Source organism: Flavobacterium sp. 38, from assembly GCF_057799715.1.
Genome location: NZ_JBYNWZ010000011.1, coordinates 1 through 57,671, shown reverse-complemented (window position 1 = coordinate 57,671; position 57,671 = coordinate 1). Strand labels below are relative to the sequence as shown.

47 protein-coding genes (1 of these 47 running past the window's edge) are annotated in these 57,671 nt (G+C 34.3%); 38 read left to right on the top strand and 9 right to left on the bottom strand.

From position 1 onward, the window contains the following. Positions 1-621 carry the 5' portion of an aldose 1-epimerase family protein gene (locus AC3E9W_RS20075; protein ID WP_488769762.1) on the bottom strand. It extends 231 nt beyond the left edge of the window, so 621 of the gene's 852 nt are visible here — the first part of the coding sequence; the start codon lies at positions 619-621; its stop codon lies beyond the left edge, outside the window. A 184-nt stretch (positions 622-805) separates the two neighbouring features. Here AC3E9W_RS20075 and AC3E9W_RS20070 point away from each other — a divergent pair, with 184 nt between their 5' ends. The 11 genes from AC3E9W_RS20070 to argH all read left to right on the top strand — a co-directional run bounded on the left by AC3E9W_RS20070 (position 806) and on the right by argH (position 14,480). After that, complete coding sequence (locus AC3E9W_RS20070) at positions 806-3,070, top strand: M1 family metallopeptidase (RefSeq protein WP_488769761.1); 2,265 nt, start codon at positions 806-808, stop codon at positions 3,068-3,070. A gap of 471 nt (positions 3,071-3,541) precedes the next feature. Further along, positions 3,542-4,177 (top strand): GNAT family N-acetyltransferase, encoded by a 636-nt coding sequence (locus AC3E9W_RS20065; protein WP_125722911.1) that lies wholly within the window; start codon positions 3,542-3,544, stop codon positions 4,175-4,177. 62 nt (positions 4,178-4,239) lie between these two features. After that, the gene (locus AC3E9W_RS20060; protein WP_488769760.1) at positions 4,240-5,433 is read left to right on the top strand and encodes an argininosuccinate synthase; all 1,194 of its coding nucleotides are present in this window, start codon (positions 4,240-4,242) and stop codon (positions 5,431-5,433) included. Beyond that, a complete protein-coding gene (argC, locus tag AC3E9W_RS20055; protein ID WP_488769759.1) occupies positions 5,426-6,403 on the top strand; it encodes an N-acetyl-gamma-glutamyl-phosphate reductase in 978 nt (325 codons plus the stop codon). The genes AC3E9W_RS20060 and argC overlap by 8 nt, the downstream gene beginning before the upstream one ends. A gap of 93 nt (positions 6,404-6,496) precedes the next feature. After that, a complete protein-coding gene (locus AC3E9W_RS20050; protein WP_488769758.1) occupies positions 6,497-7,636 on the top strand; it encodes an aspartate aminotransferase family protein in 1,140 nt (379 codons plus the stop codon). Positions 7,637-7,720: 84 nt separating this feature from the next. Beyond that, complete coding sequence (locus tag AC3E9W_RS20045) at positions 7,721-8,914, top strand: glutamate-5-semialdehyde dehydrogenase (protein ID WP_488769757.1); 1,194 nt, start codon at positions 7,721-7,723, stop codon at positions 8,912-8,914. Between the two features lie 165 nt (positions 8,915-9,079). Then, complete coding sequence (gene proB / locus AC3E9W_RS20040; protein WP_488769756.1) at positions 9,080-9,841, top strand: glutamate 5-kinase; 762 nt, start codon at positions 9,080-9,082, stop codon at positions 9,839-9,841. A 74-nt stretch (positions 9,842-9,915) separates the two neighbouring features. Further along, on the top strand, positions 9,916-10,869 hold the full coding sequence (locus tag AC3E9W_RS20035) for an N-acetylornithine carbamoyltransferase (protein WP_488769755.1): 954 nt from the start codon (positions 9,916-9,918) through the stop codon (positions 10,867-10,869). Between the two features lie 102 nt (positions 10,870-10,971). Then, on the top strand, positions 10,972-11,745 hold the full coding sequence (gene argB / locus AC3E9W_RS20030) for an acetylglutamate kinase (RefSeq protein ID WP_488769754.1): 774 nt from the start codon (positions 10,972-10,974) through the stop codon (positions 11,743-11,745). A gap of 246 nt (positions 11,746-11,991) precedes the next feature. After that, complete coding sequence (locus AC3E9W_RS20025; RefSeq protein WP_488769753.1) at positions 11,992-13,062, top strand: M20 family metallo-hydrolase; 1,071 nt, start codon at positions 11,992-11,994, stop codon at positions 13,060-13,062. Between the two features lie 131 nt (positions 13,063-13,193). After that, complete coding sequence (gene argH, locus AC3E9W_RS20020; RefSeq protein WP_488769752.1) at positions 13,194-14,480, top strand: argininosuccinate lyase; 1,287 nt, start codon at positions 13,194-13,196, stop codon at positions 14,478-14,480. Positions 14,481-14,544: 64 nt separating this feature from the next. Here the strand turns inward: argH and AC3E9W_RS20015 are convergent, their stop codons facing one another. Next, complete coding sequence (locus AC3E9W_RS20015) at positions 14,545-15,861, bottom strand: T9SS type A sorting domain-containing protein (protein ID WP_488769751.1); 1,317 nt, start codon at positions 15,859-15,861, stop codon at positions 14,545-14,547. Positions 15,862-16,125: 264 nt separating this feature from the next. Here AC3E9W_RS20015 and AC3E9W_RS20010 point away from each other — a divergent pair, with 264 nt between their 5' ends. The 3 genes from AC3E9W_RS20010 (at position 16,126) to AC3E9W_RS20000 (ending at position 18,670) form a co-directional block, all read left to right on the top strand. Further along, positions 16,126-17,124: a DUF2157 domain-containing protein gene (locus AC3E9W_RS20010; RefSeq protein ID WP_488769750.1), complete on the top strand. Its 999-nt coding sequence runs from the start codon at positions 16,126-16,128 to the stop codon at positions 17,122-17,124. Continuing rightward, positions 17,121-18,287, top strand: coding sequence for a hypothetical protein (locus AC3E9W_RS20005; protein ID WP_488769749.1), 1,167 nt, complete (start codon positions 17,121-17,123; stop codon positions 18,285-18,287). Before AC3E9W_RS20010 ends, AC3E9W_RS20005 begins: the two co-directional genes overlap by 4 nt. A 74-nt stretch (positions 18,288-18,361) precedes the next feature. After that, positions 18,362-18,670, top strand: coding sequence for a hypothetical protein (locus AC3E9W_RS20000; protein WP_488769748.1), 309 nt, complete (start codon positions 18,362-18,364; stop codon positions 18,668-18,670). Between the two features lie 2 nt (positions 18,671-18,672). Here AC3E9W_RS20000 and AC3E9W_RS19995 read toward each other — a convergent pair whose 3' ends face one another. Together AC3E9W_RS19995 and ytxJ are read right to left on the bottom strand one after the other, a co-directional pair. After that, complete coding sequence (locus AC3E9W_RS19995; protein ID WP_488769747.1) at positions 18,673-18,960, bottom strand: type II toxin-antitoxin system RelE/ParE family toxin; 288 nt, start codon at positions 18,958-18,960, stop codon at positions 18,673-18,675. Positions 18,961-19,074: 114 nt separating this feature from the next. Next, positions 19,075-19,467, bottom strand: coding sequence for a bacillithiol system redox-active protein YtxJ (gene ytxJ / locus AC3E9W_RS19990; protein WP_488769746.1), 393 nt, complete (start codon positions 19,465-19,467; stop codon positions 19,075-19,077). A gap of 205 nt (positions 19,468-19,672) precedes the next feature. On the opposite strand from ytxJ, the gene clpB reads away from it, so the two are divergent. The 7 genes from clpB (at position 19,673) to AC3E9W_RS19955 (ending at position 27,767) form a co-directional block, all read left to right on the top strand. Continuing rightward, complete coding sequence (gene clpB, locus AC3E9W_RS19985; RefSeq protein ID WP_456892404.1) at positions 19,673-22,270, top strand: ATP-dependent chaperone ClpB; 2,598 nt, start codon at positions 19,673-19,675, stop codon at positions 22,268-22,270. A gap of 148 nt (positions 22,271-22,418) precedes the next feature. Continuing rightward, complete coding sequence (locus tag AC3E9W_RS19980; RefSeq protein WP_488769745.1) at positions 22,419-22,910, top strand: T9SS type A sorting domain-containing protein; 492 nt, start codon at positions 22,419-22,421, stop codon at positions 22,908-22,910. A gap of 23 nt (positions 22,911-22,933) precedes the next feature. Further along, complete coding sequence (locus tag AC3E9W_RS19975) at positions 22,934-23,974, top strand: DUF8740 domain-containing protein (RefSeq protein WP_488769744.1); 1,041 nt, start codon at positions 22,934-22,936, stop codon at positions 23,972-23,974. Positions 23,975-24,383: 409 nt separating this feature from the next. Continuing rightward, the gene (locus AC3E9W_RS19970) at positions 24,384-25,268 is read left to right on the top strand and encodes a DUF808 domain-containing protein (RefSeq protein ID WP_488769743.1); all 885 of its coding nucleotides are present in this window, start codon (positions 24,384-24,386) and stop codon (positions 25,266-25,268) included. A gap of 352 nt (positions 25,269-25,620) precedes the next feature. Next, positions 25,621-26,031 (top strand): hypothetical protein, encoded by a 411-nt coding sequence (locus tag AC3E9W_RS19965; RefSeq protein WP_488769742.1) that lies wholly within the window; start codon positions 25,621-25,623, stop codon positions 26,029-26,031. Positions 26,032-26,322: 291 nt separating this feature from the next. Next, positions 26,323-26,796, top strand: a complete 474-nt coding sequence (locus tag AC3E9W_RS19960) for a DUF6169 family protein (RefSeq protein WP_488769741.1) — start codon at positions 26,323-26,325, stop codon at positions 26,794-26,796. Positions 26,797-26,876: 80 nt separating this feature from the next. Continuing rightward, on the top strand, positions 26,877-27,767 hold the full coding sequence (locus AC3E9W_RS19955) for a carbon-nitrogen hydrolase (RefSeq protein ID WP_306157815.1): 891 nt from the start codon (positions 26,877-26,879) through the stop codon (positions 27,765-27,767). 243 nt (positions 27,768-28,010) lie between these two features. On the opposite strand, the gene AC3E9W_RS19950 is transcribed toward AC3E9W_RS19955, so the two are convergent. Both AC3E9W_RS19950 and AC3E9W_RS19945 read right to left on the bottom strand, forming a co-directional pair. Further along, positions 28,011-29,270, bottom strand: a complete 1,260-nt coding sequence (locus AC3E9W_RS19950) for an OmpA family protein (RefSeq protein ID WP_306157817.1) — start codon at positions 29,268-29,270, stop codon at positions 28,011-28,013. Positions 29,271-29,473: 203 nt separating this feature from the next. Continuing rightward, the gene (locus tag AC3E9W_RS19945) at positions 29,474-30,991 is read right to left on the bottom strand and encodes a choice-of-anchor I family protein (protein ID WP_488769739.1); all 1,518 of its coding nucleotides are present in this window, start codon (positions 30,989-30,991) and stop codon (positions 29,474-29,476) included. Positions 30,992-31,175: 184 nt separating this feature from the next. On the opposite strand from AC3E9W_RS19945, the gene AC3E9W_RS19940 reads away from it, so the two are divergent. Next, positions 31,176-32,216, top strand: coding sequence for an agmatine deiminase family protein (locus AC3E9W_RS19940; protein ID WP_488769738.1), 1,041 nt, complete (start codon positions 31,176-31,178; stop codon positions 32,214-32,216). 430 nt (positions 32,217-32,646) lie between these two features. Further along, a complete protein-coding gene (locus tag AC3E9W_RS19935; RefSeq protein ID WP_488769737.1) occupies positions 32,647-33,831 on the top strand; it encodes an endonuclease/exonuclease/phosphatase family protein in 1,185 nt (394 codons plus the stop codon). Positions 33,832-33,940: 109 nt separating this feature from the next. On the opposite strand, the gene fahA is transcribed toward AC3E9W_RS19935, so the two are convergent. Next, positions 33,941-35,224: a fumarylacetoacetase gene (gene fahA, locus AC3E9W_RS19930; protein WP_306157825.1), complete on the bottom strand. Its 1,284-nt coding sequence runs from the start codon at positions 35,222-35,224 to the stop codon at positions 33,941-33,943. Positions 35,225-35,333: 109 nt separating this feature from the next. On the opposite strand from fahA, the gene glyA reads away from it, so the two are divergent. The 4 genes from glyA to AC3E9W_RS19910 all read left to right on the top strand — a co-directional run bounded on the left by glyA (position 35,334) and on the right by AC3E9W_RS19910 (position 39,118). After that, complete coding sequence (gene glyA / locus AC3E9W_RS19925; protein WP_306157827.1) at positions 35,334-36,608, top strand: serine hydroxymethyltransferase; 1,275 nt, start codon at positions 35,334-35,336, stop codon at positions 36,606-36,608. A gap of 118 nt (positions 36,609-36,726) precedes the next feature. After that, positions 36,727-37,320, top strand: a complete 594-nt coding sequence (locus AC3E9W_RS19920; RefSeq protein ID WP_132079980.1) for a MiaE family protein — start codon at positions 36,727-36,729, stop codon at positions 37,318-37,320. A 258-nt stretch (positions 37,321-37,578) separates the two neighbouring features. After that, positions 37,579-38,619 carry a GMP reductase gene (locus tag AC3E9W_RS19915; protein ID WP_488769736.1) on the top strand — a complete coding sequence of 347 codons (1,041 nt, stop codon included), beginning with the start codon at positions 37,579-37,581 and terminating at the stop codon, positions 38,617-38,619. Between the two features lies 1 nt (position 38,620). Continuing rightward, positions 38,621-39,118: a GNAT family N-acetyltransferase gene (locus tag AC3E9W_RS19910; RefSeq protein WP_488769735.1), complete on the top strand. Its 498-nt coding sequence runs from the start codon at positions 38,621-38,623 to the stop codon at positions 39,116-39,118. A 301-nt stretch (positions 39,119-39,419) separates the two neighbouring features. Here AC3E9W_RS19910 and AC3E9W_RS19905 read toward each other — a convergent pair whose 3' ends face one another. Next, the gene (locus tag AC3E9W_RS19905) at positions 39,420-39,998 is read right to left on the bottom strand and encodes a pentapeptide repeat-containing protein (RefSeq protein ID WP_488769734.1); all 579 of its coding nucleotides are present in this window, start codon (positions 39,996-39,998) and stop codon (positions 39,420-39,422) included. Between the two features lie 156 nt (positions 39,999-40,154). Here AC3E9W_RS19905 and aspA point away from each other — a divergent pair, with 156 nt between their 5' ends. From aspA to AC3E9W_RS19875, 6 genes are all read left to right on the top strand, one after another. Next, complete coding sequence (gene aspA / locus AC3E9W_RS19900) at positions 40,155-41,564, top strand: aspartate ammonia-lyase (RefSeq protein WP_488769733.1); 1,410 nt, start codon at positions 40,155-40,157, stop codon at positions 41,562-41,564. Between the two features lie 143 nt (positions 41,565-41,707). Beyond that, positions 41,708-42,994: a BamA/TamA family outer membrane protein gene (locus AC3E9W_RS19895; RefSeq protein ID WP_488769732.1), complete on the top strand. Its 1,287-nt coding sequence runs from the start codon at positions 41,708-41,710 to the stop codon at positions 42,992-42,994. A 200-nt stretch (positions 42,995-43,194) separates the two neighbouring features. Beyond that, positions 43,195-43,869: a response regulator transcription factor gene (locus AC3E9W_RS19890; protein WP_488769731.1), complete on the top strand. Its 675-nt coding sequence runs from the start codon at positions 43,195-43,197 to the stop codon at positions 43,867-43,869. Between the two features lies 1 nt (position 43,870). Then, a complete protein-coding gene (locus AC3E9W_RS19885) occupies positions 43,871-45,253 on the top strand; it encodes a HAMP domain-containing sensor histidine kinase (protein WP_488769730.1) in 1,383 nt (460 codons plus the stop codon). 83 nt (positions 45,254-45,336) lie between these two features. Then, complete coding sequence (locus AC3E9W_RS19880; protein WP_488769729.1) at positions 45,337-46,059, top strand: hypothetical protein; 723 nt, start codon at positions 45,337-45,339, stop codon at positions 46,057-46,059. A gap of 117 nt (positions 46,060-46,176) precedes the next feature. Next, positions 46,177-47,124, top strand: a complete 948-nt coding sequence (locus AC3E9W_RS19875) for a bestrophin family protein (RefSeq protein ID WP_456892439.1) — start codon at positions 46,177-46,179, stop codon at positions 47,122-47,124. A gap of 166 nt (positions 47,125-47,290) precedes the next feature. On the opposite strand, the gene AC3E9W_RS19870 is transcribed toward AC3E9W_RS19875, so the two are convergent. Continuing rightward, a complete protein-coding gene (locus AC3E9W_RS19870; protein ID WP_488769728.1) occupies positions 47,291-48,712 on the bottom strand; it encodes an aminotransferase-like domain-containing protein in 1,422 nt (473 codons plus the stop codon). A gap of 106 nt (positions 48,713-48,818) precedes the next feature. Between AC3E9W_RS19870 and AC3E9W_RS19865 the strand changes: the two genes are divergently transcribed. From AC3E9W_RS19865 to AC3E9W_RS19845, 5 genes are all read left to right on the top strand, one after another. Beyond that, on the top strand, positions 48,819-49,733 hold the full coding sequence (locus tag AC3E9W_RS19865; RefSeq protein ID WP_488769727.1) for an EamA family transporter: 915 nt from the start codon (positions 48,819-48,821) through the stop codon (positions 49,731-49,733). 307 nt (positions 49,734-50,040) lie between these two features. After that, positions 50,041-52,305, top strand: a complete 2,265-nt coding sequence (locus tag AC3E9W_RS19860) for an acyl-CoA dehydrogenase family protein (RefSeq protein WP_488769726.1) — start codon at positions 50,041-50,043, stop codon at positions 52,303-52,305. Positions 52,306-52,516: 211 nt separating this feature from the next. Then, a complete protein-coding gene (gene susR / locus AC3E9W_RS19855; protein ID WP_488769725.1) occupies positions 52,517-54,157 on the top strand; it encodes a SusR family glycan utilization regulator in 1,641 nt (546 codons plus the stop codon). A 204-nt stretch (positions 54,158-54,361) separates the two neighbouring features. Then, positions 54,362-56,578 (top strand): glycoside hydrolase family 3 C-terminal domain-containing protein, encoded by a 2,217-nt coding sequence (locus AC3E9W_RS19850; protein ID WP_488769724.1) that lies wholly within the window; start codon positions 54,362-54,364, stop codon positions 56,576-56,578. Positions 56,579-56,799: 221 nt separating this feature from the next. Further along, positions 56,800-57,447, top strand: coding sequence for a DUF1349 domain-containing protein (locus tag AC3E9W_RS19845; protein WP_488769723.1), 648 nt, complete (start codon positions 56,800-56,802; stop codon positions 57,445-57,447). The last annotated feature ends 224 nt before the right edge of the window (positions 57,448-57,671 follow it).

Sequence of the window (57,671 nt, the reverse complement as noted above, 5' to 3'; positions counted from 1 at the left end):
AGATTCTAATGTTTTAAAAATTAAAGCGTCATTTTTAAACAGCTCATAATTTAAAGGAACAACGCCGTTTTTTGTTTCTAAAATTTTAGTTTGAGATGAAATCAAATCATTTTCAAGAAGATAATATTTTAAGTTTTCTTCTTTTTCGAATCGAAAAGCATAATTTTCAAAATGATCAGGAAGTGCAATTGCAGGATGGGCTCCAATTGAAAAAGGCATTTTTTCTTTTCCGCTGTTGATTACTTTGTATTCAAGCTCCAAAGAGCTTTCATTAAGCGTATAAATAAGTTGCAATTCAAATTCAAAAGGATATTTTTCTAATGTTTCCTCAGAAGATTTAAGAGAGAAAATAGCTTTGTTTTCGGTTTTTTCAATCAAATCAAATTCCATATCACGAGCAAAACCGTGACGAGGCAAGTGATATTCTTTTTCTTTGATTTTGTAAGTGTTATTTTTTAAAGTTCCTACAATAGGAAAAAGGACAGGAGAATGTTTACCCCAAAAATCGGGATTACCTTCCCAGATATATTCGTTGCTTTGATTGTCTTTTATCGAAAATAATTCGGCTCCTGCATGTTTAATTGAAGCCGTTAATATTGAATTTGAAATAGTTGTAGTCACGATGCTAGAATGTATAATGAATGTTTTTTATAGAGATGTAAATATATTTTATAAAATTTAGTTTTTTAAGAAAAAGGCTAAATTATTTTATTAATAAAATTTTGCTAAAATTAAATTTATGTTTTAAAACTTCTCTGTAAATAGCTTTTTTTTTCATTAATTTGCTACATAAACAGCTAAAAATATGAAAAAGCAATCTGCGAAAGCCATTTTAACCGCGGCTTTATTTTTTGGGATTTCTTCAGTATGGGCGCAGGAAACTCCGTCAGCAACAAATCCAGTAAACAATTATAATTATCATGATGCCTTTGGACCTCATTTTTACACCAAAAATGCTACAAGTACTCGTACTGCAAGCGGAGAACCAGGAGTAGAATACTGGCAAAATAGAGCCGATTATCAGATTACGGCAAAATTAAATGGAAATACCAACGAAATTGTTGGGACAGACGAAATTACCTATACGAATAATAGTCCTCAAAAATTATCATTTCTTTGGCTGAATTTGGACCAAAACTTATTTAAAGAAGACTCAAGAGGAAATGCTCTTGTGCCTTTAACGGGAAGCCGTAACGGAGCTCAAGGACAAGTCTTTGACGGAGGAAATAAAATTAAATCGGTAAAAGTAATTTCTGGCGGTAAAACTAAAACAGAAACAGTTGCTAAATATATAGTTACAGATACGAGAATGCAGATTTTCCTTCCTCAGGAATTGGCTGCAAAAGGAGGTTCTGTAAAGATTAAAATCGAATTCTCTTTCATTGCACCTTTTGAAGGGTCAGACAGAATGGGAGTTTTAGAAACTAAAAACGGAAAAATCTTCACTATTGCACAATGGTATCCGCGTATGTGTGTATACGATGATGTGAGAGGCTGGAATACAGCTCCATATTTAGGTGCTTCAGAGTTTTATTTAGAATATGGAGATTTTGATGTAAAACTTACAGTTCCTGGAAATCATTATGTTGTGGCTTCTGGAGAATTGTTAAACGGTCAGGAAGTGTTTTCTGCTGAGCAATTAAAAAGATACAAAGACGCTTCTAACAGCGACAAAACAGTTATGATTCGTACTGCAGATGAAGTAAATTCTACTGCAAATGCAAATGCTGGGACTGAAAAAACTTGGCATTATAAAATCAAAAATGCGCGTGATTTCTCTTGGGCATCATCTCCAGCTTTCATTTTAGATGGAGCAAAAATTAATCTTCCGAGCGGTAAAAAATCTTTAGCATTATCTGCTTATCCTGTTGAAAGTGATGGGCGAGATGGTTACGGACGTTCTACAGAATATGTAAAAGCATCGATTGAACATTATTCTAAACAATGGTTTGAATATCCTTATCCAGCGGCTACAAACGTTGCAGGAAATGAAGGTGGAATGGAATATCCTGGAATTGTTTTCTGCGGATGGAAATCTAAAGGGGCTGATTTATGGGGAGTTACAGATCACGAATTTGGACACATTTGGTTTCCAATGATCGTGGGCTCAAACGAAAGGTTGTTTGCTTGGATGGATGAAGGATTTAATACTTTTATTAATTCATTAAGTACGGCTGCTTTTAATAATGGCGAATACAAAGAACAGCCAACAGATTTGCATGAAATGGCAGAACCATTTACAAGACCTGATTTGGAAACGATTATGAGTTCTCCTGATAATATGAAGGAAGCTAATATTGGCATGTTATGCTACTTTAAGCCAAGTGCAGGTTTAGTCATTTTAAGGGAGCAAATTTTAGGCAAAGAGCGTTTTGATACTGCTTTTAGAACTTATATCCAGCGTTGGGCTTATAAACATCCGCAACCAGATGATTTCTTTAGAAGTATGGAAAATGTAGCTGGAGAAGATCTAAGCTGGTTCTGGAGAAGCTGGTATGTAAACAATTGGCGTTTTGACCAAGGAGTTAACTCGGTTAAATATGTAAAAAATGATCCGGCTAAAGGAGCTGTAATTACAGTTGAAAACTTTGATAAAATGCCAATGCCGATTGTTTTGGATGTAAAATCAAAAAGCGGAAAAGTATCAAGAGTTAATATTCCAGTAGAAATCTGGCAGAGAAACAATTCTTGGTCTTTCAAACATAATTCTACAGAAGAAATTGAAAGCATCACGTTAGATCCGGACCATGCTTTTCCAGATAACAATATGTCTAATAATGTTTGGAAAGCGGGAAGCGGAAAAATTGAAAAAGACATTATTCTAGACGGATACTTAGGTAATTATGTTACTACTAAGTCTCCTTTGACAATTGAATTGACAGAGAAAAACAGTGTTTTATACGCTGAGCTTCCAAATTATCCTAAATTTACTTTAAACCCTGTTGCAAATGAAAAAGATACATTTGAATCAAAAAGAGCAGGATTGAAATTTAAATTTAACGAAGCTAAAACAGGTTTCGATATGACGCTTATAGATAATGGACAAGTAATTCCATTTACGAAAAAGTAAAATTTTAAAAATATAAAATATTCAGAACCCGATAATTAGAAATAATTATCGGGTTTTGTTTTATGAGTATATTCACAAAACGTCAAAAAAATGTTAGAATTTATTTTTTTTGTTTTGTAAATAAAAAAATAATGTACTTTTGCACCGATGAATAAAATAAGTTTACATATAACTTCTTTGTCACGGACAAACTCACCGATTACTTCTCCCGAAGTACGGACACTATCTCTATAGTATCCACTGAGTTTTATAGCCGTATATTTATTCATATCCTTTTTTCATTTTGAAATCACATAATTTGTCCATTGGACAAACATATCCTAAAACTATATATAATTTTGTAAATTTTCTTGATCAAGTTTTTGATTTAGAGAGTGTTACTTCTTTTTTGTCTATTTTTATCGGATTCAATTCTGGATTTCAATCTAAACAATACATTTTAATTTTTAACGCTAAACTTCAATTATTGAAATGAAGATCTCTATTGTTGTTACCCAGGAAGAACACTTCAAATTCGCACAAGAAATCTGCGATACGATAGAATCATCTGCTTTGTTAAGAGGCACGGGGATTGCTAAAAGAACTCCTGAGTACATTCAGAAAAAAATGGCAAACGGTGATGCGATGATTGCACTGGCTGATGGAAAGTTTGCAGGTTTTTGCTACATAGAAAGCTGGCAGCACGGAAAATTTGTGGCGCATTCGGGATTAATCGTTCATCCAGATTACAGAAGCCATGGTTTGGCTAAAAAGATAAAATCTAAAGTATTTGATTATTCTTTAAAGAGATTTCCAGATGCTAAAATCTTTGGAATTACTACTGGTTTGGCGGTTATGAAAATTAACTCAGAATTAGGTTATAAACCAGTCCCTTTCTCAGAATTAACAACCGATCCAAGTTTTTGGGCTGGCTGTAAAACCTGTACCAATTTCCCAATTTTACAAAGCAAAGAAAACAAAATGTGTCTTTGTACAGGAATGTTGTACGACCCGAAAGAAAAACAAAAAACACCGCCGAGACATCCTTTTAACGAGGCTGTTTTGAGCAGACTTAAAAAAATTAAACAAGCTTTATTTTTAAATAAAATTATAGCATTTTTTGTTTAACCAATTAATTAGAAAAAATCTCAAACTGCTACATACGAAAGTATTAGCCTAAATTATAAAAAATGAAAAAAGTAGTATTAGCTTATAGCGGAGGATTAGATACCTCGTATTGTTTGAAATATTTAAAAAATGAAAAAGGATACGAAGTTCACACTGTGCTTGTAGATACAGGAGGATTTTCTGCTGAAGAATTAACAGCTATTGAATCAAGAGCTTACGAGTTAGGAAGTGCACAACACGCTAACCTGACAATCGTCGACAAATATTATGATAAAGCAATAAAATATTTGATTTTCGGAAACGTATTAAAAAATAATACGTATCCATTATCAGTAAGTGCAGAACGTGTTTTTCAAGCAATTGAAGCAATTAAATACGCTAAAAAAGTTGGTGCAAGTGCAATCGCTCACGGAAGTACAGGTGCAGGAAACGACCAAATTCGTTTCGATTTGATTTTCCAAACTATTGCTCCAGAAATCGAAATCATCACGCCAATTAGAGATTTAAAACTTTCAAGACAAGAAGAAGTAGATTATTTAGCTCAAAACGGAGTGCACTATTCTTGGGAAAAAGCACAATATTCTATTAATAAAGGTCTTTGGGGAACAAGTGTTGGAGGAAAAGAAACTTTAACTTCAGGACAGCCATTGCCAAGCGAAGCTTATCCTTCACAATTGCAAAAAGATGGTGAAGAAAAAGTAACGCTTCATTTTGAACAAGGTGAATTAGTTGGTCTTAACGGAAAAACAGATAAACCTTCAAATAATATTGTAGCTTTAGAAAAACTAGCAAATGCTTACGCAATTGGTAGAGATATTCACGTTGGAGATACAATTATCGGAATTAAAGGAAGAGTTGGTTTTGAAGCTGCTGCTCCGTTAATTATCATCAAAGCGCACCATTTATTAGAGAAACATACTTTAGGAAAATGGCAGCAATACTGGAAAGAACAGTTAGGAAACTGGTACGGAATGTTATTTCACGAAGGTCAATTCCTTGATCCAGTGATGAGAAACATCGAAACTTTCCTTCAAGACACACAAAAAACAGTAAACGGAACTGTTACGGTTTCATTAAAACCATACCATTTCTCACTTGACGGAATCGAATCTGAAAATGATTTAATGAATACAGGTTTCGGTCAATACGGCGAAATGAATAATGCTTGGACATCCGAAGATGCGAAAGGATTTATTAAGATTTTAGGAAATGCTCAAAATATTTTCTCATCTGTAAATAAATTAGATCATGATTAATGTCGGAATTATTGGTGGTTCTGGTTACACAGCCGGAGAACTCATCAGAATTTTAATGTATCACCCCAAAGTAAACATTGATTTTGTTTACAGTACAACAAACGCTGGAAAACCGCTTTCTGTGGCGCACCACGATTTAATGGGCGATATCGAAATGAACTTTACTGATGAAATCAATCCAAATGTGAATGTGGTATTCTTGTGTTTAGGACACGGAAAATCGATTTCATTTTTGAAAGAAAATCAGTTTGCTGGTCATACCAAAATCATTGATTTAGGAAATGATTTCAGATTGAATAAAGATGCTCATTTTGAAGGAAAAGATTTTGTTTACGGTCTACCGGAAATCAATAAAGCCGAAATCAAAAAAGCAGATTATATTGCCAATCCAGGTTGTTTTGCAACTGCTATTCAGTTGGCATTATTACCTTTAGCTAAAGACGGATTGTTGAATAATGACGTTCATATTAATGCAACAACCGGTTCGACTGGAGCAGGAGTAGGCCTTGCTGAAACTTCTCACTTTAGCTGGAGAAACAACAATTTTTCTCATTACAAAGCTTTTGAACATCAGCATTTAGGTGAAATCACAGAAAGTCTGGTGCAATTGCAGGATGATTTTGATAGTGAATTGCTTTTTATTCCGAATAGAGGAGATTTTCCAAGAGGGATTTTTGCAACGCTTTATACGAAATCAGACGATAGTTTAGAAACTTTAGTGGCAAAATACGAAGAGTTCTATAAAAATGAGCCTTTTGTAACGGTTACAACGACGAACATCAACATGAAGCAAGTCGTTCAAACTAACAAATGTATAATTAGTTTATTGAAAAAAGGAAACCGGGTTTTAATAACATCAATTATAGATAACTTAACCAAAGGTGCTTCGGGACAAGCAATTCAAAACATGAATTTAATGTTCGGATTAGAAGAAACCACAGGTTTACATTTGAAACCAATCGGATTTTAAACAGTGTAAAATGTTAGCAGTGAAATGTAAAATGTATATTTCGTTTACAGATCAACATCTAACTTTTTACAAATAACATTTAACTTTAAAAAAATGAACTTATTCAACGTTTACCCATTATACGACATTACTCCAGTAAAAGCAGTTGACTGCACCATTATTGACGAAAAAGGAGTAGAATATTTAGATTTATACAGCGGACATGGAGTAATTTCCATCGGACATACACAGCCAGATTATGTGGCTAAATTGAAAAAACAAATCGACAACTTAGGATTTTATTCAAATGCGATTCAGAATCCTTTACAGGTTGAATTGGCTCAAAAACTAGGAAAACTTTCAGGTTTAGAAGATTACGAATTATTTTTGTGCAGTTCTGGAGCTGAAGCAAATGAAAATGCTTTAAAATTAGCCTCTTTTCATAACGGAAAATCAAGAGTTGTAGCTTTTCATAATTCTTTCCACGGAAGAACTTCTGCAGCCGTTGCGGTTACAGATAACAAAAAGATTGTTGCGCCAATCAATGCACAGCAGGAAGTTACTTTTTTGCCTCTAAACCAAATCGAATTAGTTGAGGCAGAATTAGCAAAAGGTGATGTTACAGCAGTAATTATCGAAGGAATTCAAGGAGTTGGAGGTTTAGACCAAGGAACAACAGAATTTTTTCAGGCTTTGGAAAAAGTTTGTAAAAAACATGATGTAGTTTTAATTTTAGACGAAGTGCAATCAGGATACGGAAGAAGCGGAAAATTCTTCGCTTTCCAGCACCACGGAATCAACGCTGATATTATTTCAGTTGCAAAAGGAATGGGTAACGGATTTCCGGTTGGAGCGATTTTAATTTCGCCAAAATTTGAAGCAAGTTTCGGATTATTAGGAACTACTTTCGGCGGAAGCCATTTGTCTTGTGCAGCAGGAATCGCAGTTTTAGACGTAATTGAAAAATTGGATTTGCAGAAAAATGTAAATGAAGTTTACGAATATTTCTTAGAAAAAATCAAAGAAGTTGATGGAATCAAACAAGTAAAAGGAAAAGGATTAATGCTTGGAGTGGAGTTTGATTTTGATGTTGCTGCTTTAAGAAAGAAATTAATTATCGAAAAACACATTTTTACAGGAAGTGCCAACAACAAAAATCTATTGAGAATTTTGCCACCGTTAACTGTTAAAAAAGCGGATATTGATACGTTTGTAAAAGCGTTGAAAGAAAGTTTAGAAGAACTTAAAAACTAAGTTTGCTATAACTGTTAATTCGTTTAATCGTTTAACTGGTTAATCGATTAAACGAATTGACGATTAACCAATTAAACCAAAAAAATGAAACCATTATCAATTGAAACGCGCAATGCAGTTTTGCGGACCATGGCAAAACTGGTCGAACAGGAGCGGAATCAGATTATTTTGACCAATCAGGAAGATTTGGCCGACTACGACGGTTCTGATCTTGCGATGGAAGAGCGCCTAAAAGTAGATGATAAAAAAGTAGATGAAATGATTCTGTCATTAAATCAATTAGCATCTCAGGAAGATCCCGTTGGAGTAGAGCGCTTTCATTTTACACACGATAATGGAATCAAAGTCATCAATAAAACCGCTGCTTTTGGAACGATTTTAATTATTTATGAATCTCGTCCCGATGTAACAATTGAAGCTGGTGGAATCGCTTTTAAATCCGGAAATAAAATTTTATTAAAAGGAGGAAAAGAGTCTTTAAAATCCAATTTGAAAATCGTAAGTCTTTGGCATCAAGCCTTAGAAGAAAATAAAGTTTCTAAAGATTGGGTTGAATATCTGAATTATAACAGAACCGAAACTCAGGCTTTTTTAGAAAAACCAACACAAAAAGTAGATTTAATTGTTCCGAGAGGAGGAGAAAAATTAATCGAATTTGTAAAAGCGCACGCGACTTGCCCAGTAATCGTAAGCGGACGCGGAAATAATTTTGTTTACGTTCATAAAGATGCTGATACGGATTTGGCTTTAAAAGTAATTTTAAACGCAAAAACGGCTAAAATCTCGGCTTGTAATGCAGTTGATAAAGTTTTAATTGATCCAAAACTTCCGAATTTTGAAGGTTTTACATCGATGCTAATCGAAACATTAAAAGAAAAAAATGTTGAAATTATCGTTGATAAATCGCTTGAAAATTTCGAAGATACCGAAACACTTCAAAACGAAGATATTTGGTATGAAGAGTTTTTGGATTATAAAATTGTAATCGGAACTATTGATTCTGACGAACATGCAATCGACATGATTAATAAATACTGCGGAGGACATTCGGCAGCAATTATTACAAGAGATAATGAAGTTGCCAAACAGTTTATGGAATCTATAGATGCCGCTGCTGTTTACCAAAATGCTTCAACCCGATTTACAGACGGCGGACAATTTGGGCTTGGCGGTGAACTAGCAATCAGCACTGATAAATTACATCAACGAGGTCCGATTGGTTTACAGCATTTGGTAACCAATAAATGGTACGTTTACGGAGAAGGACAGATTAGGTAATTTTAGAGTTCAGATTTTAGATTTTAGATTGTGAATTGCTGATTTTTTAGAATTTAGAATTTTAGATTTGGAATTTAATTGAAGTTTTAGCTTTGCGAACTTAGCGTTTATATAGACAAACAAAATCAAAAAAACCTTGCGCCCTTTGCGGTTAAAAAACAAAACATGGGTAAAAAACGGATTTTATTAAAAATTGGAAGTAACACCTTAACAAAGGAAACCAATCATATTTCGCGGGGAAAGATTGAAGACCTTGGAATTCAGATTGCGGCTTTGAACGACGAATATGAGTTTATCATAGTAAGTTCAGGAGCGATTGCGGCGGCAAAGCAGTTTGTAAAACTGGATAATCAAGATAAAGATGTTTTTGTAAAACAAGCTTTAGCTTCAATTGGACAGCCTCATTTAATGCGGATTTACAATGAGAATTTTAAAGATTTAGGATTAAATACCTCGCAGTGTTTGCTATCTTATTCTGATTTTGAAAAAGAGCAGACCAAAAAGAACATTGTAAATACCATTAATGTATTAGTTAAAAACAATTACATTCCGATTATCAATGAAAATGATACTGTGGCGACAGATGAGATTCGGTTTGGAGATAATGACAAATTAGCTGCTTTAACAGCGGTTCTTTTAAATGTTGATATTCTGATAATTGCGACTAATACAAACGGAATTTATACGAAAGAATCAATTCACGATGAAAATCCGGAAACCATAAAATTGGTGGAAGATTTAAAATCTCTGGAAAAAGAAATCGGGGATTCAAAATCCTCACACGGAACAGGAGGAATGCAGTCGAAAATTGAAGCTGCAGGAATTGCAAAAGCTGCTAATATAGAAACCTGGATCGTCAACGGATTAAATGATAATTTTATTTTAAACGCATTAAAAGATAAAATTCCATTTACAAAAATAATTTAATGAGTCAATTAGATAATTAGAAAATGTCACAATTATCTAATTACCTAATTATCAAATTTTCTAATTAAAAAAACATGAACTACATCTCAATAAAAGAAATCAACTCATTATCAAAATGGGTAAAACAAGCGATCAAAATCAAAAAGAATCCGCTTAAAAATCAAAGCTTAGGTAAGAATAAAACTCTTGGAATGTTATTCTTTAACCCCAGTTTAAGAACGCGTTTGAGCACTCAAAAAGCGGCGATGAACTTAGGTATGAACGTTATGGTAATGAATTTTACCAACGAGGGCTGGACTTTAGAGTTTGAAGACGGAGCCGTTATGAATTCTGGCGCTTCAGAACACATTAAAGAAGCGGCAGAAGTAGTTTCTCAATACTGTGATATCATCGCAATTCGTGCGTTTGCAGGTTTGGTTGATAAAGAAAAAGATTATCAAGAAACTGTAATTTCAGGATTCTTGAAATATGCAACAGTGCCAATCGTAAACATGGAAAGTGCAATACGTCACCCTCTTCAGTCTTTAGCAGATGCTATCACAATGGAAGAATTCAAACCTAGACATAAAAACAAACAAAAAGTAGTTTTGTCTTGGGCACCGCATCCAAAAGCGCTTCCGCAAGCAGTTGCGAATTCATTCGTAGAAATGATGCAAATGCAGAAAGATATGGATTTTGTAATTACACATCCGGAAGGTTACGAGTTAAGTCCAGAAATTACACAAGATTGTAAAATCGAATACGATCAAAATAAAGCTTTTGAAAACGCTGATTTCGTTTACGTAAAAAACTGGAGCAATTTCAATGATTACGGAAAAGTAACAAACAGCGATCCAAACTGGACGGTTACAGCTGAGAAAATGGCTTTAACCAATAACGGAAAATTCATGCATTGTCTTCCAGTTCGTCGTAACGTAATTGTAAGCGATGAAGTTTTGGATGGAGAAAATTCAATCGTAATTGAGCAGGCGAATAATAGAACGTATTCGGCACAATTAGTTTTACAGAAGATTTTGAAGAAATTATAAATTTAAGATGCAAAGTTACAAAGTGACAGAGATGCAAAGGTTTATTAACTTTGAAAAGAACTCTGAACCTTTGTCTCTTTGTCCCTTTGAACCTTAAAGATAATGAACGTTTCAGTAATAAAAATCGGTGGAAACATCATCGACAATCCCGCAGAATTAGAGCAGTTTTTAACTGATTTTTCTAAAATTGAAGGGCATAAAGTATTAGTTCACGGCGGTGGAAAATCGGCTACAAAAATGGCGCAGAGCATTGGTTTAGTACCACAAATGATTGACGGACGACGTATTACCGATGCTCCGATGTTAGATGTTGTTGTGATGATTTACGCAGGACAAATCAACAAACATATTGTGGCGCAATTGCAAGCAAAAGACAATAATGCAATCGGATTTTCTGGAGCTGACGGGAATTTAATTCAATCCACAAAAAGAAATCATCCAACAATTGATTACGGATTTGTGGGCGATGTAAAACAGGTTAATACTAAATTACTAGCAACTTTATTGGATACTGGAATTATTCCTGTTTTCTGCGCGATTACACACGACAAAAACGGACAATTATTAAATACTAATGCTGATACAATTGCAAGTGAATTGTCGATTGCATTATCTGAAGTTTTTGATGTAACGCTGACGTATTGTTTTGAAAAACAAGGCGTTTTGCAGGATTCAGAAGATGATTCGTCTGTAATTACAGAAATCAACGAAACATTATACAACAAACTAAAAGAAGAAAAAGTAATCCATTCTGGAATGATTCCAAAACTGGATAACTGCTTCAATAGTTTGTCAAGAGGCGTGCAGAAAATCAAAATTGGGCATCACAGAATGCTTCAAAATGCAGATGTTCCGCATACCACAATTACGTTATAAAAGAATTGCCACAAATTGACGTTAATTCTCTCTGTTGAAAGAGAAAATAATTTTAGGTTTACATTAAAAAAATCATTTTGATTTTAAATCTGTAACAAAAAAACAATTTGCGTAAAGTCGTATAATTAGTGGCAAAAAAATAGAGCGCACAAGGTATTTTAAATAAATTTGCGCAAGTAAAAATGGTCATAGGAAAGCTCAAAAACTTTGCTGCTTTGTTCCTTTGAACCTTTGAATCTTATTAAAATGAAAAATATAGATACGCTTACCAAAGAAGCCATTCAATTATTAAGAAATCTGATTGAAACGCCTTCATTCTCAAGTGAAGAAGACCAAACAGCTCTTTTAATAGAAAACTGGTTCAATCAAAACGAAATTCCATTCCAGAGAGAAAATAACAATGTGTGGGCTTTCAATAAATATTTCGATGAAAAGAAACCAACACTTTTACTAAATTCACATCACGATACTGTAAGACCAAATCAGGCTTACACCAACGATCCGTTTAAAGCAATCGAAAAAGACGGAAAACTATTCGGTTTAGGAAGTAACGATGCTGGAGGATGTCTGGTTTCGCTTTTAGCTACATTCGTTCATTTTTACGAAAACCAAAACTTATCACATAATATTGTTATTGTAGCTTCCGCTGAGGAAGAAAGCAGTGGTAAAAACGGTTTAAACAGCGTTTTAAAACATTTGCCAGAATTAGATTGTGCAATTGTTGGAGAACCGACTTTAATGCAATTGGCAGTAGCCGAAAAAGGCCTTTTAGTTTTAGATGTAAAAGTAAAAGGAACTGCAAGCCATGCTGCGCATCAAAACGATGATAACGCTTTATACAAATCAATTCCGGTAATGGAATGGTTTAAAAACTATAAATTCGATAAAATCTCAGACGTTTTGGGTCCCGTAAAAATGACCGTAACGCAGATTAATGCAGGAAAACAGCACAATGTTGTTCCGTCAGAATGTGATTTAGTTGTTGACATTCGCGTAACAGATCGCTATACCAATGCGGAAATTCTGGAGGTTGTAAAAGCCAACGTAAAAGCCGAAGTAACACCAAGATCAATGCATTTAAATGCTTCTTCTATTCCAGTTGCGCACGGTTTAGTTCAGGCGGGAATTGCTTTAGGAAGAACAACTTATGGCTCACCAACACTTTCAGATCAATCCGTTTTAAGCTGTCAGTCTTTAAAATTAGGGCCTGGAGAAACATTACGTTCGCATTCAGCAGACGAATTTATTTTTGTAAACGAAATAGAAGAAGGAGTTGATTTGTATATCAAGATACTAACAGGTTTCTTCAAATTATAAGAAAAGAAAACTGCCACGAATTCACGAATTGTTTTTTTACTATCTAGTATTAATTCGAATTAATTCGAAAAAAATAATCACAAAGATTTGAAAAAATAATTCGTGAATTCGTGGCGAAAAAAATAAAGCCTATGAAACTTTGGGAAAAAGGAATACCAACAGATAAACAAATCGAGCAATTCACCGTTGGAAACGATCGTGAACTTGATTTAGTTTTAGCAAAATATGATGCTTTAGGTTCAATTGCCCATGCAAAAATGCTTGGACAAATCGGATTATTAACCGAAGAAGAAACAACTTCTCTAGTTGATGCTTTAAACGAAATTATTGCCGATATCGTAGTTGGAAATTTTGAAATCGAAGACAGTTTTGAAGACGTTCATTCTAAAATCGAATATCTGTTAACAGAAAAACTAGGCGATGCAGGAAAGAAAATCCACACCGCTCGTTCTCGTAACGATCAGGTTTTAGTTGACGTTCATTTATATCTAAAAGACGAATTAAAAGCCATTAAAGAACAAGTAAAAACGCTTTTTGATTTGTTGATGGAATCGGCAGAAAAATATAAAGATGTTTTATTGCCGGGCTATACGCATTTACAAATCGCAATGCCATCATCATTCGGAATGTGGTTTTCGGCATATGCTGAAAGTTTAATTGATGATATCACGATGCTGAACGCAGCTTCTAAGATTGTAGATCAGAATCCGTTAGGATCTGCAGCAGGTTACGGAAGTTCATTCCCAATCGATAGAACATTTACAACAAAAGAACTAGGTTTCGAAACTTTAAAATACAATGCCGTTGCTGCGCAAATGAGTCGTGGAAAAGCAGAAAAAACAGTTGCTTTTGCGATGACAAGCGTTGCAGGAACATTGTCAAAATTTGCTATGGACGTTTGTCTGTATATGAGCCAGAATTTTGATTTTATCGGACTTCCAGCACATCTTACAACAGGATCGAGCATTATGCCTCACAAGAAAAATCCAGATGTTTTCGAATTGATCAGAGGAAAATGCAATAAGATTCAGGCGCTTCCTTACGAGATTACTTTAATTACAAATAATCTACCAAGCGGTTATCACAGAGATTTACAGCTTTTGAAAGAAGGTTTGTTTCCTGCGATTCAAAACCTGAAAGCATGTTTGGATATTGCGATTTTTTCAATAAAAGATATCACGGTAAAAGAAGGTATTTTGGAAGATAAAAAATACGATTATCTGTTTACGGTTGACACTTTAAACGAAATGGTTGTTGACGGAATGCCGTTTAGAGACGCTTACAAAGCCGTTGCAGAACAATTGGAAGAAGGAACTTATAAATCTCCAAAAGCAACCAAACACACGCATGAGGGAAGTATCAATAATTTATGCCTTAACGATATAAAGGATAAAATGGATAACAGCTTTTTAATGTAAATAAAAGCAATATAAAAAAACAAAAGGTCATTGATTTTCAATGACCTTTTGTTTTATAGTAAGTTTAGTTTTTTACCAGTTTAAAAGTTTTGCTTCTGTTTTCGATCTGAACTTTACAGATGTATATGCCTTTAGAAAGATTTCCAACATTCAACTCTAATTTTTCATCAGGAGACACATTTTTTTGGTGCGAATATACTTTTGATCCATTTGAAGAAAACAAATCTACTTCGGCTAAACCATTGTCAGCACTAGAAAAATCAATATTCAAAAGTTTATTAATAACAGAAGGATAGTATTTCAAATCTAAATTATTGACATTCTCGTTTAAGCCTAAATTATTACAGCTTGTAGATAAAACACCTTGAGCAGTAACTTGAAGTGTTGCTCCAGCACCGCAAGAAGGGTTTGAAATAAATCCTGCAACATTTGCAGTGGGTAAAACAGAGTAAGCATAAACAGGTTTAGTTACTGTGTTTCCAGAATTTGCAGGAGCATTTAAGCAATCGTTAAAAGATATTCCAATTGTACCACCGTCTGTACTTATATAATTTTTAAAAGCAGTTCCAATTTTTGCAAAATCGGTGCCTTCAACATAGCAAGTAGAATTGTTGTTTCCGCCACCTAAACTAATGGCTAATGAACCTGAAACAGAGGTGTTGTAATAGCAGTTTAAAATATGAAGTTCGGCATTTCTAGCTCTTGGCATTCTTTCTTTACAGCCTTCAGCCCAATAGCAATTTTTAAATGTAATACTATAATGATCATCTGCTGGAGCATCAGTTTTAGACGAACCAATTAAATCAGAAAAACGGTGATCATCAGCTCCGCCAGGACCACCAGCTTTTGGAGCTTTTAGATAAATAAATTTGCACCAAGAAACCGTAACATTATCTGCAGCGCCTTTATTGTCAAAATTACCATCTGTTCCATCTTGAAATTCACAATGGTCAACCCATAGATTTGTAGCTTCAGAAGTTAGATTATCGCGTCCATCTGTATCATAGGCTCCAGGCCCTTCAAAAATTAAATTTCTAATGATTACATTGTTAGATCCTGCTTTTAAATTTAAAATTCCAGAACCAGAAGCCGTTTGATCAAGGTTGATTAATCGCGCTCCGGGAAGTCCAATGATAGTTTTGTCATTTACTTGTACGCTCGTATATGTAAAGTTTATTGCTCCCGAAACTAGAATAACTTGCGGAGTGGTTAATTTTAATTTAGCAGTTAAATCAGTTAAGGTAGTAACCGTTACGGGAGTTGCGCTTCCTCCTCCAGTTGTTGCAGCTCCAAATCCTTCTGGGGCACTCATATAATAGTTTTGAGCAAACAAAAAGGAGCAAGGCAGAAGCAAGGCTAATAAAATAAGTTTTGTTTTCATTTAAGTGTGGTTTTTTGTGGTTTCAATAGTAAATGTAATCGATTGCACAAATGTAAAAGAATAAAAATAATTTCAAATTAATTTGATGAATATTTTATGCTTTAATGATTGAGAACAAGAGAGTTGTAAGTGTTGTTTTTACACTAATGTATGGTCTTTCATTTAAACTTTTACAGCAAGAATTGTACAAAATTTAGAAAATATTAAAAACAAGCATTTTCATCCTAAAATACTTATATTTGAAAACCACAACCCAATTAACCAATGAAAAAATTTGACAGCCAGCTGACTCAAAATCTTTTTGATAAAGGCTTAATTACCGAAAATCAGTTTGATGAAATTAAAACGTATCGAAATCTGAATATCTTTTCGCTCAATGCAGAATTAAAACTTTTTCTATATCTGTCTGTATTGCTATTTACTTCAGGAATCGGAATTTTAATATATGAGAATATCGATTCAATAGGGCATATTGCTATTCTTTCGTTGCTTTTGATTGTTATAGCAGTTTGCTTTTTTTATTGTTTTAAATATTCAAAAGGCTTTCAGAAAGATGAAACAACATTTGAACATCCTGTGCTAGAATATTTGGTTCTGGCGGGCAATATTCTGACTTGTATTTTTATCGGATACCTTCAATTTCAATACAAACCTTTTGGAGAACATTACGGATTAGCGACGTTGGTTCCCACAATAGTGAGTTTCTTTTGTGCTTATTATTTTGACAATAGAAGTGTTTTAACGATCGCCATTACTGGCTTGGCGGCTTACGTTGGACTTTCGGTAACACCTCAAACTTTATTAGATAACAATGATTTTTACGCCAGCCAGAGTTTGAGCTATTCTGCTGTAATGCTTGGTGTTTTATTGATTTTATGGACGATTTACAGTCAGCGAATTTCACTCAAAACACATTTTGGATTAATTTTTCTCACTTTTGCGCTTCATATTGTAAGCATTGCCTCAATTAGCAATTTAACCAATTATGATATTCTTACTTGGATGGTTTTTGGAGTTATTTTAGCAGGTTCTACTTATTATTTTTATAAAGCTAGTTACGATCAGAAAGCAATGTCTCTTTATGTATTTATGATTTTATACGCTTATATAGGCGGAAATATTTTCGTGTTTAGAATCTTTGAAAATGTTGATTTCTCAGACTTTTGGGAAATATTTATTTTACTATTGCCAGCTTATTTCGTCGCTTCAATTGTAATTTTTATAAAACTAATTAAAAACTTTCATAAAGAAATTTCAGAATGATAGCATACGATAAAAAAGTATTAGATAATGAAGCTTTAATTGATGAAGCTGCTTCTTTGTATAATGGAGGTTTTATTAGTAAAGACCAAAAGAAATTTATAGAAAAAGAATTGGAAGCTCTTAAAGACCAGAAAAATATTCTGGTTAGAATTGGTTTCTTTTTGCTAGGAGTATTATTGTTCGGATCGATTTGTGGTGCGATTACTATATTCGGGGTGAGTTCCGAGCGCATATTTTTTCAAATCTGCTGTTATATTTTTGCGATAGTTGGATTTGCAGGAGCTGAATTGCTTGCTTCAAAAAATTTTCATAATCACGGTTTAGATGATGCTTTTATTCTGGGGGCGCTTTTAAATGTCGGATTTGCAATAGCAATCACAACTGAAGGCTACGAAATAATCATAGCAATTTTTGTTGCTATTGCAGCATTGTTTATGTTTTTAAGGTATTTGCATGTATTGTCAATGCTAGTTTTTTGTATTGCTATAACTGCTTTTTTGTTTTTTGGAATGTTTGAATTCGGAGAAATAGGAAAAGCTATTTTACCATTTACAGCGGCTATTTTTGCTGGAGGTTTTTATTTTTTCACAAAAAAAATAATCGACCGTTTGACTCAAAATTATTACTATAACGGACTTTTATTAGCAAATAGTTTTTGTCTCGTTTTATTTTACCTTTCGTGTAATTATTTGGTAGTAAGAGAACTTTCTGTAGAGCTTTTAGGGACAGATGTAAAACCGGGAACCGATATTCCGTTTGCATTTTTCTTTTATGCCTTTACTTTTATAGTTCCAATAATTTATTTGGTTCAAGCTTTGAGAACAAAAGACCGATTAATGCTTTGGATTAGCTTTTTGGCTATTGCATTTTCAATTTATACGATTCGATTTTATTATTCGGTTTTACCGATAGAAGTGGCGCTAACAATTGGAGGCGCAGTTTTATTTGCAATCGCTTATTTTTCAATTAAAAAATTAAAAGAAAAAGAAAGCGGATTAACTTTTAAACCCGATAGAATCAATCATACAGATTCGTTGCTAAATGCTGAAGCTTTAGTTGTAGCTTCAACTTTCGGAATGAAACCAGAAGTAAAACCGCAAGCTTCTCCAATGGAATTTGGAGGTGGAGGTTTTAGCGGAGGCGGCTCAGATGGAAGTTTTTAATTGTATTTTGTCTGAATTTTGTTTCATTTATTTTGTTATATTTGTAAAATAAATGTAACGAAAAAGTTTCATATATGATACAAGAAATTCTCGCTTTTAAAAAGGTTGCCAGCCAACTAGATGAACTTATCAATAATTCTCCTTTTAAAAAGAAGTATATTATTGAACAGGTTGGATTGTCGGGGCCTACTTATTATAGAAAATTGCAAAATCAATCTTTTACTGCTGATGAAATGTTAGCAATAGCTAAAATTATTTCTCCTGAAGAATATTATAAAATGGAATTATTAGCAGAGATAGAAGAGGCTAGGGAAAATATTAAAGAAGGAAAAACTATCCCGCATAGCGAAATGGTTAAAAGAATCAAAAATAAAAACAAGTGATTTTAGAATAAATCTTTGATTTGTTTTTGTCTATTATCGTGAAAAGTTAAAAGCATAATTTTGTCATCCATCACACTGTAGATTAAAGAAATTTGTTTGACTACTAATATAGCGCTGAAATCAAAATCTTTGTTATAGCGACCTATCTGAGGATTTTTTGCTATTATATCAATTACATTTAAGACTTCTTCGTCAAATTTTTCAGCAACTGTAATAGACCAATTTTCTACTAGATATTCATAATTTTTTAGATATGTTTTCTCGGCTTTTTCAGTCCAAATCACTTCCATATATTCCACTTTTTTCGTGTAAATATACTTTTATTGAATAGAAAAAGCACAAAATAAATAAGAAAAAACTTTCTTTTTTATTTTATGCTTTAGTGCTTTATTAGTAGATTTAAATTACGAAACCTTACTTTTCAATGTCTCTGCATCAATATCGCTGTGCGAAACATCATAAACAGCTTTTCCGTTTTTGATTAAAATCAATTGAGGCGATTCGTGATAAACGCCAAATCGGCTTGCAATTTCGTTTGATATATCTCTATGTGCAATTAAGTCTAAAAAATACGCATCAACAACACCTTCTAGATCGTATTCTCTTTCAAATTGTTTTAAAGCCATACGGCTGATGCTGCATCGTGTACTATGCTTAAAAATCACAACTGGTTTTTCGTTTGAAATGGCTTCGATCTCCATTAATTGACGAATATCTGTTAAGTCTGTCCAGTTGACTTTGCTTTTTGCTGCTTCTGAGTTCTCTGAACTTCCGAAGATTGAATTAAAAAAACTCATATGTGGCTTAATTTATGACTTTTTGACGTGTAAAAGTTTTTAAAACTTGAAATTTACCGTCATTTTGTCTGTTTTTTTACTATGGAATATAATTTGTCTATTTAAATGCAAAGTTAAATTATTTGAGTTAAAGATTTACCTCAATAAAGCGTAACTTTAATCTTATAAAATTGAAACAAATAAAAATCAATCAAATCGTAAAAATATGAATATTAACAAGTTTACTATTAAATCGCAAGAAGCCATTCAGTTGTCGCAACAATTAGCACAGCGAAATGGCCAGCAGCAAATTGAAAATGAACACATTTTCAAAGCAATTTTTGAAGTTGATGAAAACGTGGCGCCATTTATATTGAAAAAATTAAATGTAAATGTTCCATTGTTTCTACAGCTTTTAGATGCTACAATTCAAAACTTTCCAAAAGTTTCTGGAGGCGAAATTATGCTTTCTAGAGATGCGAATAAATCTTTGAATGAAGCTGAAATAATCGCACAAAAAATGAACGACGAATACGTTTCGATCGAACATTTGATTTTAGCCATTTTTGACTCAAAAAGTAAAGTTTCTCAGATTTTAAAAGATCAGGGAGTTACAGGAAAAGGCTTGAAAGCAGCAATCGAGGAATTACGTAAAGGAGAAAGAGTAACTTCTGCTTCTGCTGAAGAAACATACAATTCTTTAAATAAATATGCTAAAAACTTAAACGAATTAGCTCGTACAGGAAAACTAGATCCAGTTATTGGACGTGATGAAGAAATTCGTCGAGTGCTGCAAATTTTAACTCGTAGAACCAAAAATAACCCAATGCTTATTGGTGAGCCTGGAGTTGGTAAAACGGCAATTGCAGAAGGTTTGGCGCATAGAATTGTTGATGGAGACGTTCCAGAAAACTTAAAAGAAAAAATCGTTTTCTCATTGGATATGGGGGCTCTGATTGCTGGGGCGAAATACAAAGGAGAATTTGAAGAACGTTTAAAATCGGTTGTAAAAGAGGTTACAGCTGCAGAAGGAGATATTGTTCTTTTTATTGATGAGATTCATACGCTTGTAGGAGCGGGTGGAGGTGAAGGCGCAATGGATGCTGCCAATATCTTGAAACCAGCTTTAGCGCGTGGAGAATTGAGAGCAATTGGAGCAACAACTTTAGATGAATATCAAAAATATTTTGAAAAAGACAAAGCGCTTGAAAGACGTTTCCAAAAAGTTCTAATCGATGAACCAGATACAGAAAGTGCGGTTTCGATTCTTCGTGGAATCAAAGAAAAGTACGAAACGCACCATAAAGTTCAGATTAAAGACGAGGCAATTATTGCTGCGGTTGAACTTTCGCAAAGGTATATTACCAACCGTTTCTTACCAGATAAGGCGATTGACTTAATGGACGAAGCAGCTTCTAAACTGCGTATGGAAATCAATTCAAAACCAGAAGAACTGGATGTTTTGGATCGTAAAATCATGCAGCTTGAAATTGAAATTGAAGCCATTAAACGTGAGAAAGAAGAAAGTAAGCTTAAAATTTTAGGTTTGGAATTGGCCAACTTGAAAGAAGAGCGAAACGAAATCTTTGCAAAATGGAAATCTGAAAAAGATATTGTTGACGGAATTCAAGCTGTAAAACACGAAATAGAAGATTTTAAGTATGAAGCGGAACGTGCAGAACGTGACGGTGATTACGGAAAAGTAGCTGAAATTCGTTACGGAAAAATAAAAGAAGCGCAAGAACGTCAGGAAACGTTGCAAAAACAATTACAGGAGTTTCAATCTGGAACTTCTTTAATAAAAGAAGAAGTTACCAGAGAAGACATTGCAGAAGTGGTAGCAAAATGGACTGGAATTCCGGTAACTAAAATGCTTCAGACAGAAAGAGAAAAACTTTTGCATCTAGAAGATGAATTGCACAGACGTGTAGTAGGTCAGGAAGAAGCGATAGAAGCGGTGAGTGATGCTGTGAGGAGAAGTCGTGCTGGTTTACAGGATATGAAAAAACCTGTTGGAACATTCCTTTTCTTAGGAACAACTGGAGTTGGTAAAACCGAATTAGCAAAAGCTTTGGCTGAATATCTTTTTGATGATGAAAATGCTATGACCCGTATCGATATGAGTGAATATCAAGAACGTCACAGTGTGAGCCGTTTGGTTGGTGCACCTCCAGGATATGTAGGTTATGATGAAGGCGGACAATTGACAGAAGCTGTTCGAAGAAAACCGTATTCTGTAATTTTGTTAGATGAGATCGAAAAAGCTCATCCAGATACTTTCAATATCTTATTGCAGGTTTTAGATGAAGGCCGTTTGACAGACAATAAAGGTCGTCTAGCGGATTTCAAAAACACTATTATCATCATGACTTCTAATATGGGAAGCCAGATTATTCAGGAGAAATTCGAAAATCTAAAAGGTGGAGTGGAAGCAGCGACAGAAGCAGCTAAAAATGAAGTTTTAGGATTGTTAAAACAAACGGTTCGTCCAGAGTTTATAAACCGTATCGATGAGATCGTAATGTTTACGCCACTTACAGTAGATAATATTTCGAGAATTGTAGGTTTACAGTTGAAAGGCGTTACTAAAATGCTGGCACAGCAAGGCATTACAATGGATGCGACTCCAGAAGCTATTGCTTACTTGTCAGACAAAGGATATGATCCTCAGTTTGGAGCAAGACCAGTAAAACGTGTCGTGCAAAGAGAAGTTTTAAATCAATTGTCAAAAGAAATTTTGGCAGGAAACATAACAACAGACAGCATCATTTTATTAGATGCTTTTGATGGCAAATTGGTATTTAGAAACCAGACCGCTAATTAATTATTTTTTTTACATGTTAATCTTGAAAAGCATCAGTCTTGTACTGATGCTTTTTTTTTGTTAATAATTTCTGTCAATAACATTTTTAATAGATATGTTAAAGTTGTAAGAAAGAGGGTATATTTGATTTAAACTATAAATCATTTATATGAAAAGAAACCAAACAACATTTTTGATTTTATTTGTCATGAGCGTTTTCTTTGGAACCAAAACTTATTCGCAAGAAAGCATAGTCGTTGCGGGCGGAAAAGGCGCTGGAGCTGGAGGAACCGCAAGCTATTCAGTAGGGCAAGTTTCTGACTTAAGCCTGAAAGGAAGTGGCGGCTCTGCTCATGAAGGAGTTCAGCAGGCCTATGAAATTGCTACTTTAGGGGCGGATGAGTTTAAGGAAATTAATCTTGTGATTACTGCTTATCCTAATCCTACGATTGATGTTTTAAATCTAATTGTTTCTGATAATCAATACAATGATTTATCATTTACTCTTTTTGATATCAACGGAAAAATTGTAGCAAATACCTCAAAAGTAATTTCTTCAGAAACAAAAGTTTCTATGCAAGGATTAGCGAAGGGAGTTTATTTTCTTGCAGTAAACAGAAGCTCTAAAGCAATTAAAACTTTTAAAATTATTAAAAAATAGAAATTTAAACCGTAGAAAAATATATGAAAAAAATTACTCTGGCATTACTATTACTAAGTTCGTTTACTATTTTATTTGCTCAGGCACCACAAAAAATGAATTATCAGTCTGTTATTCGTAAAACAGATGGGACTTTGTTGGCAAATACTTTAGTCGGTATTAAAACCAGTATTTTATTAGGTTCAGTAACTGGAACAGCTTCTTATGTAGAAACACAAACTACCACAACAAATGCTAACGGATTAGCCACAATTGAGATAGGAGGAGGAACACCAGTCGCTGGAACTTTTGCCTCTGTAGACTGGGGCGCAGGATCTCATTTTATTAAAACAGAAATAGATCCAGACGGAGGAAGCAATTATACCATTAGCGGGACAAGTCAGCTTTTGAGTGTGCCTTATGCATTATATGCAGGAAGCAGTAAAACGAACGGAAAAACGAGTATTATAATTACGGGAGATATTACAGATGCACAGGCGGCGGCGCAAATAGAAGCACAGTTGGGAGCTTACACGGAAAATATTTATGTAACATCCACAACAAATTTGACAACTATTGATTTAAGTGCAGTAAAGCAACTAGTATACTTAAAAATTCAAAACAACTTAAAATTAGCAAACGTTAATTTAAGTAATCTTATTGAGGTTTATAATGATTTAGATATAGGTAATAACGATGTATTAGGCTCAATTACATTTCCTGTTTTGAAAACATTACATGGATACGACACTGGAATTTTAAATAATCCATCTCTAACTTCTATTTCTTTTCCTGCTTTAACCTCTAGTAAAGGACTTTATTTTCAAAATAATTCCATTCTTACCTCTATTGACTTGCCATTATTAACAAAAGTTACAGATGAAAATTTATCGCTTAATTTTAATAAAAATGCGCTTTCGAGCTCACAAGTAAATTTAATTTTGCATCGATTGCTTAATCTTCCTGCTAATGTAGGAAGCTATGTTCAGTTGCAAGATCAGAATCCTCCGGCTCCTCCGACTGGGCAAGGAATTCTAGATAAGGCAACTTTAATTAGTAGAGGAATGAATGTTTCTACCGATTAATTTGAAAGGTGACGAGTTCTAAATAATTCATAAAAGCATCAGTTTAAACTGATGCTTTTTTTTATCTCTAAATTTTGAAACTTTTTATCCAATTCATATAACAAGATATCATCAAAAAAGAACCAATTTTAAATTCATAAAAATCAGCAAATTATTAATTAAAATTTAAAAATCATGAATAATATATTTAGAGGATTACTGGCAGGATATGGAGCTAAAAAGTTAGGCGGAGGCTGTTTCGGAACAATTATAGTTTTCATTATTTTATGGGTTCTTTTAGGGCAATGCAGTTAAGAAACCATTACAGAAAATTAGGAATAAAAATCATAAATTTTTGATGTGATATTTTTGGGAAGATTCAAACAAAATGTATAGATTCGCGTCACTAAAAAAAATAACAAATTAAAAGATGGCTTCAGGTTTTTTCGTTCTATTAGATGATATCGCAGCAATTATGGATGATGTTGCAGTAATGAGTAAAATTGCAGCAAAAAAAACAGCTGGAATTCTAGGAGATGATTTAGCTGTAAATGCTGAAAAAGCTTCAGGATTTGCTTCATCAAGAGAGCTTCCTGTTCTTTGGGCAATTAGTAAAGGCTCTTTGCTTAACAAAATTATAATTCTTCCTATTGCATTTTTATTAAGTGCTTTTCTTCCAGTAGCAATTATTGTGATCCTAGTTCTTGGCGGATTGTTTTTAGCATACGAAGGAGCAGAAAAAGTGTATGAGTTTATTGTTCCTCACAAACATGAAGAATCAGAAGGTATTACAGAAGAAACTCTAACTGAAGAACAAATTTTAGCAGTTGAAAAAACAAAGATAAAATCTGCTATCATAACCGATTTTATCCTTTCTGTCGAAATTGTAATTATCGCTTTAGGAACTGTTATAGAAGAACCTCTAACACAGCAAATCATTGTAACGTCTATTATTGCTTTAATAGCTACAATTGGTGTTTACGGTATTGTTGCTCTTATTGTTAGAATGGATGAAGCAGGTTACAAGCTTATTAAATTCAGCAAGAATGAAAAAAGCTTTTCTGCTATGATAGGTAATGTTTTGGTAAAGGCGCTTCCTCTGGTAATTAAAGGTTTGACTGTAATTGGGACAATTGCTTTACTTTTGGTTGCAGGAGGGATTTTTGTACACTACATACCATATTTCCATCATTTGTCAGAAGAAATCAAAATGCCGGCTATTATTAAAGAATTTGTAGTAGGATTGGTTTTAGGATTTGCAGTTCTGTTGGTTATCAACTTAGTAAAAAAGATCTTCAAAAAGAAAACGGTTTAATCTAATCCACATAAAATATACAAGAACATCAGTCGAAAGGCTGGTGTTTTTTTTTGGAGCAAAAATAACATTTTCAGTTCAAGTTTAGTCCCGCTATCCGCTATATCTTTTTTGATTCCGTCTCGTTAAAGAACGAGACGGAACCAAAAAAGGATGCCGCTTCTATCGGGGCTAGGCCATGAAATTCTATTTTCAAAAGAAATATTGGTAAGAATGTGTATTTTTTTTTAATCAATAAAAACTTGATTTTTAGTTGTTTAATTCCTTGCTGAAATTTTTAACATTTTGTTTTAAGCAACCATTGCAACTAATAGGCATCTTCATAGTAATTAACAATTAATTATTATTTTATATGAAAAGTTTTAGCTTAAAATCAAGTTTAGTAGTATTATTTTTATCAATTGCATTTGCTTCATGCAGTAACGACGATGAAGTTCAAGCACCAGCTCCAACTTCTAAAGCTGCTTTAGTAACCGAAATTAAAGGACCAGCAACAGGAAAAGTAAATGAAGAATTAAGCTACGATGTAACGTATGTGGTAGATAACGCTTGTGCAGAATTTGATAAAATCTCAGAAGTTACAATTGGAGACGTAAAAGGATTAGAAGTACTTGCAAAATATCCATCTGAAGTTTGCACACAACAAGTGCCAGAACCACAAAAAACAGTTTACAAATTTAAATCTGCAACAAAAGGAACTTTTGAAATCAAATTCAAAAAATCAGAAAAAGAATTCCTTACTCAAAAAGTAGTGATTGAATAATAAAAAATTTGGTTGAGTTTATTTAGGTTGAAAAGCCATTTTGCTGAGACTTACTATTTAAGTTGATGTGAAATGGTTTTTTCTAAAAGCAAAAAATGTTATTTAATTACTATTTTGGAAACAGGTTTGTTTTTTCTTACATTTGCATACAATTCGAAAACAATCATGGAAAAAACAATAATCATAAAACCAAATTCTAAGACAGTTTCTGTTTTAAAGAAATTGGTTGATTTAAAAGAAGAACATCGAAAAGAAGTTTTAGAAAGATTAAAGAAAAAATAGAATTTCTTTATGTATACATATATTTCAGAAGAGGGTTTACACCCTCTTTTTTATTTTACAACAAAATACGGTTTACAGTATGTTGTAAGCTTTAGGAAAATGGATTTAGATAATTTTTTCTTTGAAAAATTATATTCTATTGACTTTTATGAGTCCAACAATCAAAAGTTTTTTACAGATTCTTTTGTCGAAATTACAATAGCCGCAATCATAGATGATTACTTTCAAAATAATCCCGATATCATTTTAAACTATGTTTGTGATAGTGTAGATTTTAGACAGGATTTTAGAAAAAAACTTTTTGATAAATGGTATAAAAATGCCTCAAATCTAACGTATTCTAAAGTTAATTTCGAATATTCTGTGGAAGAAGAAAATACAAAATATCACTTGAGTTTTATTTTTAAACGGCAGTTTTATGAAATTGAAAATGTTATAGAAAAAGTTAATATTCAATTGGAAAAGTTTTCAAATTTAAAATGATCTTTAATTAATATTGGTGAAATCTGTAAACTTTGCCATTCCTCTAAAATTTACTATTTTTGCACTCTAAATTTTATGTCATGGCGAAAAGAAAGTATAAAGTATCGGTTATTCAGTTAAATCTGAATGATGTTGCCGAAAATAATCTTAAAAAATGTATCAGCTGGGTAAGAGACGCTGCAAGCCAAGGTGCTGAAGTTATCTTATTGCCTGAATTATATAGCAGTCATTATTTCTGCCAAAGCGAAGATGTAGATAATTTTGCATTAGCAGAACCGCTTTACAGCACTTCATTTATCGCATTCAGCGAATTGGCAAAAGAATTAGGAGTCGTAATTATTGTTCCATTCTTTGAGAAAAGAATGGCTGGAATCTACCATAACAGTGCTTATATTATTGACACTGATGGAACAGAGGCTGGTTTATACCGTAAAATGCATATTCCAGACGATCCGCATTTCTACGAGAAATTCTATTTTACGCCAGGTGATTTAGGTTTTCAAGCAATCGAAACTAAAAAAGGAACTGTTGGAACTTTGATCTGCTGGGATCAGTGGTACCCAGAAGCAGCTCGTATTACAGCGCTTAAAGGTGCTGAGGTTTTATTCTATCCAACAGCTATTGGATGGCATCCTAAAGAAAAAGAGCAATACGGAGAAAACCAATACGGTGCTTGGATGAACGTTATGAAAGGTCATGCCGTAGCAAATGGAGTTTTCGTAGCAGCAGCAAACAGAATCGGTCTTGAAAAATATATCGACGGAACAGAAGGTATTCAATTCTGGGGTGCTTCTTTCATCGCTGGACCACAAGGAGAAATCTTAGCTCAGGCATCTCATGATAAAGAAGAAATCTTAATTGCTGAAGTTGACTTGGATTTACAAGAAAATGTTCGCCAAAACTGGCCGTTCTTCAGAGACAGAAGAATTGATGCTTTTGGAGATATTACAAAAAGAGCAATCGATAAATAATTAGATTTATTTGAAATATAAAAAAAGGACAAAATGTAAATTTTGTCCTTTTTTTATAAGCTTCGGAGAAGCGAAATATTTATAGCAAATAATAAAGTTTGCAATAAAGCTCCAGCTGAGCGACATGTCTTTTTTCAATCTAATGCATGTCGCTTCGCTGAAGCTTTTGTATATTTTTTATAACAAAAAAGAGCTGTCTCAGATGAAACAGCTCTTTTTCTTGTTTTTAGCTTTATATGTCGATTACTTCACTTGGAAAGTAACTCTTCTCACGATCTGACGTGCCTCTTTAGAATTTTTGTTAACAGAAGTATCTTCTCCGTTAGCAATTACATTCAATCTTGATGCATCAATTCCAGCGTTTACGGCTACTTTTTTCACAGCCTCAGCTCTTTTTCTAGATAACTCAGTGTTGTAATTTGTGTTTCCAATTTCGTCAGCATAACCAATAATGTCAGCAGATTTTCCTGGATTGTTTTTCAAGTATTTCACTAAGAAATCTACGCCTGATAAAGATGCGTTTGTAGGTTTAGACGAATTGAAGTCGAAATAAACATTTACATAACCTCCGTTGATTAATTCCTCAACAGTATTGTTTGTAGCTGTTCCAGCGCCTTTCTTTTCGTAAGTTTTGTCTAAGTAGCTTTCTAACTCATCTGGCACACCATTTTGATTCGTGTCAATTGATTGTCCTTTTGTGTTAACCGCAACACCTGCAATAGAATTTGGTTCTAAATCGTACAAATCAGCAACTCCATCTTTGTCTGTATCCAAAAGACCAGTTTCGATTAAGTCCACTCTTTGTTCCAATTCGCTAATTCTATCTTCTTCACCAACCCAGTCAGCATGTTTTTCATTTTTACCTAAGTAGAAAGTTAAACCAACAGAAGCATTTAAAAGAACACCGTCAAAAGCACCTGTACTAGTGTTACCCATTCCGTCAAAGTTCCAGTTTTGTCTTCCGTTAACAATTCCGGTAAGATCTCCTGTTAAAGCAACTCTATTGCTTAATCTAATTTGTCCAGTTAAACCAGCAATACCGTGTGCCATGTAATCCTGTCCTCCAAATCCTGTTTCAGTACTAATTTGCGAAACCCCAAAACCTCCATGTGCCAAAAGACCAATTGTGTTTGTCCAAGTTTCAAAATTTAAAGCACGTCCAACGTTGATAACCCCTTGTAAACTTGCTCTCACATAACGGCTTTCAAAATCTGGAGTGTCTTTTTTCTCTTTAAATTGGTCGTAACCAACATCTAATTTCACACCAAACTTTGGACTAAACATATATCTTACACCTAAATCTCCGTGGAAAAAGTTTAATGATTCTGTAGTATAACCTGGAGTCATTGTTCTGGTTGGTTTGTTAACACCACCATTAAGTTCGATCGACCATTTGTTGAATTCTTGATCTACACTTGGTTTGGTAGAAGTGGTAGCCATATTTTGAGCGCCTGCCGCAAATGATAGTAATAATAAGGATACTGATACTAATTTCTTTTTCATGATATCAAAAATTAAATTGTTTTTATTTTAAACTCTGAAACAAAATTAGCCGTCGAATTTTAGAAAGTGTTGTATATACTCTTACATAATTTCCATCTTTTGGCTTTTAATTATGTAAATCCGTTAAAATAAGTCTAATAGAAAGCATAAAAAAAGGACAAAATTCACATTTTGTCCTTTTTGCTATCCTAAAAAAAAATATATTATTTCAAATCTGGCTGATAAATTTTAACAGATCCGTCTCCCTCGCTGCTTACGACAAGCAAGCTTCTTTTTGTTGGACTTTTTGAAGCTGGGATAAAAAGAATCCCTTCTGGAGCATCACCAGTTTTTACAGTTTGTAAATATTGTGGTGAAGTTGGATTTGTTGCATCGTATACCATAAAAGCATCAGATCTTTCTAAACCAACAAACAAAATGTTTTGATTTCCCATTTTAGCAGCAACTACAGCTTCTGGTTCAGAACCTTTATCGTCACTTCTCTTATCGTCATAAGTTCCTAAGTCATACGTTTTCTTATCAACATCATTTTTACTGTCGTAAACAATTTTTCCTGTGTTTCCGTTCCAGATTGAGAAAGAGCGGGCTCCAAAACTTACCATTTCGTCTAAATCCCCATCTCCGTCAGTATCTCCCATGTCGGCAACAAGATTCAATCTTCCTAAGTTAGCATCTAATTTTAAAGTAGCAGCATCAGGAAAAACAGTAGCGTCAAGTTTCATGCTTTTCATACGCTTAATGTCAGTATTAGCAGTATATTCTCTTGCATCGCCTTCATTAGCAGTTACAAAATATGGAGTATTGTTTACTGTAAAATGGCTAATTGCATCTGGCATGTAAAGACCTTTTACTTTCCATGGATTAAAAGCAACTTTATCGTCGCTATCACTTACATCAATTGCATTTTCTGCAGTATTGTAGTCTTTTAAACCTAAAGGATAAATTGCAGTAATCGTTTTAGAAGTTAAATCAACTTTTGCAACACCATTATTTTCCTGTAAAGTTACCCAAGCAGTTTTAGAATCGTCAGAAATAGTAATGTATTCTGGTTCAATATCCTGAGCAAAGCTTTTAGCAACTTTAGAAACTCTAAACCCGTCTTTTATTAATGTAGCAGCCTGTCCGCTGAAAGAAGCGAAGTCTAAAGTAGTTACAGTATAAGAACCAGTTTCTATAATAGATACAGTTCCGTTTGGATCTTGCGAATAATCCGTATTTGGCTCGCCTTCATTAGCAGTCATGATAAATTTTCCGTCTGGAGAATAAGTAATCATATCAGGAAGAGCACCAACTGTAACTTGTTTGATTAAGCTGTAATCCGAAGTGTTGAAAACAACTACTTTACCATTTGCCTGTTTGTTTGTAGTCGATTCTAAAGCAACAGCCAATTTTCCGTCAAAAACAGAAACACTGTTTGCAGCACCTTCGTATGTAGCTAAATTGATTTGTCCTATTTTAAGAGGTTTTGTCGGATCAGCAATATCAATAACGTCGATTTGATTTACACCGCTGTTGTTAACTGTAAACAGTCTTTTTGTTTTTTCGCAGTAAGCAGAAATTTCAGCCGCAGCTTCTCCGCCAATTGTAATAGAACCAATTTCTTTAAAAGTTCCAGGATTTTCATTTACAAGAACTTCAGGTTCGTTTTTAGAATTTTCATCATTGTTACAGCTTGCTAATATAGAAAGAGCAGCTAATAATGAGATCGATAATTTTTTCATGTGTTAGTTTTTAGTTTTGGCAAAAGTAATTCTGAGCTTTCTGTTAAATATTAAGGATGTATTATTTAATCTTTAACTTAATTTTTGCAGGATATTTTTTGTGAAATTATTATCGAATTTGATATAAATGTTTTAAAATCCTAACGAATGCTTATCTTTGCACTTTCTAAATTAGAACCTATTTATGTCAACAAATAATAGAAGATTTCCAGCAGAATGGGAAAAACAGCAAGGAATTGTATTGTGTTTTCCGCATAATGGCAACGATTGGCCAGGAAAATACGAAGCTGTTCAATGGGCTTTTGTAGAATTTATAAATAAAGTAGCCACTTTTGAAACTGTTTTTTTGGTCGTTGCCGATGAAAAACTAAAAGAGAAAGTTGCTGATATGCTTGAAAGAGCTAGAGTAAACATTAAAAACGTTTCTTACATTATACATAAAACCAACAGAAGCTGGATGCGTGATTCTGGACCTATTATTGTAAAAAATGGTTCTAAAAGAGAAGCTTTAAATTTCAATTTCAACGGATGGGCAAAATATAAAAACTATCAGTTGGATAAATTCGTTCCGGGTAAAGTTGCAGATTTTATTGATGTGCCACTAACTCAAGTTATGTACAAAGGAAAACCAGTAATTGTAGAAGGTGGAGCAATTGATGTAAATGGAAAAGGAACTTTATTGACTTCTGAAGAATGTCTGATGCATCCGACTATTCAGGTTCGAAATGCTGGTTTCACCAAAGAAGATTACGAAGCTGTTTTTAAAGAATATCTTGGAGTTACAAACGTAATCTGGTTGGGAGATGGAATTGAAGGTGACGATACACACGGACATATCGACGATTTATGCCGATTTGTAAATGAAGATACGATTGTAACGATTGTAGAGACAGATAAAAACGATTCAAATTACAAGCCATTACAAGATAATTTGAAACGTCTTCAAAATGCAAAATTAGAAAACGGAAAATCTCCTGTAATTGTAGCGTTGCCAATGCCAAAACGTGTTGATTTTGAAGATTTGCGTTTACCAGCGAGTTATGCTAATTTCTTGATATTGAATAATTGCGTTTTAGTGCCGACATTCAATGATAGTAATGATCGCGTGGCTTTAAATATCTTAGCAGAATGTTTCCCAGACCGAGAAGTAATCGGTATTAGCTGTATCGATTTCATCTGGGGATTCGGGACTTTGCATTGTTTAAGCCAGCAGATTCCTGCTTAGTTTTTTTTGTTGCAAAGGCACAAAGGCACAAAGTTGCAAAGTTTCGGTAGGTTTGTCAGGCTGAGCGGAGTCGAAGCCTATGCGGTAGTTTTTCTGCCACGAATTACACGAATTGCACAAATTTTTCTTGGATGGTTTTTATCACAAATTACACAAATTAGCGCAAATTTTATTGGATAGTTTTTTTGCGTCTGTCAGGCTGAGCGAAGTCGAAACCCCGCAAAGTGTAGTCTAGCAAATTTAAATTTTAAATATATATAGCAATTAAACCCGACAAGTTTTTAAAAGCCTGTCGGGTTTCGTATGATATTAAATTAAAGTATGGCAGCTTTTTTTTGTCGTATATTTAACAGAGAGACTTGTCGAGTTTCTCTACAACCTCCTTATATTCGTATGTTCAATAATGCAGAAATGCAGATTTAAATTTTATATGAAGAAAATATTTTTTATCCTTTCCGTGCTTTCTTCCGGAGTTCTTTTTTCACAATCTGATTCGCAAGAAAAAAATGAACTTACATTTGCGACCTACAATGTAAGTATGGAATCTGATAATTATTCTCCAAAAGGCGCAATGGGAAAATCGGAGCTGATATTGATTGATCAGCTTAAATCAGGACATAATGCTCAAATTAGAAATATCGCCCAGATTATTCAGACCGTTAGGCCAGATGTTATTCTCCTAAATGAATTTGATTACATTAAAGATCCTGAACAAGGTGTAAAGGCATTTATTAAAAATTATTTGAATGTTAGCCAAGGCGGAGCAGAAGCCATCGATTATCCTTATTACTATTATTCAACAGTAAATACTGGCCAGCCGAGTCCTTATGATTTGAACAATGATGGAAAAGTAACTAATTTTGGAAATGATGCATGGGGATTTGGTATGTATCCTGGACAATATGGAATGATGCTTTTATCTAAATATCCGATTGATGTTAACGCGGTCCGTACTTTTCAGCATTTTAAATGGAAAGATATGCCAGGCGCATTGCTTACCAAAAAGGCAGATGGATCAGATTGGTACAGTAAGAAAGCATGGAAGGAATTCCCGTTATCTTCAAAATCTCATTGGGATGTTCCTGTACAGATTGGCAATAAAACTGTTCATGTTTTAGCCAGTCATCCTACTCCGCCTACTTTTGATGGTGCTGAAGATCGCCACGGAAAAAGAAATCATGATGAAATCCGATTTTGGAAAGATTATATTGCAGACAATTCGGCTTCATACATTTATGATGATAAAGGTGTAAAAGGTGGTTTATCTCCGAATTCTCAATTTGTTATCTTGGGAGATCAAAACGCATCACCAGTTGAAGGAGATGCTATTAGAGAAGGTATAAAATCTTTAATAGAAAGTCCGAAAATTAATAGCGAATTTACACCTGCTAGTAAAGGCGGTGCCGAATTTAGTCCTGAAAATCCTTTTGGAGTTAATCATACTGCTTTTTGGAGAATGCGAGCTGATTATGTCTTGCCATCCAAACTTGGTTTTAAATTTGTCAGTAGTGGTGTATTCTGGCCTGCAAAAGGGGAGCCAATGTCGCAATTAGTCGAAAAGCGTGAATCAAGTTCAGATCATCGTTTGGTTTGGGTAAAGGTAGTTTTGGAATAAATAACTTTTCCTTTAAATTTTGATAGATTTAAAAATATAGAATAAAAAAACCTTGGTGATCGCCAAGGTTTTATTTTTTTTATATTTCTTCAGATTTATTATCTGCTCTTCATTGTCTGGTAAAAGGAGGTAAAAGTTGGCTGGCAACTTCGCCAAAACCAATCCTAACTTCTGCATTTTCGCAGAAACCGCGAATAATAACCGTATCATTATCTTCAATAAATTTACGCTCTTCTCCGCTATTTAACTTTAATGGATTTTTTCCGCCCCAAGTTAATTCTAGCATAGAACCAAAACTATCAGGAGTTGGACCAGAAATAGTTCCAGAACCCATCATATCACCAGAATTTACACGACATCCATTAGAAGTGTGGTGTGCCAATTGCTGACTCATTGACCAGTATAAATATTTGAAATTTGATCTTGAAATAACTGTTTCCTCTTGATCTTCAGGTTTAAGAGAAACTTCTAAATGAATATCAAAAGCTTTTTTCCCTTTTGTCTGTAAGTAAGGAAGTGGAGTCGGATCTTGTTTAGGTCCTTTAGTTCTAAAAGGCTCCAAAGCATCCATCGTAACAATCCACGGTGAGATTGAAGTGGCAAAGTTTTTAGCTAAGAATGGTCCAAGTGGCACATATTCCCATTTCTGAATATCACGCGCGCTCCAGTCATTTAGCAAAACCATTCCGAAAATATAATCTTCAGCTTCGTAAGTAGAAATATTTTCGCCCATTACATTTACATCTGTAGTAATAAAAGCAGTTTCCAATTCAAAATCTACTAAACGAGAAGCTCCAAAAACAGGTGTATCATGTCCAGCAGGTAAAGTTTGTCCCATTGGTCGGTGCACCGGAATTCCTGAAGGTACAATCGTTGAGCTTCTACCATGGTATCCAACTGGAATGTGTAACCAGTTTGGTAATAAGGCATTATCTGGATCGCGGAACATTTTGCCTACGTTTGTAGCGTGCTCTCTGCTCGAATAAAAGTCGGTATAATCGCCAATTAAAACAGGAAGTTGCATCTCTACATCTTCGATTTTAAATATAACAATATCTCGGTGTTTTGTTGAATCTCTTAACTGCGGGTTAGTCTCGTCGAAAATCTCAGCGATACGATTTCGAACCAAACGCCATGTTTTTTTTCCGTCAGAAATAAAATCATTTAGCGTATCCTGCATAAACATATCATCGGTTAATTCTATCCCTTCAAAATAGTTTAATTGCTGTAAAGCCCCTAAATCTATGGCATAATCGCCAATACGCGTTCCTACTGTAACGACATTTTCTTTGGTAAGAAACACGCCGAAAGGAATATTCTGAATAGGGAAGTCGCTATTTTCTGGCACTTCTAACCATGATTTTCTACTGGTATCGTTGGCGGTTATTGGCATGTTTAATGTTAATTATTTGTTGAAAAATTACATGTCAAATATATCATAATCTAGCAGTTTGACAAACGTTTTTTTGTATTTTTGCGTGAAATTAACGAAAAACAAAAAAATGCAACGCGACGAACAAATTTTTGATCTTATCCAAGAGGAGAAAGAAAGACAAATTCACGGACTAGAGCTTATCGCTTCAGAGAATTTTGTAAGTGATGAAGTAATGGCAGCAGCAGGGTCTGTTTTAACGAATAAATATGCTGAGGGTTATCCAGGCAAAAGATATTACGGAGGCTGCGAAGTAGTTGACGTTATTGAGCAGATTGCTATTGACAGAGCTAAAGAATTGTTTGGCGCTGAATATGCAAACGTACAGCCTCACTCAGGTTCTCAAGCAAACACTTCTGTGTACCACGCTTGTTTGAATCCTGGTGACACGATTTTAGGTTTCGATTTATCCCACGGTGGTCACTTGACTCACGGTTCTCCAGTAAACTTCTCAGGCCGTTTATACCGTCCTGTTTTTTACGGTGTAGATGCAGAAACTGGTCGTTTAGATTATGATAAAATTCAAGAAATTGCAACTAAAGAACAGCCAAAATTAATCATCGCTGGAGCTTCGGCTTATTCTCGTGATATGGATTTTGCTCGTTTCAGACAAATTGCGGACAGCGTTGGAGCAATCTTATTTGCTGATATTTCTCACCCAGCTGGTCTTATCGCAAAAGGATTAATGAATGACCCAATTCCACATTGCCATATCGTTTCTACAACAACACATAAAACATTAAGAGGACCACGTGGAGGTTTGATCTTAATGGGGAAAGATTTCCCAAATCCACAAGGATTAACAACTCCAAAAGGAGAAATCAGAATGATGTCTTCGTTATTAGATTTAGCTGTTTTCCCTGGAAATCAAGGTGGACCTTTAATGCACATTATTGCTGCTAAAGCGGTTGCTTTTGGTGAAGCATTGAAAGACGAATTCTTTACATACGCTATGCAATTGCAGAAAAATGCAAACGCAATGGCAGATGCTTTCGTAAAAAGAGGATATAAAATCATTTCTGGCGGAACTGATAACCACATGATGCTTATTGACTTAAGAAATAAAAATATTTCTGGTAAAGAAGCAGAAAATGCATTAGTAAAAGCAGAAATCACAGTAAATAAAAACATGGTTCCATTTGACGATAAATCACCATTTATCACTTCTGGAATTCGTGTAGGAACAGCTGCAATCACAACTCGTGGTTTAGTTGAAGCAGATATGGAAACTATCGTTGCTTTAATTGATAAAGTGCTGTCTGATCACACAAACGAAGATCTTATCGAAGAAGTTGCTGCTGAAGTAAACGAAATGATGAGCGAAAGACCGATTTTCAAATACTAAAAAAATAAGTCTTAAAGTTTTTAAAGTCGAAAGTCAAAAGTCTTATTTTGGCTTTCGACTTTTGCTTTTAAGGCTTTCAAACTTATAATTTTTAATTCATAACTCATAATTTTTAGAAATGGGCGTATTAAGATTACAATTGCCAACCGACCCAAGATGGGTAAATATTGTTGAGAAAAACATCGAAGAAATCCTGACAGATCACGCTTGGTGCGAGCAAAAAGCAGCAACAAACGCGATTACAATTATCACAAACAACTCTGAACATCAGGATTTGGTGAAAGATTTATTGGCTTTAGCCAAAGAAGAAATCGATCATTTTGAGCAGGTTCATAATATCATCATCAAAAGAGGATTAAAATTAGGACGTGAGCGTAAAGATGATTACGTAAACGAACTGTATCAATACATGAAGAAAAGCGGAGACGGAAGCCGTGTTTCTGGATTAGTAGAAAGACTTTTGTTCTCTGCAATGATCGAAGCAAGAAGCTGCGAACGTTTTAAAGTACTTTCGGAAAACATAAAAGATGAAGAATTAGCTCTTTTCTACAGAGAATTAATGGAAAGTGAAGCGGGACATTACACTACCTTCATAACCTACGCAAGAAAATACGGAACAGGAATCGACGTTGAAAAACGCTGGAGAGAATGGTTAGCATTTGAAGAATCAATCATTACCAACTACGGAAAAGGAGAAACGATACACGGATAGTTTTTTTTAGTGGTCAGTAGTCAGTTTTTTTAGTGTTCAGTTGTTCTTAGATGAATTGCGGTTTCACGTTTGTCAGGCTGAGCGGAGTCGAAGCCAAGTTCCAATAATTAAACAATTTTGCGAATCTCTGAGAAATCTCTGTGCATCTCTGTGAAATAAATTAGATGCATTGTTCAAAAGTTCAGCTTTTTGTTAATCTAATATCTGAAATCTAAAATCATAAATTCCTAAATTTGAGAGTAACCAAAATCTCGAATTATGAGAATAGAAATGGATTTAAAATTAGGGTTTAAAGATGTCATGTTTAGACCTAAAAGATCAACGCTTAAAAGCAGATCAGAAGTTTCATTAGAACAGAATTTCAAATTTTTGCATAGTACTTCAAATTGGACAGGAATTCCGATTATGGCAGCCAATATGGATACTGTGGGTACTTTTGAAATTGCGAAGGTTTTGGCGAAAGAAAAGCTTTTTACGGCCATTCATAAACATTACACTTTAGAAGAGTGGAATCATTTTCTGAAAAATGCAAGTCCTGATTTTTATGATCATATTGCAGTAAGCACAGGAACCGGAAAAGAAGATTTTGAAAAGATAGCAACAATAATTACTGCAAATCCGTTACTGAAATTCATTTGTATTGATGTGGCAAACGGCTATTCGGAGCATTTTGTTCAATTTTTAAAGAAAACCCGCAAACAATATCCCGATAAAATAATTATTGCTGGAAATGTTGTTACTGGCGAAATGACCGAAGAACTTTTATTGGCTGGCGCAGATATTGTAAAAGTCGGAATTGGTCCAGGTTCTGTTTGTACAACTCGCGTTAAAACAGGCGTTGGTTATCCGCAATTGTCTGCTATTATAGAATGTGCTGATGCCGCACATGGATTGGGCGGACACATTATAAGCGATGGAGGCTGTTCAACTCCGGGCGATGTTGCGAAAGCCTTTGGTGCCGGAGCCGATTTTGTAATGTTGGGCGGAATGCTTGCCGGACATTCAGAAAGTGGCGGAGAATTGATAGAAGTTAAAGGTGAAAAATTCAAACAATTTTACGGCATGAGTTCGAAAACTGCCATGGACAAACATGCAGGGGGTGTGGCAGAATACAGAGCGAGCGAAGGCAAAACTGTTCAGGTTCCGTTTAAAGGAGATGTCATTCACACTGTTTTAGACATTTTAGGCGGAATAAGAAGTACTTGTACTTATGTTGGCGCTTCTAGATTAAAAGAATTGACTAAACGAACGACATTTATCCGCGTAAGCGAACAAGAAAATCAAGTTTTTACAAAATAATATGATTCAAATTACCGAAGCATCGATTGAAGATATTGCTAAAATTCAAGAGATTGCACATATAACATGGCCAATTACATATGGCGAAATTTTAACTGCAGAACAATTAGAATATATGTTAGATCTCATTTATTCTGATGAAGCTTTATCAAAACAGATTAAGAATAAAGAGCAACTGTTTTATTTAATTTTAGATTCGGATTCGGTAATTGGTTTTATCGGAATTGAGCATAATTATAAAAACGAAGCGATAACCAAAATCCATAAAATCTATCTTTTGCCAGAAACACAAGGAAAAGGTTTTGGCAAAATAGTTTTCGAAGAAATCGGAAAAATGGCTTTAGAAAATAATTCTTCAGAACTTTTGTTAAATGTAAACCGTTTTAATACCGCTTTGAATTTCTATAAAAAACTAGGTTTCGAAATTAAAGAAACTGTTGATATAGAAATTGGAAATGGGTATTTGATGGAGGATTATGTGATGGGGAAAAATATTTAATTATAAATAAAATTAGACGCGGATGAAACGGGTTCGCTATCGCGAAGACGCGGATTTCCACGGTTTTTTTTATTTTATTTTGGTTAGTAAAAAATAAAATCAATTGCCTCCAGCTTTAGCTGGAGGAACAAATTAGAAATGTAAAAAGGCTTTAGCCGAACTCGTAAAGTTTGGCTAAAGCCTTTTATGTTTTTTTATTATACACCCACAGCTAAAGCTGCAGGCAATTCATATGATATAAAAAATCTGCGTAAATCAGCGTCTTCGCGATAGCGAATCCGTTTCATCCGCGTACCATTTTCTACTCCACAATCACATCATGCGTAAACAATAACCCTTTCACTTCCTTCAAAGAAAAAATCGCTTTCTTCAATTTTGTTTTTGATGGATCGATGGTATAATTGAAGCTCGTTCTAAAATTGGCTTTATTGGCAATTGCTTTAGAAAATTCTGCACGATATAAATCGCAATTGTCGAAAAGAACATTAGTTAAATCTACCGCCATAAAATCTACGGCAATAAGACTGCAGCTGTTGAAAGTGGTTCCTTTTAGTTTTAAAGTATAAAACTTAGAGAAGTCTAAAATACAATCGTAAAAGTGAACCTCGAAAATCAATTTGTCGCACATGGCAAAATTTACTTCTTTGATTTCGCAGTTATAAAAAGTGACGCTTCTAAAAGCAACATAATTAATTTTGGCTTCACTGAAAATACAATCATTAAAAGTGCAGTCGATAAAAGTTACAGCGAGAAAAGTGCAGGCAGAAAAATTACAATTATTAAAAACGCAGCATTCGAAGTCCTTAAAATTAAGATCATCTTTGCCGTAAATAAACGTATTGTATTCTTTATCAAGAAAATATTCGCTTTCTTTTTTCAACTCTTTTTGATAATTATTTGAGGCTGAAAAGGTACTAATTTGCTGTAAAATTTTCATTGAAAATCCAAAATCATTTTAAAAATAGTAGTGACTTTAGCATAAATTTAATGTAGCTTTACGCTTATTTTTTAAGCTAAAATTTATCAATTTCACGATATGGAATCAACAAGAAAAGAACATGATTTTCTGGGAGAATTAGACATTCCGAATCATTTATATTACGGAATCCAGACTTTTAGAGCCGTTGAAAACTTTAATATTACAGGAATTCCGATTTCAAAAGAACCTTTGTTTATCAAAGCTTTGGGTTATGTAAAAAAGGCAGCCGCTTTGGCAAACAAAGATTGCAACGCGATTGATGCTAAAATTGCAGAAGCGATTTGCTATGGAAGCGATCAGGTTATCGCAGGAAAATTTGATAAAGAATTTGTGAGCGATTTAATTCAAGGCGGAGCTGGAACTTCTGTAAACATGAATGCCAATGAAGTAATCGCCAATATCGGATTGGAATATTTAGGCCACAAAAAAGGAGAATATCAATTCCTTCATCCAAACAATCATGTAAACTGTTCTCAGTCAACAAACGATGCTTATCCGTCCGCTTTTAGAATTGCTTTATATTTAAAAATGGAAAGCTTTATTAAGACTTTAGCTGGTCTTGAAGTTGCTTTTGCTAAAAAAGGCGAAGAGTTTAAAGATGTCTTAAAAATGGGTAGAACGCAATTGCAAGATGCGGTGCCTATGACTTTAGGGCAGGAATTTAAAGCTTATGCGACCACAATTGGCGAGGATATTCAGCGTTTGAAAAATGCTCAGGAATTATTGCTAGAAATCAATATGGGAGCAACAGCGATTGGAACCAAAGTTAATGCTCCAGAAGGTTATCCAGAAATCTGTGTGAAATACTTAGCCGATGAGGTTGGAATTCCGTTGACGCTTTCGCCAGATTTAATTGAAGCGACTGTCGGTACAGGAGCTTACGTTCAAATTATGGGAACTTTGAAACGTTCTGCGGTTAAGATTTCTAAAATCTGCAACGATTTAAGGTTGTTAAGTTCTGGACCAAGAACTGGCTTAAACGAAATTAATCTTCCTCCGCGCCAGCCAGGATCTTCTATTATGCCAGGGAAAGTAAATCCAGTAATTCCAGAAGTCGTAAATCAGACTTGTTTTTATGTAATTGGTCAGGATTTAACGGTTACAATGGCGGCAGAAGCGGGACAATTGCAATTGAATGTAATGGAGCCTGTTATTGCATTTGCGATGTTTACTTCGTTAGATTATCTTTCAAATGCCATTCAGACTTTAATAGACAAATGCATTGTTGGTATCACAGCAAACGTGGATCATTGTTATAATATGGTCATGAATAGTATCGGAATTGTAACGCAGCTGAATCCGATTATTGGTTATGAAGAAAGTGCGAGTATTGCAGGCGAAGCTTTAAAAACAAACAAAAGCGTACATCAGATTGCAGTTTTAGAGCGTAAATTAATCACACAAGAAAAATGGGATGAAATTTATTCTTTAGAAAATTTAATCCATCCAAAATTCATTACCAAATAGTAAAACACATTTTAAACGAAATCCGTCAAATAATTTTGACGGATTTTTTTGTTAAATTATTTGAGTTTTGTTTTTAAGGTGTTGAAAATAAGGTTTATATTTACAATGAGTTGAATCTTATTTCTAAAAACAAAACTTTGCAAATGGTGATTTTTCCAGAAAATAATGCCGTTCCGTACAAGTATAAAATCTTAGGATTAGTATTTCTTATTTCCTTTACGTTATTTTCTCAGGAAGAAAGTAGAAATTCAGAAATTGATTCTTCAAAAATTTGTCCTCCCAAAACAGTATTTGATCTTTTTAAAAAAGAAGACGACGCATTAGTTGTAAAACCTACAAAAAACAATTTCTTTTTATTAATTCCTGCAATTGGTTCTCAGCCAGCGACAGGCTTCTTTTTTGGTGCGGTGGCACAGTATACTTTTAAAGGAAAAGAAGAAAAAGACAAATATTCAATAGCCAACATAGGAATTACTTACACCGTAAAAAATCAATGGCTGGTAAATATCAAAAACAACATTCTACTTAACAATAATAGAATCTTTTTGAGTGGCGATTACCGTTTGTATTTGTTCTCACAGCCTAATTATGGACTCGGAACTGATATAATTCCGCCAAGACGCGATCGCCCGCCTAGTTTTAGCATAGATTCGCTTGCTCAAGATATGGATTATAATTATTTCAAATTTCATCAGACGGTTTCTTTCGAAGTTAAGGAGAATTATTATGTTGGCGGAGGTGTAAATATTGACTGGTATTCGAGTATAAAAGACAAAGAATTGGATGTCGCAAACGGAAATTACACGTATCATTACAATTACAGTCAAAAATACGGATTTGATAATCTAGAATATTATTTGACAGGAGTGAGTTTGAATCTGGTTCACGATTCTAGAGACAATCAAGTTAATGCTTCTAAGGGCTGGTATGCCAATATAAATTATAGATTTAATCCCGTTTTGTTTAAAAATCAGAATTATAGCAATGTGTTGTTTGCAGAATACCGCAATTTTATTCCTGTTTCTCCTAAAAATCCCCGTTATATTTTGGCCATTTGGACTTACGGACAATTTGTAACGAGAGGAAAAGTACCTTATTTAAATCTTCCCGCAATTGGTTGGGACCAACGCAGTAGGAGCGGAGAAGGATATACGCAAGGATTGTTTAGAGGAAATGGTTTAATTTATTTGTCTACAGAATTTCGTTTCCCAATTACCTGCAATCAATTGCTGAGCGGCACTGTTTTTACCAATTTTGTTACAGCCAGCAATTCTGATACTGATTTAAAACTTTTCAAATCCATACAGCCAGCCGCTGGAATTGGTTTAAGGCTTTTGATTGATAAAGCTTCCAAAACCAATCTGATTTTCGATTATGCGTGGGGAAATAACTCCAAAGGATTCTATCTGAATGCCGGCGAGACTTTCTAATTTTTATCTTTTCGTTTTTCTTTTTAAAATTAGAAGATTCTAAATTGAAGAATCTAAAATTTTAACCCTAAAAAAATAGCAAAAAGCACGCGCAAGGAGTCGTTTTTTCTTATTTGGTTCAATTTGCGGATAATTTTTTAAGTTGTGCTTATTATGTGAATTTCAATTCCTATTTTTGTTGTATATACAAACTTCTTAAGATGAAATTACTGATAGTTGAAGACGAACCAAATCTGTTGTCGATATTGCGTAAAGGATTTGCAGAAAATAATAATGAAGTAAGCATAGCAATGGACGGTAAAACGGCCATGGAGATGATTCATAATTATACTTTCGATGTCGTAATTTTAGATGTAATGCTTCCTGATGTTAACGGAATTGAAATTTGCAGAAGACTTCGCGCAGCCAAAAACTTCGTGCCTATTTTGCTTTTAACGGCTTTAGGAACCTCAGAAAATATTGTTACAGGACTTAATGCCGGCGCCGATGATTATTTGGTGAAGCCTTTTAAATTTGGCGAATTAGATGCGAGAGTTAATGCGCTGTATAGAAGATCGCAACAGGAAACAGAAAAAATCGATACGATTACAATTGGGGATTTAGAAATAAACGGACGCGCCAAAACCGTCAAGAGAAACGGTGAAAACATTATACTAACAGCTAAAGAATTTAAACTTTTATACTATTTGGCTAAAAATACAGGTCGCATCGTTTCTCGCGATCAAATTTTGGACAATGTTTGGGATATTAATTTTGATATGAATACCAATGTTGTCGACGTATATATTACCTACTTAAGAAGAAAAATAGATAAGCCTTATTCTACCAAACTTATTCATACTATGAAGGGGTTGGGGTATGTTATAAAACCATAATATGGATATTAGAAAAAAGATTACTTTTAATTATGTTGCCCTTTCTACCTTTAGTACATCGCTATTGTGCATCATTGTTTTCTTCTTGTTTAGAGAAAACAATCGATATCACTTTTTAAAGCGTCTAGATGATAGGGCAAAAATTGTGTCTTCTATTCATTTTCAAAAAGATCCAGAAAAGATCAAATATTACAAAAACCTTAAAAAAAATGGTCTTGAAGAATTGATCGAAGAGGAAGAGTATGTGCTAAAAATCAATAGTCATAATAGTTTTGATTATAACACAAACCTCAATCTTCCGAATACGTTTTATACCAATATTTTAAAAACAGGAAAAGACTCTTTCGAGAGAGATAATAAATATTATTTAGGACAGATTTTCCAAGAAAATAATCAGCGATATATTGTAATTGTTGGCGCGAGAGACCGTAAAGGAAAAGATACAACGGTTTATATTGTCAAAATCATGCTTTTTGGTGGAATCGGTTTTGTGATTCTCGCTTTCCTTTTAGGACGATTTTTAGCCAAACGTGTCATAAATCCTGTAGCTAGAATTACAAAAGAAGTAAAAAGAATCAGCGCTTCTAATCTTCATAATCGATTGCCCGAAGTTAAAAATTCAGATGAAATATCCGATTTGACCAATACTTTCAACAATATGTTAGATCGTTTGGAAACTTCTTTCGAAATACAAGCAAACTTTATTAATAACGCTTCTCACGAATTAAAAACGCCAATAACAACCATTATTGCCGAAGCAGAAATTATGCTGCTTAAAGAAAGAGAAAAAGAGGAATATGTAGAATCTTTGCAAAATATCTACAGTCAGGCTTCAAAATTAGGAAATCTTACAGAAAGCCTTCTGAAACTAACACAGACGGGTTATGATGGACAGAAACAAGTGTCTGATGTTGCCCGAATGGACGAATTATTATTAGATGTAAAATCGGATCTGGACAAGATTTATCCGGATAACCGAGTAAGCGTTCGACTTAATTTTGCTCCAGAAGATTCTAATTTACTGTTGCTTCCTTGCAATAAACCGCTTTTAGAATTGGCGATCAATAATATTATTACCAATGGCGTAAAATATTCAGATAACAATGAGGTTTTTGTAAGTCTTTCTGCTAATAAAGAAATGATTAAAATTACGATTAACGATATCGGAATCGGAATTCCGCCAGAAGATATTCCGCATTTATACGAACCTTTCTTTAGGGGTAAAATCGCGGCCAAATATATTGGATATGGTTTAGGACTTCCTCTGGCTTCAAAAATCATTCGAATGCATGACGGTGAACTTCAAGTGCAGTCGGAACAAAATAAAGGTACCATCGTTACGATTACCTTTCAAAAATCCAACATTAAAAAATCTAATGTTTAATTTTAGAAAATTCTAATTTTAGATTAATAAAGGTCTAATTTGCGGATAGTTGTTTTGTAAGTATAAACTAAAAGAGTATACTTATGAAAAATTTTCTTATACCTACAACTTTAAAAGATGATACAATCTCGGCTGTTAAATCTGCGGTAAATCAGTCTAAAAACACGGAATCAGAAATTATTTTAGTATTAGTTTCAGAAGCTCCCGATACTTTTTCTTCTTCAGGATTTTTAAGAGAAATGAAATCTGGGCTTACTAAAAGTCAGGAAGAAGTTCTAGAAACCTGCCGATATATTGTTGACCACACTTCAAATATTAAATTAAAAGTTCACACCCAATACGGACTTTCAGCTCCAATTTTTAAAAGATTGATAGAGGTTTTTTCTGTAAAATTGGTCATTCTTACCCATTCTTATAAACAAGAAACCAAAAGAATTCATCAATATCTGGTGCAATTGGCAGGAAATCAGAAGTGCCCGATTCTGCATTTAAGTACAGAAATCAATAAAGAGGTTTTCCATAAAGCGCTTTATGTAGAAAATTCGAGTATGAACATTCATGTAAAAGACGTACAAGAATTTTTGAGCGCCAATTTCTCTTTCGAAATTGTAAGTCAGACAGCCAGTTTTGAAGATAACTACGAAAATGTCGCTCCATTATTATCAGAAGCCATTTCAAAACACAACATCGATATGTTGGTTGAAACCAGAAAAGGCGAAAAAATCAAATTTAAAAAATCGAAAAAAGAAAACGTCAATGAAAAATTAGGACTTCCTGTTCTTTCATTGTACGAAGAGATGGTTTGATTCTAAGGTTCTAAGCTTCTGAGATGCTAAGTCTCTAAGCTTTTAATTTTAGCCTTAGAAGCTTAGAAGCTCAGTCCCTTAGCCCCTTTAAAAAAATATTAATTTAAATCCGAAAATATGTTATTAAAGAAAAGAATACCAATGAAGTACGTTCTCGGGAAAATTAAAGTAGAAATTGCTCTGGTACTGGCTTACACCGTACTGTTTGAAATATTTCACCATTATTTTGTTACACTTCCCGTAGATATTCCGATAGCGATTCCGACCATGATCGGAACTATTATTTCCCTGCTATTAGCTTTTAAATCCAATCAGGCCTACGACAGATGGTGGGAAGCCAGAATTGTTTGGGGAGCAGTTGTAAACGATTCGAGAACCTTGATCCGTCAGGTTTTAACGTTTTACGAAGATCCAGATTATTCTATTGAAGCTAGCGAGTTTAAAGAAAAATTTGCCAAAAGACAGATTGCATGGTGTTATAGTTTAGGAGAATCTCTTCGAAAAAGAGATGCCATAAAACCACTTGAAGGTTTGATGAGTGAAGAGGAAATTAATTATATAAAAAACCATCAAAACGTTCCTAATGCTATTTTAATGTTGCATGCGAGAGATTTGAAAAATGCAAAAAATGATAAACGATTCAACATGTATCAGCAAGTTGAAATTGACAATACTTTATCAAGACTTTGTGACGAAATGGGAAAGTGTGAACGAATTAAAAACACCATTTTTCCAACCACTTACAGCATGTACACTAGGTTAACGCTTTGTTTGTTCATTCTGTTATTGCCATTTGGTTTAACAAGTGTATTAAGTTGGTTTGCCATTCCGTTGATTACGGCAATTGGAGGCGCTTTCTTTTTGATCGAGAGAATGGCGATTCATTTGCAGGATCCGTTTGAGAACAGGCCAAGCGATACGCCAGTTACGGCAATTGCAAACACGATTGAGAAAAATATCAAACAAATGCTGAATGAATATCAAAGCGAATTTGATATTCTAAACGAATTTCATTTAAACGACGAACCTAAGAAAGTCGAAAAAGACGCTTATTTTGTCTTGTAAGGAATTAATTTTGGTCTTCTTTTAATTGTTGGCTGGACAGTGAGTAGTTGCACTGTCCAGTTTTTTTATGTCATTGCGAGGAACGAAGCAATCACGCTAACAATAACACGCAAAGTTTGATTTAGCAAATGAGATTGCTTCGTTCCTCGCAATGACAAAAAAGCGATTACAATTGATGAGCCAATCTCCCCAACGTCTGAATCGCAGTTCTCAATTCATTAGACCAAGGCAATCCGAAACTCAATCGCATACAGTTTGAAAATTGATTTTGAAAAGAAAAAATCCTTCCGGGTGCGATACTAATGTTATGTTTTAAGGCCAAATGATAAAAAGCCGCTGTATCAATTTTTTTATCCAATTCTACCCAAAGAAAAAAACCGCCTTGTGGCTGGCTCACTTTGGTTCCCGCCGGAAAAGATTCTAAAACAGTATTGATGTAATTGGTACAGTTTCGATTCAAAATCTGGCGAATTTTTCTCAAATGATTTTCATAACGCCCGTTTTTTAAGAAATCCCCAACTACTTCATGGGTAATTGTCGTTGAAGAAATAGTATGGTACAATTTGGTTCTTAAAATCTCTTTTTTAAATTTTCCTGGCGAAACCCAGCCTACACGATAGCCTGGAGCCAAAGTTTTAGAAACCGAACTGCAGCACAAAACAATACCGCTTTCGTCGTAGGTTTTACAATTTGTAGGTCGGCTTGAGCCAAAGTACAAATCGCCATGAATATCATCTTCAATTAGCGGAACATTATAAAAATCCATTAAACGGACAATTTCTTTTTTGTGCTCATTAGGAAGCATACTTCCCGACGGATTACTGAAATTAGGCATCAAAACACAAGCTTTTACTTTATTAGACGAAAGTGTTTTTTTAACGGCTTCCAATTCAATTCCAGTGGTCATATTGGTCGGAAGTTCCATTACATACAAGCCTAAAGATCTGGCCAATTGCAGAATGCCAAAATAAACTGGACTTTCTGTAATAATGGTGTCTCCTGGTTTTGTCAGCGTTAGCAAACAGTCAGAAATAGCCGAAATACAGCCTGGAGTCGTAATAATGTCCTCTTCAGTCAAAGAGCCGCCCCATGTAAACGACCAGCGCGCAATTTCTTTTCGCAAATTACTGTTTCCTTCAATTTCTTCGTAACTCGTACCGCTGTTGGGCAATTGGCGCATGGCCTGAACCATTCCTTTGTTGAGTTTTGCAATCGGAAGCAATTCGTTAGACGGAAAACCAAGCGAAAGCATAGTAACGTCTTTCGTTCGCATATCGCCATAAACCAGATCGATTAAATCTTCTCTTTCAATGTTTTCAAGGCTTAAGCGAGGTTTGCTTGCAGAAGGTTCGGCAATTATTCTAGCCGAAATATTACTCACATAATAACCCGATTGCGGACGAGATTCTATAAGCGAACGGCTCTCCACTTCGTAATACGCTTTGCTAACCGTACTCATGCTGTAGCCTGTTTCAGAGCAGACTTCACGAATAGATGGCAGTTTGTCGCCTACATTTAAAACGCCCGATTTAATCTGCTTTTCGATTCGGTCAGCAAATTGAAGATATAAGTAGTTGGAATTTTTCATTAGAAAATAAAACTGTTATGCTGCAATTTACAAAAACTGTATCTGTATTGCTGTTTTATTTTTAAGAAATTTGCTTTTCAAATACAAAACACTCAAGAACAATTTTGTGAAAACAACAAAATATTACATAGCAGCCATCTCAGCCTTTATTACGTGGGGACTATTCAGTTTGGTTTTAAAACCAATACATGAATATCCGTCGTTGGATATTTTGTTTTTCCGTGTTTTTAGCTGTGCTGTTTTAATGCTTTTAATTGCTTTTCTATTCAAAAGAAAACAAATAAAAGAAACCATTGAGATTTTCAAAGCTTTGCCAAAAGCAGAAAAGAGAAAATCGATTCTGTTGAATATTGGCGGAAGCGCGTTTTTGATGGCCAATTGGTTCACTTTTATTTATGTTGTCAATCACGTTAGCGTAAAAGCAGCTTCGCTGGCTTATCTTGTTTGTCCAATCTTAACAACATTGTTGGCTTATTTTATACTGCACGAAAAATTGCTCAAAACGCAATGGCTTTCTGTTGGTTTGAGTATTTCGGGCTGTTTATTGCTTTCTTATAGCGATATAATGGATATGTTTTTCAGCATCATTATCGGTCTTACTTACGCAGCCTATTTAGTAAGCCAGCGCGCCAACAAAGGGTTTGATAAGTTTATAGTTCTTACTTTCCATATCACATTAGCAGCGCTAGTTTTATTACCGTTTTACCCAGCTTATTCAGGACCGGTTCCAACAGCATTCAAATTCTATTTCTGTATCGAAACGATCGCAATCGTATTTACAATAGTGCCGCTTTTCTTAAACCTGTACGCGCTTTCAGGAATTAATTCGTCAACGGTGGGGATGTTGCTGAATATAAATCCGATGATTGCTTTTGGATTGGCGGCCTTTGTTTTTAAAGAAAATATTACCCCTCTACAAATCACAGCATATGGTATCATTTTTACCGCAGTGTTAGTTTTTAATTCGCATCATATTTTTGCGATAAAGCAAAAAATGACCTCAATATCCAAGGGTTCTTAATTCTTAGTTTTCATATTTTTTATTGGTTTAAAATCGAAAATTATCAGAATCTTAACAGGATGTTTAAACAGGAATGAGTATTTTTCATTCCTGTTTTTTTATGCGTTGTAAAAAGATATAGCCACAGATTTCACAGATTTAAAGGATTAAAAAAAGTTTGCCACGAATTTCACGAATTTCACGAATGGATTGCGAAAAAAATTGGTGTAATTAGTGAAATTCGTGGCTAAAAAAATCCTTTTAATCTGTGAATCCCGATAGCTATCGGGAGTGGCAAAAAAACATTAAAAACCGAACCCCTATTGATATGAAAAATACCAAACTTCAAGCCTTTACTCCGTTATTTTATTTAGTGTGGTCAGATGATTTGCTGACGCAGAAAGAGTTTTCTACATTACAAGACTTTATTAATTCGCTAAGCGTTTTATCAGAAGAAGACAAAGAATATTTGCTTTCTAAAGTCGATATTTCAAATCCGCCTTCGCGAAATGAACTCACACAATGGAAATCGGATATTGAAAAAAGTATTCAAGATACATCAACTATAAAATCGATTTTTGACATTGCAAAAGCACTTTCAGCTGGAGAATTAGATTTAACTCCGATAGAAAAAGATTTTGTAAAACTCGAAAATGATTTAGGGATTTTAGGCGAAGAAGCACTTCAAAACTTCAAAACCAAAGCAGGTTCTTTTACAGCCAATTCACAAACCAATGCCAGTTTTGATATTCAGAAAATCACACAGATTTTAGACGGAAAAGAAGCGGCCATTATCGAAAGAGTAAAATCGGTTATTTCGAGACCTGAATTTGCTTATGAAACTTCTACAGATATTAATGTTTTTAGAGAAACCGTTTATAAATGGTGTAAAATCTTAGCCGATGAAAATCTGGGAAGCATGGCTTATCCGAAAGAATATGGCGGAGGAGGAAATATTGAAGATTATTTCGCCATTATGGAAACGCTGAGTTATCATGATTTAAGTTTGGTAATTAAATTTGGTGTTCAGTTTGGACTTTGGGGAATGAGCGTTCAATCTTTAGGAACCGAAAAACATTATGCCAAATATCTGAAAGACATCGGTTCTCTGAAACTTCCAGGCTGTTTTGCCATGACCGAAACCCATCACGGATCGAACGTTAAAGGTTTAGAAACTACTGCAACTTACAATCACGCAAATCAGACTTTTACGATTCATACGCCAAATAAAAACGCTCAAAAAGAATATATAGGAAACGCTGCGGTTCACGGACAGGCAGCAACTGTTTTTGCTAAACTAATTATAGACGATCACGATTATGGGGTAAATGCTTTTGTAGTTCCGTTGCGAGATCCAAACGGAAATGTTTTAGACGGAATAACCATTGGCGACTGCGGTCATAAAATGGGATTAAACGGAGTAGACAACGGAACAATTGGTTTTGATAATGTCGTGATTCCGAAAGAAAATATGCTGGATCGTTTTGCTTCGGTAAATGATAAAGGCGAATTTGAAAGTCCGATTCCGAGTGATAACAGACGTTTTTTTACGATGTTAGGTACTTTGGTTGGAGGAAGAATCGGAATTCCGCGTTCGGCTTTAGCGGCAGCGAAATCAGGATTAACGATTGCCATTCGCTACAGCGATCAAAGAAGACAATTTGGGCCAGAAGGCGGTTCTGAAGTTCCGATTTTAAATTACAGAATGCATCAGCGCAGATTATTGCCACATTTGGCTAAAACTTATGCTGTTCATTTTGCTTTACAATATTTGACTAATAGATTTTTAAACAGAACCGAAGCTGAAATGCAAGAAATTGAAGCTTTGGCGGCCGGAATGAAATCGTATTCTACTTGGAGTACGAGAGATATTTTGCAGGAATGTAGAGAAGCATGTGGCGGAAAAGGCTATTTGTCTGAAAACCGAATCGATGCGCTTAAAAACGATACAGAAATCTACACAACTTTTGAAGGGGACAATACGGTTTTGATGCAATTGGTGGCTAAAAACCGTTTGGCAGAATTCAGAAAATCATTTGGAGAAATGGGGTCGTTAGGCATTATCAATTATGTGTATGAAAATGCCAAAACAGCGATTGCAGAGAAAAACCCGATTGCAACCAGAAAAACAGACGACGAACATCTTTTAGATGGAGAATTTCATCTTCAGGCATTTATTCACAGAGAAAAAACAATTTTGGCTTCAGCGGCGAGACGTATCAAAAAATTGATCGATGGCGGATTAGAACCGTATGATGCCTTTAATGTCGTTCAGCATCAAATGATTGATGTGGCTCAGGCTTATTTGGAGAGAATTGTTTTAGAGCAATTCCAGATCGCGATTAAAGCGGTTGAAGATGAATCATCAAAAGCAATTTTGACTAAATTGAGTCAATTGTATGCGCTTTCTCAGATCGAAAAAAATAAAGCTTGGTACTTGGAAGACGGATATATGGAAGCGGTAAAAACCAAAGCAGTCCGCAAAATGGTCAATCAGCTTTGCTGGGACATTCGTCCAGATGCTGTAGCGCTCGTAAATGCGTTTAATATTCCAGAAAGCTGTTTGTCGGCGCCGATTGTAGCGCATTTATAGTTAAAAAAAGAGACTTTTAAGAAATGATTTCGGTTTGGATTTATTTCATTCCGAAATCATTTTATTTATAGCAGATTCAGTTTTGTGATTTGATAATTTATAAATGGGGTTTAAATCACACCCATTTTTAGTACATTTTAACCACTATTAAATAATTCATATTTTATATTTTCGCTTTGCTATATTTGTAATTCTTTTATCTAAAATCGCTTTGAAAAAATATTATTTATTTCTGTTTCTTATTATAAACTTTTCGCTTTCTGCAACGGAGCGTACAGATGTTATTTTAAAAGAATTAAATGAGGCGATCAAAAATAAACAGCATTACGTAAAGATTAAAGAAGAACGAATTCTGAATTTCAAGAAAATCAAATCAGATAATCTTACGAAAGAGCAGGAGTACAATTACAACAAAACGCTATATTTTGAGTATCAGAAACTAAATTCAGATTCGGCTATTCAGTATGTAAAAAAGAATCTCAAGATTGCTGAAGAACTTCAGAATAAAGAATTCTTCAATTTAGCACAATTACAACTCGTAACGCTTTATTCTTCTTCAGGAAAATACCGCGAATCGGAAGCGATTTTAAAAAGCATCAACAAGAAAAACTTAGAGCCGTCTTTACTTCCAAATTACTATGTTTCTTACCGTGAATTTTTTGAGCATTACGCCGCAAACAGTTACAGTGTAGAATACAGAAATCAGATTGGAAAATATCGAGATTCGTTATTGGGTGTTTTAAATCCGAGTACTTTAGACTATCAGATTAACAGAATCCAGCAGGATATTTTCAACAGAAAATTTGATAAGCCTAAAAAACAATTATTGGCTTTATTGGAAAAAACAAAAGAAGAAAGTCCGCAATATGCAATGATTACCTATTTATTAGGGAAAATTGCTGAAGCTACACATGAGATAGAATTAAGAAAAAAATACTACGCGCTTTCGGCTACATCAGATATTAAAAATGCCAATAAAGACAATGCTTCGCTACAGGAACTAGCTTTGGTTTTTTATGAAATTGGCGATGTCGATATGGCGTACAAACTCACGCAATCTGCCATTGAAGACGCTCTTTATTGCAATGTTCAGTTTAGAACTTTGCTCATGTCAGAAGTATATTCGATTATTAATACCGTTTATTTAGAGCGCGAGGCCCAGAGAAAAAGCGAATTAAAGGTTTATCTGCTTTGTATTAGTCTGCTTTCGTTGTTTTTGCTTGTTGCGATTATTTACGTGTACAAACAGATGAAAAAGGTTTCGAGAATTAGAACCGAACTTTATGAAACGAGTCAGAAACTGGCAGAATTAAACAAAGATATTACCGAAACCAACAGCCAGCTTCAGGAAAGTAATCTGCAATTGTCTGAATCTAATTTGGTTAAAGAAGAATATATTGCGCATTTCTTCAATCTTTGCTCGACTTACATCAATAAGCTAGAAAATTATCGCATTATCTTAAACAAAAAAGCTACAGCAAAACAATTCGACGAAATTTATAAAATTTTAAAGTCAACTACTTTGGTTGACAATGAGTTAGAAGAATTGTATAAAAACTTTGATATTATCTTTTTAAACTTATATCCCACATTTGTCAAAGACTTCAACGCCTTATTGATTCCAGAAGAACAAATCGTTTTAAAACAAAATGAATTGCTAAATACAGAGCTTAGAATTTTTGCCTTAATCAGACTCGGAATTACAGACAGTGTTAAAATAGCGGCATTTTTACGTTATTCTTTAAGTACAATTTACAACTACCGCACAAGAGCTCGAAATAAGGCTGCAGTTTCGCGAAATGATTTCGAAGAAATGGTCATGAAAATCGGTTCAATGGCTTTGAAAGCGTAAATATTTATTTTAAATCTACTACTTTTTTTGGCGCTTTAAATTTGTTAAATAATTTAAAATCAATGTTTTGTGTTTTTAATTCACTACTTTTTTATATCTAAAAATGTAACATGAACGATAACGTTTTAGTTTTACAATATGATAAAAAAAGATTTTCGTTAAGAAGATTTCCCTATTATAACTAATGCTTTAATAATTACTGTTATGTTAAAAAACGTTAAAACAATTGTTGTTTTACTTTTACTAAGTTCTTTGGGAGCCAATGCCCAGAACAAAGTTCCTGTTTATCTAGATGATAAAAAACCGATTGAAGAGCGTGTAGAAGATGCGCTTAAGCGAATGACTACCGAAGAGAAAATTGCCATGATTCATGCGCAGTCTAAATTTAGTTCTCCAGGTGTAAAACGTCTTGGAATTCCAGAAAACTGGATGACCGACGGACCGCACGGAATTCGTACAGAGGTAAAATGGGACGAATGGGATCAAGCCGGATGGACAAACGATTCTTGTATTGCTTTTCCAGCACTTACAGCACTTTCATCAACTTGGAACAAAGAATTAGCTTCTTTATATGGTAAATCTATTGGAGAAGAAGCACGTTTTCGTAACAAAAACGTATTATTAGGGCCTGGAGTAAACATTTACAGAAGTCCATTAAACGGCCGTAACTTCGAGTATATGGGAGAAGATCCGTTTTTAGCTTCAAAAATGGTAGTTCCTTATATTAAAGGAGTTCAAGCAAATGGAGTTGCTGCCTGCGTAAAGCACTTCGCATTAAACAATCAAGAAACAAATCGTAACTCAGTTAACGTAATTGTTGACGATCGTGCGTTATACGAAATTTATCTTCCTGCTTTTAAAGCTGCAGTTCAAGAAGGTGATGTTTGGTCGATTATGGGGTCTTACAACAAATACAAAGGACAGCAATGCTGCCACAACGAATATTTGCTAAACGATATTCTTCGCGGAGAATGGGGTTTCAAAGGAGTTGTAGTTTCAGACTGGGGTGGAGTTAATGATACGAAACAAGCTATTCACAATGGTTTGGATATGGAATTCGGTTCTTGGACAAACGGTCTTTCTTGGGGAACAAGCAATGCTTATGATAACTATTATTTAGCAAAACCATATTCTGAAATGATCAGAAAAGGTGAGGTTGGAACTAAAGAATTAGATCAAAAAGTGCGTCGTATTTTACGTTTATCTTTCTTGACTACAATGGACAGAAATCGTCCTTTTGGTTCTTTCGGAACAGAAGAACACGCTTTAGCTGGCCGTAAAATCGCTGAAGAAGGAATCGTTTTATTACAAAACAACAATAATATTTTGCCAATCAATCTTTCTAAAACAAAAAAGATTGCTGTAATTGGAGAAAATGCTATCAAAATGATGACTGTAGGTGGAGGAAGTTCTTCGCTTAAAGCAAGATACGAAATTACACCGCTTGAAGGTTTAAAGAAAAGAATCGGAAACCAAGCCGAAATCGTTTATGCTAGAGGTTATGTTGGAGATCCTACAAGTAACTATAACGGAGTTGTAGCTAAAGTAAGTTTAGAAGAAAAACGTTCTCCTGCAGAATTAACTGCTGAAGCTTTAAAAGTAGCTAAGGATGCTGATATCGTTCTTTTTATCGGAGGTTTGAACAAAAGCCCTAATCAAGATGACGAAGGACACGATCGTAAAGAATTGAATTTGTCTTACGGTCAAGATAAATTAATTAGCGAATTGGCTAAAGTAAATAAAAACATTGTTTTCGTTAATATTTCTGGAAATGCTGTGGCAATGCCGTGGGTTAAAGAAGTTCCAGGTATTGTACAAGGATGGTTTTTAGGAACTGAGGCTGGAAATGCTTTGGCTAATGTTTTGGTTGGAGATGTGAATCCATCTGGAAAATTATCTTTCACTTTCCCAGTAAAATTAGCTGATAATGGTGCTCACGCTTTAGGAGAGTTTCCGGGTGGAGATGACGTAAAATACAATGAAGGAATTTTTGTTGGATACCGTTGGGCAGACAAAAACAAAATCAAACCGTTATTCTCTTTTGGTCACGGTTTAAGCTACACAACTTTTGCTTACGGAAAAGTAACAGCAGATAAAAAACAAATGAACGCAGGAGATAAAATTACATTCTCTGTTAATGTAAAAAATACAGGAAGCAGAGAAGGATCTGAAGTGGTGCAATTGTACATTACAGATGTGAAATCTTCATTGCCTCGTCCGATAAAAGAATTAAAAGGTTTTGAGAAAGTGGCTCTTAAAGCTGGAGAAGAAAAAACAGTAACGTTTACAGTGGATAAAACGGCTTTAAGTTTCTTCGACGATAAAAAGCATGACTGGGTTGCAGAACCTGGTGATTTTGAAGCGATTATTGGCGCTTCATCAACAGATATAAAATCTAAAGTGAATTTCTCACTTAAATAGTTTTTATTTCTAAACTTTGGTTGGTTTGTAGAGCTGCAAGTGTAAAAATTTGCAGCTTTATTTTTAAAATTTTACCATTAAGGTATTAAGAAAATTAAGTTTTGTGTGTAAAAGTAAGAACAATAAGTTTTGGGCTTAATGAAACTTAATAAGCTTTAAAAAGACTAGTTTAAGTTCCAGCTTAATTAACTTAATGTCTTAATGGTTTAAAAAAAAATAACATGAGAAGAATTACACTAGCAATATTGACTTTATTTTTTGCACATAATATTTCAGCACAGAGTCTGAATAAAATGCAATGGTTTAACGAACCTGAAAAATGGGAGATTAAAAACAATGCATTGATTATGAATGTTACCGCAAACAGCGATTATTGGAGAATTTCGCATTACGGATTCACAGTAGACGATGCTCCGTTTTACTACGCCAATTATGGAGGAGAGTTTGAAGCAAAAGTAAAATTGACAGGAAACTACATCGCTCGTTTTGACCAAATGGGATTAATGATCCGTATTGACGAAAAGAACTATATTAAAACTGGAGTAGAGTTTGTTGATGGAAAATTTAATGTCAGCACGGTTGTAACACATGATAAAAGTGATTGGAGTGTTACGACTTTAGAAAAAGTGCCTCCTTTTATTTGGATTAAGGCCGTAAGAAGATTAGATGCAGTTGAAATATTTTACTCTTTTGATGATAAAAACTATATCATGACTAGAAATGCACCTTTGCAAGATAACGCACCAGTTATGGTGGGTTTAATGGCAGCTTCCCCTGATGGAAAGGCCTTTGAAGCCAAATTTGAAAACTTCACTGTAAAACATTTGCCAGACCAGAGAAGAGCAGAATGGCTGAAGAATCACCAATAGAATTTTAGAATTCTGATTTTAGATTTTAGATTGAAACTAGTAATAAAAATTCCAATTTTTTAAATTCCAAATTCCAAAAAAAGAGCGTAGCGATTTTTTTGGAAAAATCTAAAATCTAAAATCTAAAATCTAAAATCTAAAATCTAAAATCTAAAATCTAAAATCTAAAATCTAAAATCTAAAATCTAAAATCTAAAATCTAAAATCTAAAATCTAAAATCTAA

Coding starts and splice junctions, on each gene's coding strand:
- AC3E9W_RS19870 (WP_488769728.1), bottom strand. CDS start 48,712: ATGAAAAATTCCAACTACTTATATCTTCAATTTGCTGACCGAATCGAA.
- AC3E9W_RS19980 (WP_488769745.1), top strand. CDS start 22,419: ATGAAAAGAAACCAAACAACATTTTTGATTTTATTTGTCATGAGCGTT.
- AC3E9W_RS19920 (WP_132079980.1), top strand. CDS start 36,727: ATGGGCGTATTAAGATTACAATTGCCAACCGACCCAAGATGGGTAAAT.
- AC3E9W_RS19965 (WP_488769742.1), top strand. CDS start 25,621: ATGAAAAGTTTTAGCTTAAAATCAAGTTTAGTAGTATTATTTTTATCA.
- AC3E9W_RS19890 (WP_488769731.1), top strand. CDS start 43,195: ATGAAATTACTGATAGTTGAAGACGAACCAAATCTGTTGTCGATATTG.
- argC (WP_488769759.1), top strand. CDS start 5,426: ATGATTAATGTCGGAATTATTGGTGGTTCTGGTTACACAGCCGGAGAA.
- AC3E9W_RS20045 (WP_488769757.1), top strand. CDS start 7,721: ATGAAACCATTATCAATTGAAACGCGCAATGCAGTTTTGCGGACCATG.
- AC3E9W_RS19940 (WP_488769738.1), top strand. CDS start 31,176: ATGTCAACAAATAATAGAAGATTTCCAGCAGAATGGGAAAAACAGCAA.
- AC3E9W_RS19885 (WP_488769730.1), top strand. CDS start 43,871: ATGGATATTAGAAAAAAGATTACTTTTAATTATGTTGCCCTTTCTACC.
- AC3E9W_RS19995 (WP_488769747.1), bottom strand. CDS start 18,960: ATGGAAGTGATTTGGACTGAAAAAGCCGAGAAAACATATCTAAAAAAT.
- glyA (WP_306157827.1), top strand. CDS start 35,334: ATGCAACGCGACGAACAAATTTTTGATCTTATCCAAGAGGAGAAAGAA.
- AC3E9W_RS19875 (WP_456892439.1), top strand. CDS start 46,177: ATGTTATTAAAGAAAAGAATACCAATGAAGTACGTTCTCGGGAAAATT.
- AC3E9W_RS20060 (WP_488769760.1), top strand. CDS start 4,240: ATGAAAAAAGTAGTATTAGCTTATAGCGGAGGATTAGATACCTCGTAT.
- ytxJ (WP_488769746.1), bottom strand. CDS start 19,467: ATGAGTTTTTTTAATTCAATCTTCGGAAGTTCAGAGAACTCAGAAGCA.
- AC3E9W_RS19850 (WP_488769724.1), top strand. CDS start 54,362: ATGTTAAAAAACGTTAAAACAATTGTTGTTTTACTTTTACTAAGTTCT.
- AC3E9W_RS20025 (WP_488769753.1), top strand. CDS start 11,992: ATGAAAAATATAGATACGCTTACCAAAGAAGCCATTCAATTATTAAGA.
- AC3E9W_RS19960 (WP_488769741.1), top strand. CDS start 26,323: ATGTATACATATATTTCAGAAGAGGGTTTACACCCTCTTTTTTATTTT.
- AC3E9W_RS20065 (WP_125722911.1), top strand. CDS start 3,542: ATGAAGATCTCTATTGTTGTTACCCAGGAAGAACACTTCAAATTCGCA.
- proB (WP_488769756.1), top strand. CDS start 9,080: ATGGGTAAAAAACGGATTTTATTAAAAATTGGAAGTAACACCTTAACA.
- AC3E9W_RS19880 (WP_488769729.1), top strand. CDS start 45,337: ATGAAAAATTTTCTTATACCTACAACTTTAAAAGATGATACAATCTCG.
- clpB (WP_456892404.1), top strand. CDS start 19,673: ATGAATATTAACAAGTTTACTATTAAATCGCAAGAAGCCATTCAGTTG.
- argB (WP_488769754.1), top strand. CDS start 10,972: ATGAACGTTTCAGTAATAAAAATCGGTGGAAACATCATCGACAATCCC.
- AC3E9W_RS19945 (WP_488769739.1), bottom strand. CDS start 30,991: ATGAAAAAATTATCGATCTCATTATTAGCTGCTCTTTCTATATTAGCA.
- AC3E9W_RS19915 (WP_488769736.1), top strand. CDS start 37,579: ATGAGAATAGAAATGGATTTAAAATTAGGGTTTAAAGATGTCATGTTT.
- AC3E9W_RS19860 (WP_488769726.1), top strand. CDS start 50,041: ATGAAAAATACCAAACTTCAAGCCTTTACTCCGTTATTTTATTTAGTG.
- AC3E9W_RS20050 (WP_488769758.1), top strand. CDS start 6,497: ATGAACTTATTCAACGTTTACCCATTATACGACATTACTCCAGTAAAA.
- aspA (WP_488769733.1), top strand. CDS start 40,155: ATGGAATCAACAAGAAAAGAACATGATTTTCTGGGAGAATTAGACATT.
- AC3E9W_RS19895 (WP_488769732.1), top strand. CDS start 41,708: ATGGTGATTTTTCCAGAAAATAATGCCGTTCCGTACAAGTATAAAATC.
- AC3E9W_RS20035 (WP_488769755.1), top strand. CDS start 9,916: ATGAACTACATCTCAATAAAAGAAATCAACTCATTATCAAAATGGGTA.
- AC3E9W_RS19950 (WP_306157817.1), bottom strand. CDS start 29,270: ATGAAAAAGAAATTAGTATCAGTATCCTTATTATTACTATCATTTGCG.
- AC3E9W_RS19955 (WP_306157815.1), top strand. CDS start 26,877: ATGGCGAAAAGAAAGTATAAAGTATCGGTTATTCAGTTAAATCTGAAT.
- AC3E9W_RS19975 (WP_488769744.1), top strand. CDS start 22,934: ATGAAAAAAATTACTCTGGCATTACTATTACTAAGTTCGTTTACTATT.
- AC3E9W_RS20070 (WP_488769761.1), top strand. CDS start 806: ATGAAAAAGCAATCTGCGAAAGCCATTTTAACCGCGGCTTTATTTTTT.
- AC3E9W_RS19910 (WP_488769735.1), top strand. CDS start 38,621: ATGATTCAAATTACCGAAGCATCGATTGAAGATATTGCTAAAATTCAA.
- AC3E9W_RS19845 (WP_488769723.1), top strand. CDS start 56,800: ATGAGAAGAATTACACTAGCAATATTGACTTTATTTTTTGCACATAAT.
- AC3E9W_RS20005 (WP_488769749.1), top strand. CDS start 17,121: ATGATAGCATACGATAAAAAAGTATTAGATAATGAAGCTTTAATTGAT.
- fahA (WP_306157825.1), bottom strand. CDS start 35,224: ATGCCAATAACCGCCAACGATACCAGTAGAAAATCATGGTTAGAAGTG.
- AC3E9W_RS19970 (WP_488769743.1), top strand. CDS start 24,384: ATGGCTTCAGGTTTTTTCGTTCTATTAGATGATATCGCAGCAATTATG.
- AC3E9W_RS20000 (WP_488769748.1), top strand. CDS start 18,362: ATGATACAAGAAATTCTCGCTTTTAAAAAGGTTGCCAGCCAACTAGAT.
- AC3E9W_RS19935 (WP_488769737.1), top strand. CDS start 32,647: ATGAAGAAAATATTTTTTATCCTTTCCGTGCTTTCTTCCGGAGTTCTT.
- AC3E9W_RS20015 (WP_488769751.1), bottom strand. CDS start 15,861: ATGAAAACAAAACTTATTTTATTAGCCTTGCTTCTGCCTTGCTCCTTT.
- argH (WP_488769752.1), top strand. CDS start 13,194: ATGAAACTTTGGGAAAAAGGAATACCAACAGATAAACAAATCGAGCAA.
- AC3E9W_RS20010 (WP_488769750.1), top strand. CDS start 16,126: ATGAAAAAATTTGACAGCCAGCTGACTCAAAATCTTTTTGATAAAGGC.